The following is a 56,513-nucleotide window of genomic DNA, read 5'->3' as shown; positions in this document are numbered from 1 at the left end:
TGTTATTAGTGAAGCGTTAGAAAAATTGGGTTATCCAAACGAAGTATATGAATTATTAAAAGAACCAATTCGTATGATGACAGTGAAAATACCAGTTCGTATGGATGACGGGACTGTTAAAATATTTACAGGATATCGTGCACAACATAATGATGCTGTTGGTCCAACGAAAGGTGGAATTCGCTTCCATCCGAATGTAACAGAAAATGAAGTGAAAGCACTTTCAATCTGGATGAGTTTAAAATGTGGTATTGTTGATTTACCATATGGTGGAGGTAAGGGTGGAATTATCTGTGATCCACGTGAAATGTCATTCCGTGAGTTAGAAAGATTAAGCCGCGGTTATGTACGAGCAATTAGCCAAATCGTAGGTCCGACGAAAGATATTCCAGCTCCAGATGTATTCACAAACTCTCAAATTATGGCATGGATGATGGATGAGTATAGCCGTATTGATGAATTTAATTCACCAGGATTTATTACAGGTAAACCGCTTGTATTAGGTGGATCACATGGACGTGAAACAGCAACTGCGAAAGGTGTAACAATTTGTATTCGCGAAGCTGCGAAAAAACGTGGCATTGATATTAAGGGTGCACGCGTTGTTGTTCAAGGGTTCGGTAATGCTGGTAGCTTCTTAGCTAAATTTATGCATGATGCAGGTGCGAAAGTTATTGCAATCTCAGATGCTTACGGCGCTTTACATGATCCAAACGGATTAGATATTGATTATTTATTAGACCGTCGTGATAGCTTCGGTACAGTAACAAAGCTATTTAACAATACAATTTCAAACAAAGAATTGTTAGAGCTTGATTGCGATATTTTAGTTCCAGCTGCAATTGAGAACCAAATTACAGAAGAAAATGCTAATGATATTAAAGCGAAAATCGTTGTTGAAGCTGCAAATGGTCCAACAACATTAGAAGCGACTAAAATTTTAACAGATCGCGGAATTTTACTTGTTCCAGACGTATTAGCAAGTGCTGGTGGTGTAACGGTATCTTACTTTGAGTGGGTACAAAATAACCAAGGTTACTACTGGACTGAAGAAGAAGTAGAACAACGTTTAGAAAAAGTAATGGTAAAATCATTTGATTCTATTTATGAAACAGCACAAGTTCGTAAAGTGAATATGCGCTTAGCGGCGTACATGATTGGTGTTCGTAAAATGGCTGAAGCAAGCCGCTTCAGAGGTTGGGTATAAAATATTATATATTGAGAAAACGTGATTTCCTTTCGAGGGAATCACGTTTTTTTGTTGAGGTATTAAATGAGGTGTTGTATATGAAGAATGAAATGCTGGAACGAGTAGAACAATTAGAAGAAAAGGTTAAGAGGTTAGAGGGAGAACTTGCAAGAACGGTGAAAGCTCGAAAAATAAGTACTGTTCGGATATTCGGGGAAGGGCTACTGTTTTTGATATTTGGTGTGGTTGTAGTAGGGCCGATTATTGCCGTTGTAATCTCAATTTTTACTTGGCTTGCTGAAAAATAAAATAAAAACAAAAAGAACGCTTGTTCTATGCGAACAAATGTGCTATACTCTCCTTAGATAAACAAAACGGAAATGATTTTAAGGAGAGATAAATGATGAAAATGACAGTAGACCAAAGATTTATGATGCCAGCAGATGTTGTAGAGCGAGTGGAAGTATTACGAAACAAACAAAGCAAGCGTGGCACATTATTACAATCGGTAAACAAATTTTTCGGTTTAGATACGAAAGAAGATTGTGTTTGGTTTTACGGTTTTTATGGAGTGGCTGTAAGTATCTTGTTGTTTATGGTGTTCACTTCAAATATTTTCGATTTTCTCTTTGCGTAAGAAATATGCGATAAGGACATTGCTACCGAATACATATATAAGGAAGTAAGGTAATCTTCTAGAGCGGGAGTTGGTAGCAATGGCGATGTTTCCTATAGAGCGCAACTATATAGGATATGGAAGTTCACGACCGGGGATTCCTCTAACTAAAGTGAGATTTATTGTAAGCCATGATACGGGGAATCCTGGAAGCAATGCGATAGGAAATCGAGATTACTTTAATGAATTACAACCGAAAGCTTCGGCGCATACATTTATAGATGATAAAACAATATTGGAGATTATTCCTATAAATGAAGTTGCATATCATGTTCGATATGGTGTGCCGACGGATAATGACTTATACGGCTATGACGCGAATAAGGCGGCCATTGGAGTGGAACTTTGTTATGGCGGTGATGTTAACTTTTGGGAAGCATATAATCGTTTTACATGGTATCATGCGTATTTATGCCAAAATTTTGGCTTAAATCCGAAAAAAGATATCGTGTCACATAAAACGCTTGATCCAGCTAGAAAGATTGATCCTGAGAATGTATTAGGGAAACAAGGTATTAAATTTCAGCAGTTTTTAGCAGATGTCTATCGGATGTACGTTTCGTTTAGATGACAAATATATGAAAAATGAATACAATAAAGATAGGTGCCTACTGCTGTAAGTAGGTTTTTTCTTGTTTTTATAAATAGTGTATTGGTAGAAGACTAGGAGTGGACGAGTATGCAGAAAGAAACAGTTATTATAATCGGAGGCGGTCCGTGCGGATTAGCGGCAGCGATTTCGTTGCAAAAGGTAGGGATAAATCCGTTAGTAATTGAAAAAGGAAACATTGTAAATGCCATTTATAATTATCCAACTCATCAAACATTTTTCTCTTCTAGTGAAAAATTAGAAATTGGTGATGTAGCTTTTATTACAGAAAATCGTAAGCCAGTTCGAAATCAAGCGCTTGCGTATTATCGTGAAGTAGTAAAACGTAAATCTGTACGTGTAAATGCTTTTGAGCGAGTGGAGAAAGTTCAAAACGATGGAGAAGTTTTTCAGGTTGAGACGACAAAGCGTGACGGAAGTAAAGAAATATATATAGCGAAATATATTGTTGTAGCAACTGGATATTATGATAATCCAAATTATATGAATGTTCCAGGTGAGGAATCGAAGAAAGTAGCTCACTATTTTAAAGAGGGGCATCCTTATTTTGATCGAGATGTAGTAGTTATAGGTGGGAAAAACTCGAGTGTAGATGCCGCGTTAGAACTTGTTAAAGCTGGTGCGCGTGTAACGGTACTGTATCGTGGAAGTGAGTATTCATCAAGCATAAAGCCTTGGATTTTGCCGGAATTTGAGGCGTTAGTACGAAACGACACAATTCAAATGCATTTCGGGGCTCATGTGAAAGAAATTACTGAGCATACATTAATGTTTACAGTTGATGGTGAAGATTTTACAATCCAAAATGATTTTGTATTTGCGATGACTGGTTATCATCCTGATCATAGCTTCTTAACAAAGATGGGTGTTAAGATTGATGAAGAAACAGGACGTCCAATTTATACAGAGGATAGAATGGAAACGAATGCTGAAAATATTTTCATTGCAGGTGTCATAGCTGCTGGAAATAATGCAAATGAAATATTTATCGAGAACGGTAGATTTCATGGAGATGCGATTGCACAAACTATTGCATCAAGAGAAAAATAAAAAGGAGCTGTCGGGAAAACCTCGACAGCTCCTTTTTATTCGTGCATAAACATATTTTGAATGGATTCATGAGAATTTGTATTCTCTAATGCGACAAGTAATTTAATGCGTGCTTTTTGTGCATTTAAGCCGTATGTGAATACAATGCCCATATCTTTTAAGTGTTTACCGCCACCTTCATACGAATATACGTCTTGAACGATACCGTTGAAACAGCGAGAAACTAATACGACAGGAATACCTTTATTTAATAATCGTTCTAGACTAGGAAGTGTTCTTGGAGGTAGATTACCTTGTCCAAGCGCTTCGATAACAATACCGTCTACAGGAAGATTTTCGATTGCTGCTAATAATGTATCATCCATGCCGGCATATGCTTTTAGAACAACTACATTTTTAGATACTTTGTTTATCGTATATGTTTCGTGATGTACTAAAGCGTGATGGAAGACAACACCGCGTTTTGTTACCATTCCAATTGGTCCATATTGTGGGCTTTGGAATGTTGCGACATTACTTGTATGTGTTTTCGTTACATTTGTAGCGCAATGAATTTCGTCGTTTAATACGACTAAAACACCTTTTTCTGCAGCTTCATCACAACTAGCAACTTTTACAGCTGATAAGAAGTTATATAGACCATCAGCACCTAACTCATTGCTAGAGCGCATTGCACCTGTCACAACAATCGGAATGGTTGCTTGTACTGTTAAATCTAAGAAATAAGCTGTTTCTTCTAATGTATCCGTACCATGCGTAATGACTACGCCATGAATGTTGTCTTGTTTTACTCTTTCATCAATGATGACTTGTAATTGTAACATTTCGCTCGGTGTCATATGAGGAGATGGTAGATGGAACACATCTTCAACGATTAAATCAACATCGCCTTCTAAATCAGGAATGAATTTTAAAAGAGGATTTTTTTCACCTGGTTGTACGACCCCAGTTTCTTTATCTTCCTCCATTGCAATTGTTCCACCTGTGTGTAAAACTAGGATTCTTTTCAATGCTTATACCCCTTTCAAGTAAAAAAATACATTTAGAACATAACATGTTTTGAGTAAATTCGACAATGGAAATGTATAAAAGTATGTCTCGAAAATGACAATAAAATTAACTGCTATATGTACGATGTATAAAATCACGAAACGAAATGTGCAAATATAGTATAGGAGGGGGCAATTATGTTGAAAAAGATGGAGAGAATTTTTATTCGTATATTAATAATACAATTCATTTGTCTTTCTGTTGTACAATTGTTATTTATACATAAGTCATCAGTGAAATATTTATCTAAAATTGTTTATTACGAAGGTGTCATGGTAAAAAATAAAGCAGAAATCTTGCAGGTGAATAGGTAGTTTTCATTTTCTTCTATGAAGGATTATGCTACAATAATTGAGGATTTAATGACGTGAAGCAAATGAGAAGAAGCAGGGTGAACACCTGCTTTTCGTTTTGTTTTATAAGTGAAAAAATGAGGTGTTACAATGGATAAACGAATTTCAATTGCTATAGATGGTCCAGCAGCTGCTGGGAAAAGTACAGTGGCAAAAGTTGTTGCGAAGGAACTTTCTTACGTTTATATTGATACAGGCGCGATGTACCGTACGCTTACATATGCAGCCCTTGAACAAAAAGTAGATATTGAAAATGAAGAACAGTTAATGGAAGTTGTAAAGAATGTAAATATTGAATTTCAGCAAGGAGAAAATACGCAGCTTGTATTTTTGAATGGACAAGATGTTTCTGAAGTAATCCGTACACCTGATGTGACGAATCGAGTATCTATTGTAGCGAAGCATCGCCTTGTTCGTGAAGAAATGGTACGTCGTCAGCAAGAGTTAGCGAAAAAAGGCGGTGTTGTAATGGACGGCCGTGATATTGGTACACATGTATTACCGGATGCTGAAGTGAAAATCTTTATGCTTGCTTCTGTTGAAGAAAGAGCGGAAAGAAGGCATTTAGAAAATTTAAATAAAGGTTTCGATTCTAATTTAGAGCAGCTAAAAGAAGAAATTGCTCAGCGTGATAAATTAGATTCAGAACGCGAAGTTTCTCCACTAAAAAAGGCTGATGATGCATTGGAATTAGATACGACTTCTTTATCAATTGAAGAAGTTGTCCAAAAAATTATGAGTATTGTTTCAGGAGTGTTTGCGAAATAAAGAAAGGGGATAATCCTCTTTCTTTTTTTGTTGAAATAGAAATGTAAAGGATACGTGAATTGTGAGTCTCTTTCCTTGACAAATGAGCTGATTTGTAAGAAGTTAGTTAAAGAGGAATAAAACTGTCAGAATATATTCGCTATTATATTTCAAAACATACTTTTTTCAAGCTGGTTTTGCTGTATACTATTTATATAGGTTTAATATATTTTCTTGTGAATGGTATTGAAAAAGAGTATGTGATGAGAAATTCTTAAACATGCAAATGAAAACTTTGTTTTCATTTCGTATATACATAAAAAAATGCTTTGTCAATTCTGTAGGGAGGTATTTCCATGGTAGAGAAAATGAATGAAGAAGTTATGGATTCAAAAGAATTACAAGTTGGTGACGTTGTTACAGGTTCTGTAACGAAAGTTGAAGAGAAACAAGTGCTTGTAAATGTTGGATACAAAACAGATGGCGTAATTCCAATTAGTGAATTAGCTAACGTTCATATTGAAAAAGCAAGCGATGTTGTAGAATTAGATCAAACACTAGAGTTGAAAATTATTAAATTAGAAGAAGATGATCTTGTCTTATCTAAACGTGCTGTTGATGCAGAAAAAGCATGGGTAGAATTACAAGAGAAATTTACTTCTGGTCATGTATTTGATGTTACTGTAAAAGATATTGTGAATGGCGGATTAGTTGTGGACCTTGGTGTTCGCGGTTTTATTCCAGCTTCACTTGTAGAAGTACATTATGTAGAAGACTTTACTGACTATAAAGGTAAAACATTAGCGGTGAAAATTGTTGAATTAGACCGTGAAAAAAATCGTGTAATCCTTTCGCATAAAGCGGTAGTAGAATTAGAACTAGATTCTAAGAAAAAAGAAGCAATTTCTTCATTAAAAGAAGGTGACGTTGTTGAAGGAACAGTGCAACGATTAACTGACTTTGGTGCATTCGTTAACGTTGGTGGCGTGGACGGTTTAGTTCACATTTCACAAATTTCACACGAACGTGTAGAGCAACCTTCTGAAGTATTAGAGCAAGGTCAAAAGGTGAAGGTAAAGGTGTTATCTGTTGATGCTGATACACAACGTATTTCTTTATCAATTAAAGCGGCTCAACCAGGACCTTGGGAAAACGTTGCTGGCGAAATAAAAGCTGGAGATATTCGTGAGGGAGTAGTAAAACGCCTTGTTACATTTGGTGCATTCGTTGAGATTTTACCTGGCGTTGAAGGACTTGTACACGTATCTCAAATTGCAAATCGTCACGTGAAAAACCCGAATGAAGTATTGGAAATGGGACAAGAAGTAAAAGTGAAAGTACTTGAAGTTCACGTAGCAGAGAAACGTATTTCTTTAAGTATAAAAGAAGCGCTTGAGGAAAATAATGTAATTGAAGATTATAGTCAGTATGAGCCAAATGCTGATTCTGCTACTTTCCAATTAAGTGATATTATTGGTGAACAACTGAAAAAATTAAAGAAATAATGAGGGGTACAAGTGGTAAGGGCAAAACGTAAATTAGATCATATTGAATACGCTCTTTCTACTGGTCAGTCTCGTACGCATGGCTTTCATGATATTGATTTTGTGCATCAAAGCTTGCCAAATTCAAATTATGACACAATAACATGTGAAACAAAAATCGGCGAACTTTCACTAAGTTCGCCGATTTTTATCAATGCGATGACTGGTGGTGGAGGAGAGAAAACGTTACATATTAATGAGCAATTAGCATATGTAGCGAAACAGCATAACCTTGCTATGGCTGTAGGGTCGCAAATGGCGGCGTTAAAAGATGAAAGTGAGGCTGCTTCTTATAAGGTGATTAGAAAGGTAAACCCGAATGGTATTTTCTTTGCTAATTTAGGTAGTGAGGCAACTATCGAGCAGGCAGAGCGTGCCGTTGATATGATTGAAGCGAATGCATTGCAAATTCATTTAAATGTCATACAAGAGTTAACGATGCCAGAAGGAGACCGTGACTTTACTGGTGTACTTCAGCGCATAGAGAAAATTGTTTTAAATAGTAAAGTTCCTGTCATTGTAAAAGAAGTTGGATTTGGGATGAGCAAGGAAACAATGCAACAGTTAGCGAACGTAGGTGTAACGGCAATTGATATTGGTGGGCAAGGTGGTACGAATTTTGCTGCTGTTGAAAATGAAAGAAGACAGCGAATGCTTTCTTATTTTAATAACTGGGGCATACAAACAGCAACCTCGATTATTGAAGCAACCTCTACAAATAATAACCTCTCTTTTATTGCATCAGGGGGTATACAGACAGCGCTTGACGTAGCGAAAGCAATCGCATTAGGGGCGAATACAACTGCGTTTGCTGGTTACTTTTTACGTATTTTAATGCAAGATGGTATCGAGAAATTAGTGGATGAAATTGAACTTCTACATACAGATTTGAAATTTATTATGACAGCTCTTGGTGCGAAGACGATAGAAGAGTTGCAATCTGTACCTCTTGTTGTAAAAGGTGAAACATATCATTGGTTAATGCAGCGTGGTATTGATACTGCGCATTATAGTAGGAGATAAAAAATCAACCGTTCGGTTGATTTTTTTGTTTTGTTTTCTTTCTCGTAATATAAAATGGAATTGGTATTTTCTAAAGGAAATAGGTGGAGGTAAAAAGAAGTGATAGGAGGATATAGTACACAAAATATTATTTCGATATAAATAAAAATCATTAAAATGATTATGTAAAAGACGGTTTCGTACAATATCGAAACCGTCTTTTTGTATTCATTAGTGCTGGTTTTGTTTTCGAGCCTGCTCTGGTGTATCAAGTCCAGTTGCACCTGGATATTGTAGTGATTGATCACGATCAGATTCAACGCGGCGTGATTCTCGTAGTTTTCGTTCTTGGCGATCTTTACCCATAATGAATAACACCTCCTTGTTAAAAGTGTTGCTGTTATAAGAAAAAACTATGCGTAAATAAAGTGGATTAACTTTCATAAAAAATTCCCATAATGGAAAACATAGGAGGTGAAGTAGATGGATGGAAGTACTTTTTATTTTATAGCTTGGATAGGGTGGGTTGTCGTAACCTTTTTTATGAAAAAGGACCATATTCGGTGGAAGTTAGGCGCTTGTATATTGATTTTTATAATTTGCTCTCCGTTACATGTAACGATTGCCTCATTCATGGTATCAGTAAATGCTCTTTTACTTTGTATTATTTCTTTTATAGGGATCGCGCTGTATTCTGTTTGGAAAAAATTATATAGCTTACTTTCGGCACTTATTATTGCGATGTTATATACAAGTTTTCATCTGTTAGAGATATATGATCCAATTTGGATTGTGGTGGATAGAGTGTTTCTGCTAAGTAGTGCTCTTGTGTATGCATCGGTGTTATTGCATGGGGATCGCATATTACGATTATGTTCCCTATATGTAGGGATGTTACAAGGAGAGTTGCTAGTGACATTTATTTTTCGGAAATTGAATTTTCCATATGATTACGGTAGTTTAGCATTTTTTGATATCGTCGCCGTTTCTACATTATTCATGGCAGTATTGTTTTGGATTGCAAAAGCATCAGTATACATGGAACAGTTTAAGAGAAAAACACGTAAAAGAAAGGCGAGGGTAATACATGACTGAATATACACCAGCCATTTTATGCGGCGTAATAGCGGGGACAGTTACAAGGGTGTTAATGCTTCGGACGGATACACGGCAATATCCGACGAGGCTACATGGAAAGATTATTCATATTGCAATGGGGTTAATTGCAGCAGCTTTAGGAGCGATTGCAATCCCATCTATTTTGAAAAAAGATTTTTCTGCCATTACATTTCTTACGTTAGCAGCGACACAATTTCGTGATGTACGTAATATGGAAAGAAATACACTTCAACAATTAGATGGATATGAGCTCGTACCGCGTGGAAATACGTACATTGAAGGGATTGCATTGGTTTTTGAAAGTCGCAACTATTTGGCGATGTTAACGTCGTTTGCAACGACGTTTGCGTATATAGGGTTCCGTTCATGGATTGCTGGAGTAATTATGGCTATAATCGCATTTTTTATTGCGAAAAAATTAATGTCTGGTAGAAGACTCCATGACCTTGTAGATATTGAGCATGTTCCGCTGCGTTTTGAAGGAGCAGGGCTTTATATCGATAATATTTATATTATGAATATTGGATTGCCGGTGAGGCAAGAAGAGATTATGAAATATGGCATGGGGTTTATATTAAAACCGAAATCAATTGATGCGATGGTGACAATCTCAAATTTAGGGCAACGGCAAGCTATTTTACACGATGTTTCGGTGGCGTTAGGCATTTATAGAGATTCTGGTACACCAGCGCTTGTACCGTTAGCAAAGCGTGATTTAGAGGATGGCAGGGTTGGGATTTTTGTCTTACCGCAAGATCAAGATGCAGAGAAAGCAATAAGTGTCATAGGAAATGTACCAACGTTAGAAAGTGCTGTCCATATGTCATCGGAAGCCCCGAAAGGAAGGGGAGATAAGAGATGATGTTAGAAAGCGTTATCCTGGCAGTTATTACAACAGCGCCAGAAAAATTTGCAGGTGGTGCTCCTTTATTTGTTTGTGAGTCGATGGAGGAACTAGAATTTGTTGCAAATAATTTAGAGGCAATTTTAGATGGTATTGCGCATCGCTTACAAGAGAATGTATATATTATTGTGAAACATTAGGAACGTGTGTTATAATGTGAGGTGTTTTGATACGTTGAGAAATATTCTGGAATGCAAATCCCTTCTTGCACAAAGAAGGGTTTTTTACATAATAAACAGAAGCAAGTTGAAAGGATGAAAGTATATGCCGAAACCAGTAATAGCAATAGTAGGCCGCCCGAACGTAGGAAAATCTACTATTTTCAATAGAATAGTTGGAGAAAGAGTTTCAATCGTAGAAGATATCCCAGGTATAACTCGAGACCGTATTTATAGTGCGGGAGAATGGTTAAATCATGAGTTTAACATTATTGATACAGGTGGAATTGATATTGGAGACGAGCCGTTCTTGACACAAATTCGTCAACAGGCGGAAGTTGCGATTGATGAAGCAGATGTTATCATTTTTATGACGAATGGTCGCGATGGTGTAACTGCAGCGGATGAAGAAGTTGCTAAAATTTTGTATCGTTCTAAAAAACCAATTGTACTTGCGGTAAATAAAGTTGATAATCCAGAAATGCGTAGTGATATTTATGATTTTTATTCATTAGGATTTGGCGAGCCATTCCCGATTTCAGGTACACACGGTTTAGGACTTGGTGATTTGTTAGATGAAGCTGCAAATCATTTTCCAAAGATTGAAGAAGAAGCGTATGACGATGAAACAATCCGTTTCTCTTTAATTGGACGTCCAAACGTAGGGAAATCATCGCTTGTAAATGCACTTCTTGGTCAAGAACGTGTAATTGTAAGTAATATCGCAGGAACGACGCGTGATGCTGTCGATACACCATATAGTAAAGATGATCAAGATTATGTAATCATCGATACAGCTGGTATGCGTAAAAAAGGAAAAGTATATGAAAGTACAGAAAAGTATAGTGTACTTCGTGCACTTAGAGCGATTGAACGTTCTGACGTTGTTTTAGTTGTTTTAGACGGAGAAGAAGGAATTATTGAGCAAGATAAAAAAATCGCTGGATATGCTCATGATTCAGGACGAGCTGTTATTATCGTTGTAAACAAATGGGATGCAGTGAAAAAAGATGAAAAAACAATGAAAGCATTTGAAGAAAACATTCGTGCTCATTTCCAATTCTTGGATTATGCACCGATTGTATTCTTATCTGCAAAAACGAAAAAACGTACACAAACGTTATTACCGGTTATCAATGAGGTAAATGAAAGCCATAGTATCCGTGTACAAACAAACGTATTAAACGATGTAATTATGGATGCGGTAGCAATGAATCCAACACCGACTCATAATGGTAGCCGTCTGAAAATCTTCTATGCAACACAGGTTGCGGTAAAACCACCGACATTTGTTGTGTTTGTAAACGATACAGAATTAATGCACTTTTCATATGAGCGCTTCTTAAAGAATCGTTTACGTGAAGCGTTCGGTTTTGTAGGAACGCCGATTCACATTATTGCTCGAGCAAGAGACTAATGGAGAGGATGTGATTTTATGACAAAAATCACAGTAGTAGGAGCAGGTAGCTGGGGAACAGCGTTAGCGATGGTATTAGCTGACAATGGACATGATGTACGTATTTGGGGAAATCGCTCAGAACTTATGGATGAAATGAATACGAAACATGAGAATAGTCGATATCTCCCAGGCATTACATTGCCAAGCACAATCGTAGCCTACTCTTCTTTAGAAGAAGCATTAGTAGATGTAAATACAGTACTGCTAGTAGTACCGACGAAAGCGTACAGAGATGTATTACAAGAGATGAAAGAAATTGTTACAGAACCGATTACTTGGATTCATGCGAGTAAAGGGATTGAACCTGGTACGTCAAAACGTATTTCGGAAGTAATCGAGGAAGAAATTCCAGAGAACTTAATTAAAGATGTTGTTGTATTGTCTGGACCGAGTCATGCTGAAGAAGTTGGTTTACGACAAGCGACAACAGTTACGTCTGCAGCAAAGCGTATGGAAGCGGCTGAGGAAGTACAAGATTTATTCATGAATAGTTATTTCCGTGTATACACAAATCCAGATATCGTTGGAGTTGAACTTGGTGGTGCGTTAAAAAATATTATCGCATTAGCTGCTGGTATAACTGATGGTCTTGGATTAGGTGATAATGCAAAAGCGGCATTGATGACACGTGGTTTAACAGAGATTGCTCGTTTAGGAAGAAAAATGGGCGGGAATCCGTTAACGTTTGCTGGTCTAACTGGTATGGGAGACTTAATTGTAACTTGTACAAGTGTTCATAGCCGAAATTGGCGCGCTGGAAATATGCTTGGAAAAGGACATTCTTTAGAAGAAGTGTTAGAAAGCATGGGTATGGTTGTGGAAGGTGTAAGAACAACGAAAGCTGCTCATGAATTGGCAGAGAAAATGGAAGTTGAAATGCCGATTACAGCTGCTTTATATGACGTGCTGTTCAATGGGAATAACGTAAAAGATGCGGTAGGCTCATTAATGGGACGTGTTCGAAAACATGAAGTGGAAGCTATACCTGACTTACTGTAAAGAAAAGCGACAGAAGTACATTTGTACTTCTGTCGCTTTTTTATTTTATGGGTCTTTTCACCATTTATTTATTTTTGCATAGGATGAAGAGTAACTTGAGGAGAGGGTGAAAAGAATGGATAATAACATTTTTAATAATATTGAGAAGGAAGCGAAAGTAAATAAAGAGGATATTTTTAAATTAGCATCATCCGTGCAAAATGCGAATTTACGTGATGAAACTGTACTTCGTCAATTGATTCATCAAGTGGCTCTTATGGCGGGACGTGAAGTGCCGAAAGAGCAAGAGGATCAAATTGTAAAAGCGATTATTAATAATAATATGCCAGCAGATTTTGGCTCGTTAAGCAAAATGTTTAAAAAATAAATTATGAGAAACAAAGAGTTTGTAGATTGCATATGATAGCCATGAAAGAATGGGAATAGAGCTGTTTTTGGGCATATTTGGTCAACCGAAGCGAGAGATACAATCGCTTCGGTTTTATTTTTATCTAGATTGGTGGAAGATGCTGAAAAACCTATTGATTAAAGTTACATATTCGCGATTTGTAGTAAAATGTTCTTTTTGTATTTGTTTAAAGATTTTAATTTGTTAAAATAGTATAAAAATAGATTAATAAAAAGGGGTGTGTATATGTCAGAAGGGCTTATGAAAATGTGGTTGGCTTTAGGGGCAATTGGATTTATGTTTTTTGCAGTAAGTTTTATTTTATTAAGTAGACATAAAATAAAGAATAAATTTTTGAAAGGGATTACAGCGTTAGTAGCGTACACCCTTATGGTTGTGTCAGGAATTGTTATTTTTCTTGTTGTATTTAGTGGACCTGTACAGCAGTAAATGGAATGGTCTCGAAAATACTACATACGGAGCAAGTTATATTAGTATGAAAAGGTGATGCTAGTGAAAAAAGTCCATATTATTTTAATATTTTGTTGTATGAGCCTTTTAACGGGGTGTCTGTATCCGAAAGAAAATATGAAGCAAAATGCGGTTCCTTATGAAGATCAGCTACAAGTTGTTCAAAAAGCTGTTGTGACATTTAAGAAGCAAAATGATGGGATATTGCCAATTAAGACGAGGGATATGAGTACACCTATTTATCAAAAGTATCCAATCGATTTTCAACAGATTGCTCCGCGTTACATACAAGAAGCGCCAGGGAATGCATATGAAAGTGGAGGAGTATATCAATACGTATTAATAGACGTTGAAACAAATCCAACAGTAAAGTTAATTGATGTTAGGATGGCTGAACAAATTCAGGAATTATCTTTAAAACTTAGGATGTATCGTGATGAACATCAATATCCACCTTTTAAAAAAGTAATTTCAGATGGTGTATATGAATTGGATTTCAAAAAACTAGGATATAAAGATGTGCCACAAGTGACAAGTCCATATTCTGGTAAAGGGCTTCCTTTTGTAATTAATGAAAAAGGAGAAGTTTTTGTTGATTATAGAATCGACTTATATGACGCTTTGAAAAAAAATGAAGGGCAGTTTACGGAGGGAGAAGATATTCGAAATATACTTTTGAAAGGTTCCCCGTTTGTACCAGCTTATTCTTTACCGTACACAGTAAAGAACGGAGAACCAATTTTTTTAAAATCATAAGTCATGAACCTTTCTTTTAGTGAATAAGTTCTAGAAGAAAGGTTTTTTATGTTATACAACTTACGATGCAAACAAAAGATATTTTTTAATAGTCATATGAAATTGGACAAAATTATATGATATATTGTCCGAACTTCTAGAATACCATTATATTATATCAGATATTATAGGCAACGTTAGAGAAGGTATTAGTTGACTATAAACGCGGAATTATTCCCAAAAATTTTGAGGGAGGGAATCACTTGGAAAAGGTAGATATTTTTAAAGATATTGCAGAACGAACAGGCGGTGATATTTATTTTGGAGTTGTAGGAGCTGTTCGAACAGGGAAATCAACATTCATTAAAAAATTTATGGAACTTGTAGTTATTCCAAATATTGAGAATGAGTCTGACCGTCAAAGAGCGCAGGATGAATTGCCTCAAAGTGCTGCTGGTCGTACAATTATGACGACGGAACCGAAGTTTGTTCCAAACCAAGCGGTTTCTATCGAAGTAGATGAAGGACTTGAAGTGAACATTCGATTAGTAGATTGTGTTGGATATACGGTTCCAGGAGCGAAGGGCTATGAAGATGAGAATGGCCCGCGCATGATTAATACCCCTTGGTATGAAGAACCTATTCCATTCCATGAAGCTGCAGAAATCGGCACGCGTAAAGTAATTCAAGAACATTCAACAATTGGTGTTGTAATTACAACAGATGGAACGATTGGTGAAATTCCAAGAAGAGATTATATAGAGGCAGAAGAACGCGTTGTAAATGAGTTGAAAGAAGTAGGAAAACCTTTCATTATGATAATTAATACGGTACAGCCGTATCATCCAGATACAGAGCAATTACGCCAAAGTTTATCAGAAGAATATGATATCCCGGTTATTGCAATGAGTGTGGAGAGTTTAAGAGAAACAGATGTATATAATGTACTTCGTGAAGCGCTATTTGAATTCCCTGTATTAGAAGTGAATGTGAACCTTCCGAGCTGGGTAATGGTGCTAAATGAAGGGCATTGGTTGCGTCAAAGTTATCAAGAAGCAGTTCAAGAAACTGTGAAGGATATAAAACGTCTTCGTGATGTGGATCGCGTTGTTTGGCAGTTTAGTCAATATGAATTTATTGATCGGGCGAGCCTAGCTGGCATTGATATGGGGCAAGGTGTGGCGGAGATTGATTTATATGCGCCAGATGAATTATATGATCAGATTTTAAAAGAAGTAGTAGGAGTAGAAATTCGAGGGAAAGATCATTTATTGAAGCTTATGCTCGATTTATCTCATGCGAAAATAGAATACGACCAAGTGGCAGATGCACTGCGTATGGTTAAGCAAACAGGATATGGTGTAGCAGCCCCTGCACTAGCGGATATGAGCTTAGATGAGCCAGAAATTATTCGTCACGGTTCAAGGTTTGGTGTGAAGTTAAAAGCGGTAGCGCCATCTATTCATATGATTAAAGTAGATGTAGAGTCAACGTTTGAGCCGATCATTGGTACTGAAAAGCAAAGTGAAGAATTAGTTCGTTATTTAATGCAAGATTTTGAAGATGACCCGTTATCAATTTGGAATTCTGATATCTTTGGACGTTCGCTTAGCTCGATTGTTCGAGAAGGAATTCAGGCGAAATTATCATTAATGCCAGAAAATGCTAGATATAAATTAAAAGAAACGCTAGAAAGAATTATTAATGAAGGATCTGGCGGATTAATTGCGATTATACTATAAGAAAAATCCCTCTCACTGTAGAGGGATTTTTTGTTTTTTCGATTATAAAATAGAAAAATAAACAGTCATTATCTAATACATTGTTGTAAATTGTCAAGTTTCATCAGATTTTCACATTTTCAGAGTAACAATTTCCTTAAAAATATTGAATTATAAAGGAGAATCGTATAATATAGGCGTTGATAATGATTTATCTACATCTTTGTAGTATAGAATTTGTAAAAATTGCCTACAAATGAAAGTAAGACTCATTTTATGATCATTATACAGTCTTATCTTTGGGAGGAGGTGAATGGCATGAACAAGACAGATTTAATCAATGCTGTTGCAGAAGCAAGTTCCCTTTCTAAAAAGGACGCAACAAAAGCAGTAGACGCTGTTTTTGATTCTATCTTAGAAGCTTTAAAACAAGGTGATAAAGTACAACTGATCGGATTCGGTAACTTCGAAGTTCGTGAGCGTGCGGCTCGTAAAGGTCGTAACCCACAAACAGGTGAGGAGATTGAAATCGCTGCAAGTAAAGTACCTGCATTCAAACCTGGTAAAGCGTTAAAAGATGCGGTTAAATAATCCTTACATATTAACAGGGAAGAAGAGTTTCCTTTTTGGGAACTCTTCTTTTTGCTTTTAAAAACATAAATATGCTAGAATGTGTTCGTATCACTTTTAGGTTTTCGGGAGGGCTAGCGGATGGCAAAAGTTAATTTAGAACAAATTGAACATGCAGTACGCCTTATTTTAGAGGCGATTGGGGATGATCCAAATCGTGAGGGAGTACTTGATACGCCAAAGCGTGTTGCAAAAATGTACGCAGAAGTGTTCTCAGGTATGCATGAAGATCCGAAAGAGCATTTGCATAAAGTATTCGGAGAAGATCACGAAGAGCTTGTACTAGTAAAAGATATACCATTTTATTCGATGTGTGAGCATCATTTAGTTCCATTCTATGGAGTTGCTCACGTTGCATATATTCCGCAAGGTGGAAAGGTGACAGGGTTAAGTAAATTAGCTCGTACTGTAGATACAATTGCACGTCGTCCACAACTGCAAGAACGTATTACATCAACAGTAGCGAACTCTATTATGGAAGTACTAGAGCCTCATGGTGTAATGGTAGTAGTAGAAGCAGAACATATGTGTATGACGATGCGTGGTGTGAAAAAACCAGGTGCGAAAACAGTAACGACAGCAGTGCGTGGTGTGCTTGAAAATGATGCTGCAGCGCGCAGTGAAATTTTATCGTTTATTAAAGCGAAGTAAAGAAAAGCGGGAAACTGCTTTTCTTTTTTTTTTTAGTAAATAAATGATATAGTTTTAGCTAGACAGAGTGAGATTAGAAAGATTGCTTACATGAATGGTAGGTGTAGCCAAGTTTTGGTTATAGAAAATAGAGTGTATGTGTTATAATAAGTTTTATGAATTAGAAAACAAGGGTGATTTTTTGTGTGTGACATCTACGGAGGGTATGCGGGTATAAAAGAGAAATTGATGGAGAAATTACGCCATCCTTATTTTATAAACTATATTGAAGAACCATTTATTGATGAAGAAAAGATAGCATTGTTATATGGTGCTTTAAAGAGTGCAAACTTACATATAGAACAAATTGAGCATTACGTAGTAACAATTATGCTTGTACAAATTGCGCTTGATACGCATGAAAGGGTATCAAATAAAGCAGGCGAGGAAGAGATTGAATTCCATAAATGTCGTCAATTAACAGTACTTGCAGGCGATTACTATAGTGGACTATATTATTATTTATTGTCTATGAATCGTGATATTGTTTTAATTCGTGCACTTGCTGAAGGAATTAAAGAGATAAATGAACACAAAATTATGTTATACCAAAAAGCGCATGAAACGATGGATGACATAATGAAAAGCGTAGTAACGATTGAGTCTGCGCTCCTTCAAAAAACATGTGATCATTTTCATTTATCACATTGGAAGCCATTTATCACATACGTATTAGGTGGAAATCGCCTTCAAAAAGAAATTCAATTGTATGCTGATAAACAACATTCACCTGTTTTTCAAGCGGTGCAAGATGCTTTAGGGGATAAAGCAGAAGTAGTGATTAATGGTTGGATGATGGAATTGAGAAAGAAAGAAAAACAATTTTTAGAAAATCACACAGACGTACATGAAATAAATTCTGTGTTAAGGGATAAATAGAAGACATAAGCAATTTTACATTGGAAGAAGGTACGAGCATGCAACAATCAAAAGAAGAAAGAGTACATGACGTATTTGAAAAGATTTCTGATAAATACGATGTGATGAATTCTGTAATTAGTTTTCAAAGACATAAAGCGTGGCGTAAAGAAACGATGCGAATTATGGATGTACAACCTGGTAGTAAAGCGCTTGATGTATGCTGCGGAACCGCAGATTGGACAATTGCGCTAGCTGGAGCGGTAGGTGAGCAAGGAAAGGTTGTTGGCTTAGACTTCAGTGAAAATATGTTATCTGTCGGTAAGCAAAAGGTAGAGGCGTTACAATTAAAACAAGTAGAACTTCTACATGGGAATGCGATGGAGCTTCCATTTGAAGATAATACGTTTGATTATGTAACAATTGGGTTTGGTTTACGTAACGTACCGGATTATATGCACGTATTAAAAGAAATGACGCGTGTAGTAAAACCAGGTGGAAAAGTAATCTGTTTAGAAACATCTCAACCAACAATGATTGGTTTTCGACAAGGGTATATTTTATACTTTAAATATATCATGCCGTTATTTGGAAAGATGTTTGCGAAAAGTTATAAAGAATATTCATGGCTTCAAGAATCTGCTAGTGCATTCCCAGGGATGAAAGAATTGGCCCAAATGTTTGAGCAAGCTGGACTTGAACGTGTGCAAGTGAAACCATTTACTTTTGGGGTAGCAGCGATGCATTTAGGTATTAAACCAGAATCAAAATAGAAAAAAGAAAAAAGAAAAAAGAAGTTTTAGGTTAAGGTGAACAATATGAAGTTACAACTTATGTACTCTTTTTTACGATCGGATATTAATGTGATAGAAAAAGAATTAAAAAAGACAGTTGCTTCTGAACAGCCATTAGTAGAAGAGGCAGCATTACAACTTATTGAAGCTGGTGGGAAGCGAATTCGTCCTGTATTTGTGTTGCTTGCAGGGAAATTTGGAGATTATAAGTTAGATGCGATTAAGCATGTTGCTGTTGCGTTAGAGCTTATTCATATGGCTTCTCTTGTTCACGATGATGTTATTGATGCTGCATTTTTACGACGCGGCAGTGCGACTGTGAATGCGAAATGGGGAGATCGTATTGCGATGTATACAGGGGACTATTTGTTCGCTAAGTCTCTTGAATGTATAACAAATATCGAAATCCCAGAGGCGCATCAAGCGTTATCACATACTATTTTAGAAGTCTGTAAAGGTGAAATTGAACAAATTAAAGATAAATACAATTATGACCAAAATTTAAGAACGTATTTAAGAAGAATAAAGCGAAAAACAGCATTATTAATTGCCGCGAGTTGTCAATTGGGAGCGATTGCTGCTGGTGCTAATCGTGATACAGTAAATCGTCTATTTTGGTATGGGTATTTTGTGGGAATGTCTTATCAAATTATTGATGACATTTTAGACTTCGTTTCCACAGAAGAGAAACTTGGAAAACCTGCTGGTGGAGATTTATTACAAGGAAACATAACGCTCCCTGCTTTATATGCGATGGAAGATCCAGTACTTCGTCAAAAAATCACATCTGTACATGAAAATACAACAGCAAGTGAAATGCAAGAAATTATTGATGCTGTAAAAAATAGTCCAGCAATTGATCAAGCATTTGCGTTTAGTGAACGTTATTTACATAAAGCTTTAGAAATAATAAAACCACTCCCACGTGGAAAAGCAAAGTATGCATTACAAAATGTTGCAAAGTATATTGGAAAACGAAAATTTTAATGTTTATTCTAAAAAATAAAATAATCTCTCTATTTCAAAACTATTGCACAATTGTGATAAGGGTGATAATATGTGTGTGGGGATATACAATTACATACATAATTCAGAAGTGGAGAGATTTTTTATGGAAAAAACATTTCTAATGGTAAAACCAGACGGTGTACAACGTGCCTTCATTGGGGAAATTGTAGCTCGTTTTGAGAAAAAAGGATTTCAATTAGTTGGTGCAAAATTAATGCAAGTCACTCCGGAAATTGCTGGACAACACTACGCTGAGCATAAGGAAAAACCTTTCTTTGGTGAGTTAGTAGACTTTATTACATCTGGACCTGTATTCGCAATGGTATGGCAAGGTGAAGGTGTAGTAGATACAGCGCGTAACATGATGGGGAAAACAAGACCACATGAAGCAGCTCCTGGAACAATTCGTGGAGATTTCGGTGTAACTGTTGCGAAAAATATTATTCATGGTTCTGATTCTTTAGAAAGCGCAGAGCGCGAGATTGCTATTTTCTTTAAAGAAGAAGAATTAGTTGACTACTCAAAATTAATGAATGAATGGATTTACTAATTATTTTGAAATAATTTGTAAACGCTTTAATCACTGTGATAATAGTAAAAAGTGCAAGGAGAATAGGGGTATTCTTCTTGCACTTTTTTTATTTTCAATTAGTTACGAAGTTTGAGCTGTTATGATATATTGATATTTAAATTAGGCCTATCGGAAATATAGAATAAGAAAATGGTCGATTTATGATATAATTTCTTTAATATTTTTAGAATGATAAAAGTTAATATAGTGAGATAAATACATATGCGAAAAGAGGAATAACGTATGCGATATATTACGGCTGGTGAATCTCATGGTCCGCAACTTACAACGATTATAGAAGGTGTTCCAGCAGGATTGTCTTTAGTAGCGGATGATATAAACGAAGAGTTAGCTAGAAGGCAAAAGGGATATGGGCGTGGTAGACGCATGCAAATTGAAACGGATGAAGTGCAAATTTTAAGTGGTGTTAGACATGGAGAAACATTAGGTTCCCCTATTGCACTCGTTGTTGAAAATCGTGATTTTGCCCATTGGACAAAAATTATGGGGACAGAGCCTTTAACTGAGCAGGAAGAAAAAGAGATAAAAAGGAAAGTGACAAAACCAAGGCCTGGGCATGCTGATTTAAATGGTGCAATTAAATATGGTCATAGAGATATGAGGAATGTACTGGAACGTTCGTCAGCGCGCGAAACGACGGTGCGTGTTGCTGCTGGTGCGGTTGCTAAAAAGGTGTTAGCAGAACTTGGTATTAAAGTGGCGGGCCATGTAATTGAAATTGGCGGTGTACAAGCTAAGGAGGTTACGTATAGTTCAATTGAAGAATTAAAGAGTATTACAGAAGCATCTCCTGTACGTTGCTTAGATGACGAAGCTGGTAACCAAATGATGAAAGCGATTGATGATGCGAAAGCAAATGGTGATTCAATTGGTGGAATCGTTGAAGTAATTGTGGAAGGAATGCCAATTGGAGTAGGTAGCTACGTGCATTATGATCGAAAACTGGATGCGAAATTAGCAGCTGCAATTATGAGTATTAATGCTTTTAAAGGTGTCGAGATTGGAATTGGTTTTGAAGCAGCGCATAGACCGGGAAGTGAAGTTCATGATGAAATTCTATGGAATGAGGAGCATGGATATACAAGAAGAACAAATAATGCAGGTGGATTAGAAGGCGGTATGACGACTGGAATGCCAATTGTTGTGCGCGGTGTGATGAAACCGATACCTACACTTTATAAACCTCTTCAAAGTGTAGATATTGATACGAAAGAGCCTTTTACAGCGAGCATTGAACGTTCAGATAGTTGTGCAGTGCCAGCAGCTAGTGTCGTTGCAGAAGCGGTTGTGGCTTGGGAATTAGCAACAGCTTTAATAGAACAATTCGGATTAGATCGTATGGAACTAATTCGTGAAAATATTGAGAAACATAATGAATATGCGAGGGGATTTTAATGGGAAACATACATATTCAAACGAAATCAAAAGAATATGATGTACATGTTGGTAAAGAAGCGTTGTCAAACTTAACAATGATCGTTCAAAATATGCAGCCAGCTGTATCTAACGTAATGATCATTTCAGATGAAGCTGTTGCATCACTACATTTACAGACAGTTATCGATGCATTACAAGTGGAGCAGGACGTGTTTTCGTTTGTTGTACCAAGTGGCGAAAAAGAGAAGTCTTTCGAAAATTTCTATGCGGCTCATACGTCAGCTCTTGAAAATAAATTAGATAGAAATTCTTTAATTCTTGCACTTGGAGGCGGAATGATTGGAGATTTAGCTGGTTTTGTTGCTGCATCTTTTATGCGGGGTATTCGCTTTGTGCAGGTTCCGACGACTTTATTAGCGCACGATAGCGCAGTAGGTGGGAAAGTAGCGATTAATCATCCGTTAGGTAAAAATATGATTGGTGCATTCCATCAGCCAGAAGCGGTTGTATATCATACACCGTTTTTACAGTCTCTTCCTGAAAAAGAGTGGCGTTCAGGTTATGCAGAGGTGATAAAGCATGCTCTTATTGGTGATGTGGAGCTATATCATTGGTTAAAAGAAGAAGTGCAAACATTAGCGGATCTTCGTGATGAGAAGTTAATCCATATATTAACGAAGGCGATTCCTGTAAAGGCAAATGTTGTGTCACAAGATGAAACAGAGAAGGGTGTACGTGCCCATTTGAACTTTGGACATACGTTAGGACATGCTCTTGAAAAAGAGCTAGGGTATGGGAATATTACTCACGGTGACGGCGTAGCGGTTGGAATGTTATTCGCCATATTTTTAAGTGAGCAAGTGTACAAGGTTGATCTTGCTTATGAAGGTATGAAGCAGTGGTTCTTGAAATACGGCTATCCAAAAATGCCAAGAGATTTGAATGTAGAGCGCCTCGTTCAATTGATGAAACAAGATAAGAAAGCAAATGCAGGAGCAATTCATATGGTGCTTATGCAGGAATATGGGGTAGTGAATGTCGTATCTATTTCAGATGAGACTGTTCATATTGCGTTAGAGGCATTTCAAAAAGATATGGTTTAAAATGATAGCGAAGTGTTGTGAAGTGCTCATTTAGAGGTATTCTCGTAATAGTGACGGTTATGATAAAAGATTACAGTAAGGGGCTATAACTGTATTGTAATCAAATTGAATGAAATGACTGGGGGAAGAAAAATGAGAGTGAAAGAGCAATTGTTAACTTTGAGAGCGTATGTGCCTGGGAAAAACATTGAAGAAGTAAAAAGGGAATATGGATTATCGAAAATTGTGAAATTAGCATCGAACGAAAATCCATTCGGTTGCTCAGCGCGTGTGACAGAAGCATTAACTTCTTTAGCGAGCCAATATGCCCTTTATCCAGATGGATATGCCTTTGAACTTCGGACAAAAGTAGCGGAACATTTAGGTGTAAAAGCAGAACAACTACTATTTGGTAGTGGATTAGATGAAGTCATTCAAATGATTAGCCGAGCGTTACTACATGAAGGAACAAACGTTGTAATGGCGAATCCTACGTTTTCACAATATCATCACCATGCTGTTATTGAAGGAGCAGAAGTTCGTGAAGTATCACTTAAAGACGGTATTCACGATTTAGATGCAATGCTAGAGCAAGTAGATGATAAAACGAAAATTGTATGGATTTGTAATCCGAATAATCCGACAGGTACATATGTTGAGAAACAAAAATTACTTTCATTTTTAGAATCAGTTCCTAAGTCGGCTCTCGTTATTATGGACGAAGCATATTATGAATACGCGGAAGCAGAAGACTATCCGCAAACATTACCACTTCTTGAAAAGTATGAAAATCTTATGGTTTTACGCACGTTTTCAAAAGCATATGGTTTAGCTGCTTTTCGTATCGGATATGCGATTGGGGATGCGAAGTTAATCGGACAGCTAGAAGTAGCGAGGTTACCATTCAATACATCAACTGTAGCGCAATCTGTAGCACTCGCTGCATTAGAAGATCAAGCCTTTTTACAAGATTGTGTGAAAAAGAATGCTGAAGGTCTAAATCAGTATTATGCATTTTGTAAAGAATATAACGTATTCTATTATCCATCTCAAACAAATTTCATTTTCTTAAAACTTGGTATACCAGGTAATGAAGCTTTCGAACGATTAATGAAAAAAGGGTATATCGTTCGTTCTGGTGCTGCATTTGGTATCGATGATGGTATTCGTATTACTGTCGGTTTGAAAGAAGAAAATGATGAAATTATAGAGTTGCTGAAAGAGCTTGTAAATGAGCAAGTACAGAAAGAAGAAACATATTCTTAAGAGATTGTGAAGGCTCCTATTATAGGAGCCTTTTTTATCGTATTAAAAATAAAGGTTGAAGACTGGCAATTAAGTTGTTCTGTAAATCACGGTTTGTATGGCTTGATAATTAGTGAGAGAAGTTATTTGCACGGTCATAAAAGAAAGCGGTACAATAGAAGATGATGATAAGGTATCGGTGTCATATCCGAACCTTTTGAATAATTACCTACTCTGTAAGAAGAAGTATAAGAAGAAGCATGCTCATTCTAAAGGTTGCGTTCTAACAGTGAGTTGCTTATGATAAATGAACAGAAGAGAATATTTTTTAGAATTAAAGGAGACGTTTATGCAAAAGTTTGAACAAGCTGTTTCATATATTGAAAATGGTGAAGCGGAAAAAGGATTACAATTATTAAAAGAACAATTAAAAATTGCAAATGATGAAGAGAAGTATGATATCGCTCGTTACTATCATACACTTGGATTTACAGATGAGGCATTAGCGATTACTGAAGACTTACGTTTACTGTATCCGGAAGAAAGTGAATTCACTGTATTTTTAGCAGAATTATATATTGATCTAGATAAAGAAGATGAAGCGATTGAAGTACTTCATGATATTCCAGAAAATGACGATTTATATGTTCAATCTTTATTACTTGTTGCAGATTTATTCCAAATGCAAGGTTTTGATGATGTAGCAGAGCAAAAACTATTAAAGGCGAAAGAAATGATGCCTGATGAACCTGTTATTACGTTTGGGTTAGCAGAATTATATAGTAGTAAAGGTGAAGAACAAAAGGCAATTACTTATTATGAATCGCTATTAGCTGAACATAAAGTAATGGGTGGTGTTGTGATCGCACTTCGCCTTGCAGAAACGTTAAGTGCGATTGGAAACTGGGAAGAGGCGATTTCTTATTATGAAGCAGGCCTAGAGGAACAAAAAGATATTCACTCATTATTTGGATATGCCTTCACATTATACCAAGGTGAAGAATATCAGAGAGCAATCGGTGCTTGGCAAGAACTAAAAGAATTAGACCCTGAGTACGCATCACTGTACATGTATTTAGCGAAAAGCTATGAAAAAGAAGGAATGCTTCAAGAAAGCTATGAAACGCTTCATGAAGGAATTAAAGTAGATGAGCTTTCAGTTCCGTTTTATGTAGAGTTAGCGAACATTGCGGCGAAATTAGGAAAAATAGTAGAAGCAGAGGAAGTTCTTCAAAAAGCACTTGAGTTAGACCCAGGGCATTTAGGCGCAACATTAAAATATGCGTATATCTTAAAAGGACAAGAAAAGTACGAAGAGTTAATTGCAATTGTAGAGCGTGCTATTGATAGTGGAGAACCAGATACACAACTACTTTGGGACCTTGCGTATGCAAAAAAACAATTAGAAATGTATTCGGATGCATTAAAACACTATGAAAGTGCATATACTTCTTTTAAGAATCATCCAGACTTCTTAGAAGAATACGGTTATTTCTTATTGGAAGAAGGAAAGCGAAAAGAGGCGAAAGAAGTATTTACCCAGTTATTACAACTAGACCCGACACAAATTCATATTGAAGAGTTGTTATATAATTTAGAGGATTTTTCATAAGTTGGAAGGAAACTGAATGCCGCTTCTTGAATCTAAAAAGAAAAGAGAAAGACAGAGGAGGGACTTAATTGCTATGAATACCCCTGTTTCTGTAAACGAGAAGAAGGATTTTGTAAAATGGTTTTTGAATAATTACCAACTGAAACAGCGTGAATGTGTATGGATTCTGAATTATTTAATGAGTCACGACCAATTGATGCATAAAGTCCACTTCGTAGAGCATGCAAAATATTGTCCGCGTGGCTTAGTGATGTCAGCGAATTGTGTGAAAGACACACCGTTTCACTTTTTTAAACAAAATGTTATGACAACAGATGCTGAAAAATCGTTTCATGATATTCGTTTAAATCGAGATGAGGATATTTATATTCAACTCAACTTTAAATCATCGTTTCAAAATGCGAATTATGTAGCTGTATTAGAAGAAAACCCATATCTACCAAAGCATATTGAAGTAAATGAAAAAGATCGTTTACTTGCAGAAAGGTTTTTGGAAGAAAGTGTATTTTCATTTAGGAGAGAACGCCTTTTGAAACAAATTGATGAAGCGTTAGATAAGCAAGATAAGGAAGCGTTTCATAGATTAACGGCCGAGTTAAAGACTTTATAGAATTTATTTGGATTAATAAATTTTTACAAATTTCAGACTTTCACCAAGAAAAACTACCTATATTGGGTAGTTTTTCTTTTTTTACCTCTTTTAGTATGGTTTAATATATATAAAGTGAAAGTTCTGTCATTTGTAAGTGAAGGAGGGAAGGAATTTGAAGTGGAGTGTAAAAGATGTGGAACAGTTTGAACAAGCAAGAGAGTATGTTGATACAGGAGTAATACCGCTTTTATCAATTTCGGCAGCACAAGAAATGAAAATGGTTGTAGAACAAGGTGAATTTATCGAATTGTTGAGCACGGAATTGGAAAGAGAGTATAAAGGAAGAGTGCTTTTACTACCTGCGTTTACGTATTTGGTAGAAAGTCAAAAGAATGAAAAAGGTCGTTTGCAAGAATGGACAAATCATTTACGAAGCGAAGGTTTTAAGCATATTGCTTATGTTACAAGTGATTTTTCATGGAAAGAGGATATGCAAGAGTTACAGGGAGATTTATTTTGGTTTCCTTCATTAGCATTAGAACAATTTAGTGATCAAGCAAAAAGAGAAGTTATTCATGCGCATATAAAAAATATAATGGTGATGTTGGAAGAGAAGTGGGGAAACTCGTAATAAACAGAAAGTTCTTATTATTATGAGTAGTATGATATTGACCTGTGCATGAGCGTATTATATCATGATAGTGTCCTAGTTTTTATTTTTTATATAATTTATCACGAGGGGACAATTTCTGATAGAGGGGGGAAATTTTCGTGAGCGAGAAAGAACATCGCGTGTCAAGAAGACAATTTTTAAATTACACACTCACAGGGGTAGGAGGCTTTATGGCTGCCGGTATTTTAATGCCGATGACGCGATTTGCGCTTGATCCGGTGTTAAGAAAAGAAGCCGGAACAGATATGGTTGCTGTTGCGCAAGTAAAGGATATTACAACAGAGCCGAAGCGTTTCGATTTTAAAGTGAAACAGGTTGATGGTTGGTACAAGTCTGAAGAACCAAAATCGGCGTGGGTTCATAAAGATGAAAGCGGAGACATTGTTGCGTTCTCTCCAGTATGTAAACATTTAGGATGTACAGTTAACTGGAATTCGGACAAAGCACATCCGAATCAATTCTTTTGTCCATGTCACGGGGGTCGTTATACAAAAGATGGGATGAACATTAAAGGTACGCCACCCCTTGCTCCGCTGGATGTGTACGAGTCTAAAGTGAAAGATGGAACGCTGTATCTAGGAAAAGCGAAGCCAAGAGGGGGTGCAAAGTAGATGTTAAATAAAATTTATGATTGGGTAGATGAAAGATTAGATATTACACCGATATGGCGTGATATCGCTGATCATGAAGTACCTGAACATGTAAACCCGGCACATCACTTTTCTGCATTCGTCTATTGCTTTGGAGGACTTACCTTTTTCGTTACTGTAATTCAAATTTTATCTGGAATGTTTTTGACGATGTATTATGTGCCTGATATTAAAAATGCTTGGGAATCAGTTTACTATTTACAAAATGAAGTTGCTTATGGGCAAATTGTTCGTGGTATGCACCACTGGGGTGCTAGTCTCGTAATTGTAATGATGTTTTTACATACACTCAGAGTTTTCTTCCAAGGTGCGTATAAAAAGCCCCGTGAGTTAAACTGGATTGTTGGTGTTCTTATTTTCTTTGTTATGTTAGGTCTTGGTTTTACCGGATATTTATTACCGTGGGATATGAAAGCTTTATTTGCTACAAAAGTAGGGATTCAAATTGCAGAGCAAACACCGCTCATTGGTCCTTATATTAAAACATTACTCGCTGGTCATTCCGAAATTGTTGGCGCTCAAACATTAACTCGCTTCTTTGCTATTCACGTCTTCTTCTTACCAGCAGCACTTCTAGGTTTAATGGCCTTCCACTTCATCATGATTCGCAAACAAGGTATTTCCGGTCCACTATAAGAGATTGCTAAATTAAAGGGGAAAGAACTAAAGGAGGGAGATTATGCATCGCGGCAAAGGGATGAAGTTTGTAGGAGATTCTCGGGTACCGGTAGCTCGGAAACCAAATATTCCAAAAGACTATTCTGAATACCCAGGGAAAACAGAAGCATTTTGGCCGAACTTCTTGTTAAAAGAATGGATGGTTGGTGCAGTTTTTTTAATCGGTTATTTATGTTTAACAGTGGCGCATCCGTCGCCGCTTGAGAGAATGGCGGATCCAACAGATGCTGGATATATACCACTTCCAGATTGGTATTTCTTATTCTTGTATCAGTTATTAAAGTATTCTTATGCTTCCGGTTCATTTACTGTAATTGGAGCGTTTATTATGCCAGGGATTGCGTTTGGTGCATTACTGTTAGCTCCATTTCTTGATCGAGGTCCAGAAAGACGTCCATTGAAGCGTCCTGTAGCAACTGGATTTATGCTTTTAGCAATTGCATCGATTATCTTTTTAACTTGGGAATCTGTAGCACACCACGACTGGGAAGCTGCAAAGAAACAAGGAGCAATTGTAAAAACCGCGCCAGTTGATAAAAATGATGATGGCTATAAATTAATGCAAAAAAATACTTGTTTAACATGTCATGGTGACAACTTACAGGGCGGGGCGGCAGCACCAGCACTGCAAAACTTAACTTTAAAGCCAGAAGAAATTGCTAAAATTGCGAAAGATGGAAAAGGTTCCATGCCTAAAGGTGTATTTAAAGGTACAGATGAGGAACTGAAGAAGCTTTCGGAATTCGTTGCAAAGTATAATAAAAAATAATAAAAAGCTGACTACAAAATTTGTAGTCAGCTTTTCTATTTAGTTGGATGAAGTTTGTTATAATAGAGTAGGATTTAGTGAATGAATTACTTTGCTTGAAAGGTGTTGGACATACAGATTGGTGTACTTGTATGCAATGTTAAGACAACGCTCGGTATTATTATTTTTATTGGTTGTTAACATATTAGGTACAATTTACGGGTTTATATGGTACGGAAATCAACTGAAAGAAACGTCACCTATATTTTGGCCGTTTGTACCAGATAGTCCTATGGCGAGTCTCTTTTTTGTCTTTGTTTTAATTGCTTTTTTGACAAAGAGAAACTGGGGATTAATAGAAGCGCTAGCGATTGTTACTTTAATAAAATATGGTATTTGGGCTGTTGTTGTAAATGCGATTATGATTTACGTAAAAGGTCCTATTGGTCTTATGGGCTACATGTTAATGCTTTCGCACTTTGCGATGGCAGTGCAAGGTGTTTTATATGCTCCATTTTACCGTATAAAAAAATGGCATTTTATAGTAGCGGGTGTATGGACGTTGCATAACGATGCAATTGATTATTTATTTTGGCAAATGCCACGATATGGAATTATGCATTTGTTTGTAGAGGAAATTGGTTATTTTACGTTTTGGTTAAGCGTTGTTGTACTATGTATTACATATTATTGTTGCTTACGTGAGCACAGGAAACAATTTTCTTTATGATGGTTAGAACATTTAGGGGGAGAACATGGAGAAAAATAAGAGTGGTACAAAAATATTGGATCGATTGATTACTTTAGTTGTTTCATATAGCATAGCATTTTCTATTTTTGCACTCGCAACAACGGCAGTTGTGTATGGAAAATGGCTGTATTATTTTGAAATTGATTTTTTAAATATTCCTGATTTAGCGGATATGACGAAGGATGAAATTAAAAGAAATTACGATGTGCTTATTACATATTTATCCCCGTTTTATGACGGAGCATTACATTTGCCAACATTAGATATGTCTACAAATGGCCGTATTCATTTTGTAGATGTTAAAAATATTTTAGTAAAGATTCAATATGTGATGTATGCGACAATTATGATTGCAGTGATAGGGGGAATTTATTTATTAAAAAAGAAAAATGAAAAGTTTTTACTGCACGGATCAATTTTAACAATCATTTTTCCGATAGCGCTTATGTTACCAATCGCTATTAATTTTGAAAAGAGCTTTGTATTATTCCATAAGCTTTTATTCAGTAATGATTATTGGATGTTTGATATTGAAACGGATCCAGTTATATTAATGCTACCAGAGGAGTTCTTTATGCATGCTGCGTGTGCTATTTTATTATTCATTTTAGGTGGTAGTATACTTTGTTATAGCTTATATAGATATTTCGTAAAAAAGAAAAGGATGTCAAAGAAAAAATTCTCTGCTTAAAGAGAATTTTTTCTTTGTAAAACGATAATATATTTTTCGGTTCAGTTCTGTTCTATTCTTGTCCCAATTAACATATTTTGTACTAGTAGTTATAGGGGGGACCGGGATGAAGAGAACATTAATTGGATTGATAGCATTTCTAATTATAATGTTTCCGTTACGTATATATGCTGAAGAGTGGAATGAGCTAACAGGGTTGTTAGACGACTCGTTACAGTTAGTGAAGCGTAATGAAGATGAAAAAGCGGTACAAGTATTACAACTTTTCTCAGAGCAATTTTTAATGAAGGGGAATGAAAAGAAGCATGAAGTAACACCAGATCAAGTTAGAGTTATTTCTTTAGCTTACGACAAGGCGCAGCAATCGCTCTCTGAAGAAGGTTTAGGTAAGCAAGCTAAAATGGATAATGTGTTGGCATTACAACTTGCTGTTGATGCACAAGTATCGAAATATCAACCACTTTGGATGGAAAGAGAAAGGAAAGTAATGGATGCCTTTTCTCAAATGGAAAAAGCGATGGAAAAAGAAGATGCTGGGCAGTTTCAACAAACATTAAATACATTTTTAAATGAATTCAATATTATTTATCCAAGTTTAATGATTGCTTTGCCAGAAAACGAGGTACAGCGTGTAAATGTTCATTTATCTTATTTGGATGAATTTCGTAACGTTATGTTAAAAACGAAAGGTGGCCAAATGCAATTAGGGATTATTAAAGGGGATTTGCAAAAGATATTTCACACAGTAAAAAAGGATGAAATTGCACCTTCTCTCATTTGGTTTATGACAATTACTGGGGGACTTATTTTATTCACATTAACTTATGTTGGATGGAGAAAGTATAAAGGAGAGAGAGAAAAAAGAAAAAGTAATGTGCATTCTAAAAATAGATAATGTAATAAGTAAAGATATGGATTGTAAGGTTTATTCATTGACAATAGTGGCAGAAGAAAATAGAATGAGAAGTACTATAATTAAAACTTCAATGGAGGTTCATGATGTTTTATTTAATTTACTTCGCGATCATAATGATCATACCGTTGTATGCACAGTCAAGAGTACGAAGTGCCTATAGCAAGTATTCACAAGTTTATTCAACATCAGGTATGACAGGAGCGGAAGTGGCTCGAAAAATTTTAGATGAAAATGGATTATACAATGTAGCTGTGGAAGAAACACCAGGTCATTTATCAGACCATTATGATCCAACGGCCAAGACGGTTCGATTATCAACAGATAACTATTATGGACATTCAGTTGCTGGTACAGCAGTGGCAGCACATGAAGTAGGACACGCAATTCAAGATGCGCAAGATTATAACTTTATGCGTATTCGTCATTCGTTAGTTCCTGTGGCGAATTTTGGATCGAATATATCATGGGTATTTATTATGATTGGTATATTTGCGACAATGTCGAAACTATTGTTATTAGGAATTATTTTAATGGCTGCAGGTGTTGTGTTCCAACTTGTTACATTACCAGTTGAGTTCGATGCTTCAAAGCGTGCAATGCAACAAATTGAAGCGTTAGGTATCGTATCAACAGATGAATATGGCCAAGCTCGTAAAGTATTAAATGCAGCAGCATTAACATATGTAGCAGCTGCAGCTGTAGCGGTATTTGAATTATTACGTCTCGTATTAATGTATACTGGTATGCAGCGTAGCGACGACTAAAGACTATCAATTTTGATAGTCTTTTTTCGTTGTGTGGATTGAATTATATAATGTATTACAAATAGAAATAATAGAAGTAATGCGGAAAGGCGGTGGGGGAAATGAAATATCCAGACCATTTAGTAAAACAAGTGAAAGAGCGTAGTGCTCCTTATCAACTAGAAGGTTTTTTAAGTGGACAAGGTCCTGAAAATCCCAAATTTATGTTGTTAGGAGAAGCGCCTGGTGAAACAGAAATTCATAATGGGATTCCGTTTAGCGGGAGGTCGGGAAAACAATTAATGGGTTTTTTAGAGCGTATTCACGTTACGAGGGAAGAAGTATATATTACGAGCGCTGTTCGGAGTAGACCTTATAAATGGCGAGAGAAAAAAGAACGAAATGGTGAAAGCATACAAAAAAAGTATAATAGAACGCCAAATCAAGGAGAAATAGTTGCCCATGCGCCTTTGTTAGATTATGAATTAGAGAAAATAAATCCGAGGCTTATCGTCACACTTGGAAATATTGGTCTTCAACGTTTAACAGGAAAAAATAAAAAAATCACAGATGTACACGGGCAATTATTAAAACAGCCCATTCAAAAATTAAAGGATATGCAAAGTGCAGAGTTTACATGGTCAGAGAATGAATATCATGTTTTTCCAACTTTTCATCCAGCTTCCATTTTTTATAATCGGAGTTTATTGGAGCTTATTTATGAGGATTTGGAGAAGCTTAAAAGACTTGTAATAAAAAACTAGAAAAGCTAAGGCGCTTTTCTAGTTACATTTAATTATGTAAAGGGTTTTTATTTTCATCTAACGTAAATCCTTCACCAACTACATCATGTACATCACTTACAGCGACAAATGCATGAGGATCTACTGAAGTAATAATATTCTTTAATTTCACGATTTCATTTTTAGCAACAACGCAATACAGTACGTTACGTTCCACTTTTGTATACGATCCAACAGCCTTTAAAAAGGTTGCTCCGCGCTCCATTTCAGATAAAATTTTGGCAGCAATTTCATCGTTTTTCTCTGAGATAATAGTCGCTCCTTTGGCGGCATAGGCTCCTTCTTGCATAAAATCAATGACTTTAGCCCCGATAAAAACAGCAACTAACGTATACATACCCTCGCGGTATGATAAATAGGTAAGAATAGAGACGACGATAACGACAGCATCGAACATAAACATCGTTTTACCCATACTCCAGCCAACATATTTGTGAGCTAGTCGTGCGATAATATCTACACCGCCAGTAGTCCCGCCATATTTAAATATTATCCCAAGACCGATACCGATAAATGCCCCGGCGAATAAAGCTGCGAGTGTCATATCATTTTGCAAGTTTAAATGTAAGTTGAGCACTTCGTAACGCTGGAAAATCCATAGAAATAAAGATACGCTAAATGTGCCGATTAATGTATATAAAAATGTCGTTCTGCCAAGTAACCTCCAACCAATAAAAAATATAGGGATATTTAAAATTAAGTTTGAGTAGGAAGGATCAAACTTAAATAAAAAATACAATAATAGTGTAATACCGGTAAACCCACCCTCTGCAAGGTGGTTCTCAATATTGATATTGACAATACCGAAAGAAAATATAGCGGAACCGATTAAAATAAAAATAATATTTCGTATCTTCAATTTTGATGTCATATAGAAATCCCCCTAATTATGTAATGATTGCATTGCTCCGCTGAAACGGTAAAACATAATAATAAGTAATTTCTAGTTGCTAGTAAAAATAGTAAGAACTCGATTAGTGTGGGCTAATCTTTTGGAAAAAGCGCAAAAGAAAGTTTCACTTTATTATAGTCTATCCAAAAAAGGGTCGCAAATAGGTGTTTGGCGGGGAATAATATTTGTCAAATCGCGATGAATTGGCTAACATGAAAGAGGAAGGATTAGAGGTGAATAGTATGGAAGCAAAAACGATGAAAGATATGCAGAAAGAAGTAGATGCATATATTGGTCAGTTTAAAGAAGGTTATTTCAGTCCGCTTGCAATGATGGCTCGTTTAACGGAAGAAATGGGAGAGCTTGCGAGAGAGGTAAATCATTATTATGGTGAGAAACCGAAGAAAACAACTGAAAAAGAAAGAAGTATTGAAGAAGAGCTTGGAGATGTATTATTTGTTATGATTTGTATGGCAAATAGTTTAAATATTGATTTAGAGACAGCACATAACATTGTAATGAATAAATTTAATACACGTGATAAAGATCGCTGGACACGTATTGATGAGGGAGAGAAAGAATAATGAAAGAAATTAAAGTAATTATCGCCGGACCAAGAGGACGTATGGGACATGAAGCAGTCCTTCTTATGGAAAGAACGGAACATTTTAATTTAGTAGCAGCAGTGGATTATAAGCATGGTGGTGAGAAGATTTCTGATTTACCTGGCATGCCAGCATTACATGCGCCGATTTACGCTGATTTACATACTTGTTTAGATGAAGTAGAAGCAGATGTGTTGTTAGATTTAACAACACCAGAAGTTGGGAAACAACACGTTACACTTGCAGTTGAGCGTGGACTTCGTTCTGTTATTGGTACAACTGGATTTACAGAAGAAGAATTGGCACGTTTAACAGAGAATGCAAAAGAAAAAGCAGTAGGAACAATTATTGCTCCAAACTTTGCAATTGGTGCAGTTCTTATGATGAAATTCTCACAAATGGCAGCGAAATATTTCCAAGATGTTGAGGTAATTGAATTACATCATGATCAAAAATTAGACGCACCATCTGGTACAGCTGTAAAAACGGTAGAATTAATTCGTCAAAATCGTGAATCAAAGCAGCAAGGTCATCCAAATGAAGTAGAGCAACTAGCAGGTGCACGTGGTGCAAATGTAGACGGTATTCACATTCATAGTGTACGTTTGCCAGGGCTTATTGCACACCAAGAAGTAATGTTTGGTGGAGATGGACAAATGTTAACAGTTCGTCATGATTCATTCAATCGTGCATCATTTATGTCAGGTGTAAAACTATCAATTGAGACAGTAATGAACCTTGATCATCTTGTGTACGGTTTAGAAAATATTATCGACTAAAGGGGAGACAACGGATGAAAATTGCCTTAATCGCACATGACAAAAAGAAAAATGATATGGTTTCGTTTGCATACGCATATAAACCAATTTTTGAGCAACATGAATTATTTGCAACAGGAACGACAGGGCTTCGTATTATGGAAGCGACTGGATTAGTTGTAACAAGATATCAATCTGGCCCTCTTGGTGGAGATCAAGAAATTGGTGCAATGATTGCAAAAAACGATTTAGATATGGTGATTTTCTTCCGCGATCCATTAACAGCACAGCCGCATGAACCGGATGTGAATGCATTGCTTCGTTTATGTGATGTATATGCGATTCCACTTGCAACGAATATGGCAAGTGCTGAAATGTTGATGCACGCATTAGAGCGAGGAGATTTAGATTATCGTAAGTTAAGAAAATGAGGGGAACAATTATGAGTGGATTACATATATTAGCGTTTGGTGCTCATGCCGATGATGTTGAAATCGGCATGGCTGGTACCATCGCTAAATATACAAAGCAAGGGTATGAAGTAGGTATTTGTGATTTAACAGAAGCTGATCTTTCTTCCAATGGAACGATAGAGTTGAGAAAAGAAGAAGCAGAGGTCGCAGCTCGTATAATGGGAGTAAAAACGAGGCTGAATTTAGCGATGCCAGACCGTGGTTTGTATATGAAAGAAGAGTATATACGTGAAATTGTCAAGGTGATCCGTACATATAAACCAAAACTAGTTTTTGCGCCATACTATGAAGATCGTCATCCAGATCATGCAAATTGTGCAAAGCTTGTGGAAGAGGCTATTTTTTCAGCAGGAATCCGTAAATATATGCCGGAACTTTCACCACATCGTGTGGAGTCTTTTTATAATTATATGATTAATGGTTTTCATAAACCGAATTTTTGTATAGATATAAGTGAGTACCTCTCTATAAAGGTGGAAGCATTAGAAGCATATGAAAGTCAATTTTCAACAGGAAGTGATGGTGTTAAGACACCGTTAACAGAAGGATACGTTGAAACTGTGATTGCTCGTGAGAAGATGTTTGGAAAAGAAGTTGGAGTCTTGTATGCCGAGGGATTTATGAGTAAGAAACCGGTTTTATTACATGCTGATTTATTAGGGGGATGTAAATGAAATTAAAAATAGGTATTACATGTTATCCTTCTGTAGGTGGTTCTGGAGTTGTTGGAACAGAATTAGGAAAGCAATTGGCGGAACGCGGGCATGAAATTCACTTTATTACATCGGGTTTACCATTCCGGTTAAATAAAGTATATCCAAACATATATTTTCATGAAGTGACGGTAAGCCAGTACTCTGTATTTCAATATCCACCATACGATTTAGCGTTAGCAAGTAAAATGGCAGAGGTTGCACAAAGAGAAAACTTAGACATTTTACATGTGCATTACGCAATACCCCATGCAATTTGTGCATATTTAGCAAAACAAATGATCGGAGAGCGTATTAAAATTGTTACAACCTTGCATGGAACAGATATTACTGTGTTAGGTTCCGACCCTTCGTTAAATAATTTAATTCGTTTTGGTATTGAGCAATCGGATGTTGTTACTGCTGTCTCGCATTCATTAATTAACGAAACGCATGAGCTTGTAAAACCAAGTAAAGAAATTCAAACGGTATATAACTTTATAGACGAACGTGTATATTTCAAACGTAATATGTCTCAATTAAAGAAAGAATACGGTATAAGTGAGAGTGAAAAAGTACTTATTCATATTTCGAATTTCCGTAAAGTGAAACGTGTGCAGGATGTTGTTGAGGCATTTGCTAAAATTGTTAAAGAAGTAGATGCGAAGTTGCTTCTTGTTGGAGACGGACCAGAATTCTGTACGATTTTACAGATAGTGAAGAATTTACATATTGAAGATCGTGTTTTATTCCTAGGGAAGCAAGATAATGTTGCAGAACTACTTGCGATGAGTGATTTAATGTTGCTTCTATCAGAGAAGGAAAGTTTTGGTCTTGTTTTATTAGAAGCAATGGCGTGTGGTGTACCTTGTATCGGAACACGGGTTGGAGGTATTCCAGAGGTTATTCAACACGGGGAAACAGGATATTTATGTGAAGTTGGCGATACAACAGGAGTGGCAAATCAAGCTACTCAGCTATTAAAGGACGAGGAACTTCACCGTAATATGGGAGAACGAGCAAGAGAAAGTGTTTATGAGCAATTTCGCTCAGAAAAAATTGTTTCACAATATGAAACGATTTACTATGACGTACTAAGGGATGACAAAAATGGAAAGATTTAAAAAAGCTAGTTCTATTATTGAGACATTAAAACAACAAGGACATGAGGCTTACTTTGTTGGTGGGAGCGTACGAGATCTTATTATCGATAGGCCGATTGGAGATATTGATATTGCGACATCTGCTTTACCAGAAGAAGTGATGGCTATATTCCCAAGAAATGTTCCTGTTGGTCTTGAGCATGGAACTGTAATTGTTTTAGAAAATGGTGAGCCTTATGAGGTAACTACTTTTCGAACAGAAAGCGAATATGAAGATTTTCGAAGACCTAGTAGTGTTCAATTTGTTCGTTCATTAGAAGAGGATTTAAAACGTCGTGATTTCACGATGAATGCAATTGCTATGACAGAAGAAGGCGAAATGGTTGATTTATTTGCTGGACAGGAAGCCATTCAACAGAGAGAAATTGTGACAGTTGGAAATGCTGCGGATCGTTTTCAAGAAGATGCCCTGCGAATGATGCGTGGTATTCGGTTTGTAAGCGCGTTAGGTTTTTCATTAGAAACGAAAACGAAGCAAGCGATTGAAACGTATGGACATTTGCTAGAACATATAGCAATTGAGCGCATTACAGTAGAGTTTGAGAAATTGTTAACTGGTACATATTGTGTGAAAGGTCTCAAAGAATTAGTAGAGACGAAGCTATTTTCTCATTTGCCATATTTACAAATGTCAGAAGAGAGACTGTTAAAAGCTACGCAGTATAAATGGGATTCTTTCGAAACGGATATTGAGGCGTGGGCATTTTTCTTATATTGTATCGGAGAAGAACATCCATCTGTCTTTTTACGTCAATGGAAGTTTTCGAATAAAAAAATAAAAGATATTGTTGCAGTTTTATTGGCAATCCGTACTAGAAAGGAGAAGGATTGGGATACAGTCCTTCTTTATAAAACGGGAATTTATATCGCTGAAATGGCAGAGAGAGTATATGAAGCGATGATTGAAAGCTATGATCCTACATCTGTTAAACGAGTACAATCAATGTTTCATGCATTGCCAATCCAGGGTCGTCAAGAAATGAATGTGACTGGTAATGATTTATTAAACTGGGCAAACAAAAAGCCTGGTCCGTGGGTTGCTGACATGCTTCAGAAAATCGAGGAAGCAATTGTAAAAGGAAACGTAGTTAATGAGAAAGAGCGTATAAGGGAGTGGCTGCAAGGATGCAATCTACTATAAGAAAGCAGTTATTACAAGTTTTTTCTGAAGCGGATGGCGAGTTTGTATCCGGCCAAACGATTAGTGATAAACTTGGTTGTTCAAGAACTGCTGTGTGGAAACATATGGAAGATCTCCGGAGTGAGGGATATGAACTTGAAGCTGTGCGCCGATTAGGTTACCGAATTGCAAGTAAGCCAGACAAAGTGACTGCTAATGAAATTCAGTTAGGGCTACAAACGAAGCGAATTGGTAGAACAGTGTATTTTGAAGAAACTGTTGAATCAACGCAGCACATTGCAGCAAAACTTGCTTATGAAGGTGCAGAAGAAGGAACTATCGTTGTAGCAGAAGAACAAATAGCGGGAAGAGGTCGTTTAAGCAGAAAATGGCATTCACCAAAAGGAACAGGAATTTGGATGAGTATTATTTTACGCCCATCGATTCCAGTTCATCATGCACCGCAACTTACTTTGTTAGCGGCTGTTAGTGTTGCACAGGCAATTGAAAAATGTACAGGTGTAGACGTGGGAATAAAATGGCCAAATGACATTTTAATTCAAGGTAAAAAGGCTGTAGGTATATTAACAGAAATGCAAGCGGATCCTGATAAAATTAATGCTGTCATTATGGGCATCGGTATTAATGCGAATCAAAAGCAAGAACATTTTGATGAAGAAATTCAGCACATTGCTACTTCATTAGCGATTGAATCAGGTAAGCCGATTGTTCGTGCAGAACTTATGCAACAAATCTATTTACAACTAGAAAAATTATATGAAGAGTATTTACAAAATGGTTTCTCTGTCATTAAAATTCTTTGGGAAAGTTACGCTGTGAGCATCGGGAAAGAAATTACCGCTCGAACGATGAGAGAGACGATTACGGGGTTAGCAAAAGGAATCACAGAGGATGGTGTATTACTTCTGGAGGATCATGAGGGGAAAGTACATCATATTCATTCTGCAGATATCGAAATTAAGTAAAAGAAGTTCCTCTTTTGGAACTTCTTTTTATTTCAATATTTTTGAGTTAAATTTGTAACATGATAATAAATCCTTTTCATATTTAAAGTTCATTTCAAGATATCTTCCGTCTAGTTGGTCTGGCATGTTATTTGACGATTACTTTGCCTTCCATTCCTTTAAGGAGATGGTATCGACATATTAATTCATATGTACCAGTATTTTTAGGTTTCACGGTAATATTCTTTTCTTTTCCTGACTCAACTACGACGTCAATGCCGAGTTTTTTCACTGTAAAGGTGTGCTCGTTTTTACCTTTATTTTTCAATAGTAATGTTGTTGATCCTTCAAGCGGAATCGTGATGACATTTGGATTAAAGTAATCATCATTTAGTTCAACCTCAATCACGTTCGTTACATCGGTGGGTTGTGTTACGACATTAACTGAGGCAAATACATGAAAGGATCCTAAAGACATCCACCATACAATCATTACAAGCAAACTGCTGAATCGAAATAACCACCTGTTCATAGACATCTGCAATTCTCCTTTGTTAAGTACTTTTCCTCAATTAACCTGCATCATTAGTTTAAGAGTTATACTATACAGTTAAATTGATTACAGAAGAAATTAACTTGGAATTTTTTAACATGCGTTGAAAAAACATGTATCTTTTCAGGATTGAATTATCTATAAAAACTTTATCCCGCTATTTACTGGGCAATAAGACCTCCACCTCAAAATTCAGCGGAAGCAAAGAAGTTAGGTGGGGATCGGGCTGATTAAAGTTTCACTTTCTAGCATATATACTCTCTTATTAAATTTCATATACCGTAATCAGAATAAAAAATTATTTTTTCAAAAAAATGTAGTAATTCCCTTTTGTAGTTTGCTATAATTAGTTCGAATGTGGGCAGTATCAGAGCGAACTGCACCATGATTCGAAGTAATACGAAAAATAATAACTTGGATTCTGCCTTGATCCAATAACGGACTGGGACAGAGGGATGAATAATGCCGACTAACACACAACCCTTCTGCCCTTTTATGGCCAGAGGGGTTTTTTATATGATTGCGGCCATCTCCTCTCTCCTGCATAAAGGAGGAGTAGTTTTTGAAAACAAAAACAGATTTTTTGAAGATGAAAGAGCAAGGTGAGCCGATTACAATGCTAACGGCGTATGATTATCCATCTGCTAAATTAGCAGAAGAAGCTGAAGTTGATATGATTTTAGTTGGAGATTCTCTTGGAATGGTTGTACTCGGATACGATTCAACAGTACCTGTAACAGTAGAGGATATGATTCATCATACGAAAGCTGTACGCCGTGGAGCGAAAGAGACGTTTATTGTAACTGATATGCCATTTATGTCGTATCACGTATCATTACAAGAAACGATGGTGAATGCACGCCGCATCGTTCAAGAGAGCGGGGCGCATGCACTGAAGGTAGAAGGTGCTGGAGAAGTTATATCAACGATTCAATATTTGACGAACGCAGGAATTCCTGTTGTAGCGCATTTAGGTTTAACCCCTCAATCTGTAGGAGTGTTGGGTGGATATAAAGTGCAAGGAAAAGATGCGGAGAGTGCAAAGAAATTAATAGAAGATGCAAAGAAATGTGAAGAAGCTGGTGCAATAGCGCTTGTGTTAGAATGTGTACCAATGCAGTTAGCAGAACTTATTTCAGAGCAACTAACAATACCGACAATTGGGATTGGTGCAGGACAAAAAGTAGATGGGCAAGTGCTTGTTTATCATGATCTTATCTCATACGGCGTGAATCGTGTGCCGAAATTTGTGAAGCAATATACATCTGTTCAAGAGGAGATTGTGCGTGGGATTTCACAATATGTTACTGAAGTAAAGACAAGGCAATTTCCTGAAGAAAAACATTCGTTCACAATGAAAGAGGAAGAATGCTTAGCGTTATACGGAGGAAAACAATAATGAAAATCGTAACTACAGTGCAAGAGATGCAGCAAATTACAAACGAACTTCGTGCAAGTAGAAAGAGTATTGGTTTTGTTCCAACGATGGGTTATTTACATGAAGGGCATGCTACCTTATTACGTAAGGCAAGAGAAGAAAATGAAATTGTAGTTTTAAGTGTATTTGTAAACCCGCTGCAATTTGGCCCAAATGAAGATTTAGATCGATATCCTCGTGATATTGATAGAGATGAAAATGTAGCAAAAGAAAACGGTGTAGATTATTTATTTTATCCGAGTGTAGAAGAAATGTATCCAGCAGAACAAACAACAACAGTAGAAGTTGTGAAGCGCACGGACGTATTATGCGGTCAACAAAGACCTGGTCATTTTGCTGGTGTTGCAACTGTACTAATGAAACTATTTAATATTACGCTGCCAACGCGTGCTTATTTCGGTATGAAAGATGCTCAACAAGTTGCAGTAATTGAAGGATTTGTAACTGATTTCAATATTCCGGTTACAATCGTACCAGTTGATATTGTGAGGGAAGAAGATGGATTAGCGAAAAGTTCTCGTAACGTGTACCTATCACAAGATGAACGTGAAGAGGCTCTTCATTTATACCGCAGCCTATGTATAGCGAAAGAAAGAATTGAGGTAGGTGAACGTAATCCGGAAATCATTACAAATCTTGTGAAAGAGTATATTGAGACGCATACGAAAGGCACTGTAGATTATGCGGATTTATATGCATATCCGTCATTAACAATGGTAGAGAAAGTCGAAGGACGAATCATTTTAGCTATTGCAGTTAAGTTTGAAAATGTAAGATTAATTGACAATATAACATTAACGGTTAAATAAGGGGGAGCACCTATGTTTCGCACAATGATGAGAGCAAAGTTACATCGTGCAACTGTAACGGAGGCAAATTTAAATTATGTAGGTAGTATTACAATTGATGAAGATTTAATGGATGCAGTAAATATTGTAGAAAACGAAAAAGTCCAAATTGTAAATAATAATAATGGTGCTCGTTTAGAGACATACGTTATTAAAGGGGAACGCGGTAGTGGTGTTGTTTGTTTAAACGGTGCTGCGGCAAGGCTTGTACAACCAGGGGACAAAGTAATTATTATTTGTTATGGGCTAGTTACGGAAGAAGAGGTTCATAAACAAGAACCAAAAATTGCAGTACTAGACGATAATAATCAAATTATTGAAATGTTAGGTGCTGAAAAAGCGGGTACGATATTATAAGTAGAAAGGCTATCTCCATTGCGGAGATAGCTTTTTTGTGCATCTTTTCATTAAGATGAGATAAAACGTGGTATAGTAACATTATATAAATTATTGTTGTTTGAAAGGTAAGAAATTGAGGTGTTACATATATGAGTAAGCGTTATGTCGTTGTTGATTTAGAGACGACAGGGAACTCCTGGAAAGATGGGAAGGATAAAATAACCCAAATTGCAGCTGTTGTAGTAGAAGATGGAGAGATATTGGAGATTTTTTCGTCTTTTGTTAACCCAAAGAGAGAGATCCCACCATTTATTACAGAATTAACAGGGATTGATGAAAGTCTTGTAAAACAAGCCCCGTTATTTCAAGATGTAGCCCCGATGATTGTTGAGCTATTACAAGGTGCGGCTTTCGTTGCGCATAATGTTCACTTTGATTGGAATTTTTTAAATGAAGAATTAAGACAGGCTGGATATACAGAAATACATTGTCCTAAAATCGACACGGTTGAATTGGCTCAAATTCTTTTGCCGACAGCTGATAGTTATAAATTACGTGATTTAGCTAAGAAGCATGAACTAGAACATGATCAACCACATCGTGCGGATAGTGATGCTCTTGCAACAGCGGAATTATTTTTACAATTTTTAAATGAAATTGAAAAGTTACCACTTGTCACGTTGCAATCGCTTTATGAATTAAGCGATGTGTTCCAAAGTGATATAGCTGATGTGCTTTCTGAAAATATTTTAAAGAAAGTAATGAATGGTAAAGAAGATATAGCGGAGTATGAAATACATCGAAATATTGCGCTGAAAAAGCGGAACTATTCCTTAAACCTTGGAGAAACGTGTTCATCAAAGTTTGATGCTTTCTTGAATAAAACGATGGATAAATTGGAATCACATATGCCAAAGTTTGAAAGAAGAGAAAGTCAACAACTGATGATGAAAGAGATATATACGGCGTTAAGAGACTCTCGTTTTTCACTAATTGAAGCCGGTACAGGAACAGGAAAGACTCTTGCATATTTGCTTCCCAGTCTTTATTTTGCAAAGAGAAAAGAAGAACCTGTCATTATAAGTACACAAACGGTACAACTCCAACAACAAATATTAGAAAAAGAAATACCGTTATTACAAAAAATAATGCCATTTTCATTTGAGGTAGCTCTTCTTAAAGGAAGAAAGCATTATCTTTGCTTACACAAATTTGAGTATGCTTTACAAGAGGAAGAAAAAAATTATGATATGGCACTTACGAAGGCGAAGATTTTAGTTTGGCTATTGCAAACTGAAACGGGTGATCAAGACGAATTAAATATTCCTGAGGGCGGAAAGTTACTTTGGAATCGTATTTGTAGTGATGCGTATAGTCCAGGCGGTATGCAAAGTAATTGGTTTAGTCGTTGTTTTTACCAGCGAGCGAAGAATAAAGCTTTATTTGCAGATATCGTTATCACAAATCATGCGTTATTATTTCAAGATTTTTCAAGTGAAGAACCGCTGTTTGCTTCATGCGAACATATTATTTTTGATGAAGCTCACCATATTGAAGAAGCTGCGAGTAGAACATTGGGTGAACAGTTCTCTTGTATGTATTTTCAATTGGTTATATCTCGTCTTGGGACGCTAGAAACAGAAGATGTACTCTCCAAAGTATATAAAATGATGAAAAAATCAGAGCAAGCATCTCGTTCAACTTTCCGTATGATAAGTTATAGTTTGAAGGAACTTAAGTTTGATGCGGATGAACTCTTCCAAATGTTACGTACTTTTATATTTAAACAAACAAAGCAAGAACAAGGAACGAATAATATGCCGCTCATCTATAGGTATAACGCAGAACTAGAAAAAGGTAAGTTGTGGGATAGTATCGTTGAATTAACAAATCGTTTTATATATGAATTAAGAAGGGTAGTAACTGCTCTTGAGAAGCAAGTGGATATATTGCAAAGTAAGTTAGAATGGGAGATGCATGTTGTAACAGGTGAATTTATGCATTTAATTGAGTTGCTGAGAAAGATGGCAGAATCATTACAGTTACTCGTATTAGAAAAGAATTCGTATGTAACTTGGATGGAGACTGAAACGAAAGGGACGATTCATTCAACAGTTCTATATGCACAGCCTGTTCATATTGGTGAAAGATTTGCTGATGAATTTTTAACAGAAAAAAAGAGTGTTATTTTTACATCCGCAACACTAACAGTTAACGATACGTTTGATTATATAAAAGAGGAACTTGGTTTACATGATTTCGCTCCAAATACTTTAAAGGTTCCGTCGCCATTTCGTTATGATGAACAAATGAAATTAATGGTTTCAACGGATGTACCTTTTATTAAGCAAGTAAGTAATGAGCGATATATTGAATCTGTATCGGAACATATTGCAAAGATAGCGAAAGCCACAAAGGGCAGAATGCTTGTTTTATTCACTTCGTATGAAATGTTAAAAGAAGCGTATGCGAATTTAAAAAATAATGATGAATTAGAGGGTTATTTATTACTCACACAAAGTGTGAATAATAGAAGTCGAAGCCGTTTAATTCGAAAGTTTCAAGAGTTCGACAAATCAATTTTATTAGGGACGAGCAGTTTCTGGGAAGGGATAGATATTCCAGGAGATGCCTTAAGTTGTCTTGTTATTGTCCGTCTACCATTTACGCCGCCTCATCAGCCGATGATGGAAGCGAAAGGTGAGTGGCTAAAAAATCAAGGTGAGGATGTATTCGCTAAATTAGCGCTGCCACAAGCAATATTACGTTTCAAACAAGGATTCGGTCGCTTAATTCGAACGAATACAGATACAGGAACGGTAGTAGTGTTAGATCGTCGTTTGACGAGTTCTTCCTATGGAAAACGATTTCTACAATCGATCCCTAACGTCCCTCTTTATGAAGGACCATTAGAAGAATTATTAGTACAATTAGAAGAACCATCAAATGAATAAAAATGGAAGAAAAATACGCCTGAAGTATTTATAAACTTCAGGCGTAAAAAATGTGGGTAGGAGGAATTTTATTTTTCTTACTTCTTGTATACAAAATGTGTTGGTTTTCGACTTGAAACCTTTTTTTGCTGTACATGTCCTGCTATAATAGATGGGTGATGAAGCAGGGGTTGTAAAGAATGTATTCTTATTGTAACCGCATTGCGTTCTTCTATAATTAGAAATTTTTGTGTAACGGAGGAGTTTTTTCATGGAGAAGAAAATCGAAGTACTATCAACGACGCGTATTAAATATTCGTCTGATTTGTATAAAATTGTTGATAGTTTGAATCGTACGTTAAAAGAGCAGGACCTCATGTTCGGACTAGCATTAGACGAAAAAGATAAAGAAACAGCTGTATTTACGATTTACAGAACGTAGTGATACAATGAAAAAGTGGATCTTTGCAATCATTATTGTTATCGTTGCTAGCGGAATATATGGGGCGTATGTTTATAATAAAGCAATGGGGAAGAAAATTCCAAAAGAGTCGAAATTTGTAGAAATTGCTAAAGAAAAAGCAAAGCTTACAAAGGTGAAATCTGTTGATTATTACAACGGAAAATCTGCATATATAGTCGTGCAAGGTACAGATGAAAAGGGAGAACAACTTATCGTTTGGGTGCCGGAGAAAAAAGGGGATACTGTAGTAAGGAAAAAGAGCGAAGGTATTTCTGAAAAAGAGGCTATACAAAGAACATTAGAACAAGTCGGCAATGAAAGTAAGGAATCAAAAAGTAAGCCGAAAGAGATTATGAAAGTGAAATTAGGCTTTGAAAATGATGTACCACTATGGGAAGTTACATATATTGATGATGACAATCGTTATAGTTATTACTATCTTGAATTTAAAGATGGAAAATTTTTAAGACGATATAGCATTGAAAAATAGATGTAGGGGGAACTACAAATGAAATTAGCAAAGCGAGTAGCTGCTTTAACACCGTCTTCAACTTTAGAAATTACAGCAAAGGCACAAGCATTAAAAGCAGAGGGTCATGATGTAATTGGATTAGGGGCAGGGGAACCTGACTTTAATACACCAGAGCATATTATGGATGCTGCACATAAAGCGATGTTAGAAGGACATACGAAGTATACACCAACAGGTGGATTACAATCGTTAAAACAAGAAATTGTGAAGAAATTTACTCGCGATCAAGGTATTGCGTATGATCCATCTGAAATTATTGTATGTAATGGCGCAAAGCATGCATTATATACATTATTCCAAGTATTACTTGATGAGGGAGATGAAGTTATCATTCCAACTCCTTACTGGGTAAGCTATCCAGAGCAAGTAAAGCTTGCTGGCGGTAAGCCGGTTTATGTAGAAGGTTTAGAAGACAATGAGTACAAAATTACAGCAAAGCAGCTGCGTGAGGCAATTACAGAGAAAACGAAAGCAGTTATTATTAATTCACCGAGCAATCCAACAGGAATGATTTATAGCAAAGAAGAATTACAACAGCTTGGAGAAGTATGTTTAGAACATGATATTTTAATCGTTTCTGATGAAATTTATGAAAAATTAATTTATGGTGGCGTAGAATATACTTCAATTGCCCAGCTTTCTAATGCATTAAAAGAACAAACACTTATTATTAATGGTGTATCTAAATCTCATTCTATGACAGGATGGCGTATTGGATATGCAGCAGGAAATAAGCAGCTTATTAAAGCGATGACGAACTTAGCGAGTCATAGTACGTCAAACCCTACTTCAATCGCTCAATACGGCGCAATTGCGGCATATGCAGGCTCACAAGAACCTGTGGAAACAATGCGTCAAGCCTTTGAAGAGAGATTAAACATCATTTATGATAAATTAATTCAAATCCCTGGCTTTACTTGTATTAAACCGCAAGGTGCATTTTACTTATTCCCTAACGTAAAAGAAGCTGTAGCTTTATCAGGATATGCAACAGTTGATGATTGGGCAAAGGCTCTATTAGAAGAGGAAAAAGTGGCTCTTGTACCAGGTACAGGATTTGGTGCTCCAAATAATGTTCGTTTATCATATGCGACATCTCTTGAACAAGTAGAGAAAGCATTAGAACGCATCCATACATTTATGAAAAGTAAAGTGCAAGCTTAATTTTATATTTCATTCATGTAATATAAAAAACCTCCCTATTGATGGGGAGGTTTTTTTGACGAATTGTGGCAAAAAGAAATAGCTAAAGGTGTGTTATACTAGAGAGCGAGGTGTTTGGTGATGAAAAAGAAAATGATGTTACATTGGTTTGAGCAGGGAAGCATTGCAATTCCAAAATTGCTTATGATGCATTATAAAAAATTAGGTTTAAATGAGACGGAATTTATGGTTGTACTTCATGTACATACATTTTTAGAATCAGGTAATTCGTTTCCGACTCCTTCAGAGATTTCTGAACGGATGACGATAACAGAAATGAAATGTATGGAAGTAATTCAAGCGTTGATTCAAAAAGGTTTTTTATCACTAGAAGGTGGACAAAGATCAGAAGCGATGATGTGCGAAAGTTATTCTTTACAACCGTTATGGGAAAAAATATTACATTTCTTAATGGATGAATCAATAGAGGAAGAGCACAAAGAGAAAAAACAGCTGCAAGTAAATTTATATACAGTATTTGAAAAAGAATTTGGAAGACCACTTTCGCCGTTCGAATGTGAAACGTTAGGAATGTGGGAGGACCAAGATCAACATCATCCAAATTTAATTCAAGCGGCTCTTAGAGAAGCTGTAATGAGTGGAAAACTAAATTTCCGATATATTGATCGTATTTTATTTGAGTGGAAAAAGAATGGAATTAAAACGGTAGATCAGGCTCAAAATCAAGGTCAAAAATTTAGAGCGAATCAACAAAGAGCACAACAAATGACAAAACAAGAGACGAAATTTACTGGAAAAGTGCCTTTTTATAATTGGTTGGAGCAGTGATATAGGAGGAGAAATATGCTTAACAAAACGCAAATCCGTTATTGTTTAGATACAATGGCGGATATGTATCCAGAAGCGCATTGTGAATTGGTTCATGATAATCCATTTGAACTTGTAATCGCGGTGGCGTTATCTGCACAATGTACAGATGTACTTGTAAATAAAGTGACAAGAAATTTATTTCAAAAATATAAAACACCAGAAGATTATTTAAGTGTTTCTCTAGAAGAATTACAACAAGATATACGCTCTATCGGATTGTATAGAAATAAAGCAAAAAACATTCAAAAATTATGCCGAATGTTATTAGATGACTATAATGGGGAAGTACCGAGCGATCGAGATGAACTTACGAAATTACCCGGTGTAGGAAGGAAAACAGCGAATGTTGTAGTTTCCGTAGCGTTTGGGATTCCTGCAATTGCTGTTGATACACATGTGGAGCGAGTGAGTAAACGATTAGCGATTTGTAGATGGAAAGATTCTGTGTTAGAAGTAGAAAAAACGTTAATGAAGAAAGTGCCGATGGATGAGTGGGGGGTTACGCATCATCGTATGATTTTCTTTGGACGTTATCATTGTAAAGCACAACGACCGCAATGTGAGGAGTGCAGACTGTTAGAAGTATGTCGTGAAGGAAAGAAGCGAATGAAGGTGAAATAAAGGATGGAGCGAGTTATAGAAATACCGAAAGAATTTCACTGCTTACCATTTTTTAAAGAAAGCGTAAATTCAATTGAGTATCATACAGACGAGTCTTTTGAAGAAATAATACAAAATACTTACTTTATATTTGATATTGAAAGACAGTATGAGCCATGGAAGGAAATTGAAAACAGTATTCCAGCGATGTTGAATGTATGGAAAAATAAGCATGAAGACATTGCTATACTGTTTCGAAATAGAAATAAGCAAGAGGCTGAGGGGCCAATGATTCTTTTTGCAGCTCACTTGTTATCGGTTGTCTATTGGCTAAATGAGCAACCTGTTCATAGTTTGAATGAAATGCAAATAAATACGAATAAATTAAAAGTGCAACCTGTTAATTTTATGGAAAGATATTTATTCATAATAAAGAAACCGAGTAATTATCATTCTTATATTCAATTAGCGCAGTTGTATATCGAAATAGAAAAGCTGTATGTAAAAAAAATGATAACAAAAAAGAAGTCCGCTTCTCGTTAAGAGAAACGGACTTCTTTTTTGTTTATTAGGACTCTGTTGTAATAACAGTACCGTCTGCGTGAGGTGTATCTCCTCCGGTATTTTGATGTTGCTGTTCTTGTTGTTTCTTAGCTTCTTCTTCAGCTTTTTTCTTGGCCTCTTCTTCAGCTTTCTTCTTAGCTTCTTCTTCAGCTTTTTTCTTAGCTTCTTCTTCAGCTTTTCTTCTAGCTTCCTCATCAGCTTTCTTTTGAGCTTCTTCTTGCTGTTTACGTTGTTGTTCTTGTTGCTGTTCTTGTTGTTTCTTAGCCTCTTCATCAGCTTTTTTCTTAGCTTCGTCTTGTTTTGCTTTATCTTCATTAGTCTTTTTCTGGGCTTCCTCATCAGCTTTTTTCTTAGCTTCTTCATCGGCCTTTTTCTTAGCCTCTTCTTCAGCTTTTTTCGCATCTGGAGTTCCGCCAGGCGCAGTGAAGGATGCACCAACTGCTGGGCTTGTACCAGTGCCTTTTTTCGCTACTACAGAGAAGCTGTAAGTAACACCTGGTTTAATACCACCAAGAGTAGCTGTCGTACCACTTATTGATAGGCTACCACTTGAACCGTCAGTTGCTTTATAGCTGGCTGCATATGCATCAACTTCTGCTGGTCCAGACCAGTTTAGTGTAACTGTGCTAGCGCCATCGAAAGTGACATTCAGACCACTAGGGGCATCTACTTTAATTTCTTTAATTGCATCTTTTTTCGCACCTTTTACGTATAACTCTCCGTTTATTTCTTGAACAGAAGAAGGACGTTCAAAGCGTGATTTATCTGTAGCGAATTTGCTCATCATTACTTGGAACATTTGCTGTGCAATTTTAGTATAACGATCACTAATGTAGTTTTCTGGACCGTTCTTTACGTAACCCGTCCATACAGCCATCGTATATTGTGGTGTATATCCAGCGAACCAGCTATCCCTGTTTGCATCAGCTGGAATGCCGTATTTCTTTAAATCTTTTGCATCAAAGTTTTGCGTTCCAGTTTTACCCGCTACGTCAACACCTGAAACATATGCTGTTGGTCCTGTACCACCAGAACCAGGTTTTACTACGTCACGAAGAACGTCAGTTACCATGTAAGCTGTATAGTCTTGCATAGCGCGTTGTTCTTTCGGTTTAAAGCTTTTCTTTTTCCCGTCCGGGAAGGTTACTTCTTTTACGAAGTGTGGTTTATTATAGTTACCACTATTACCAAAGGTTGCATATGCACCTGCTACTGCTAATGGAGAACTATCGTTACTACCAATTGCAGTAGATTCATGTACTCCATTTTCAAATGTCATGCCTAAACCTTCAGCAAACTCTTTTGATTTATTAAGTCCAACTGTTTGAGCTGTCTTTAAAGCCGGGATGTTTAATGACTTCTTCAATGCTTCACGAAGTGAAACGTCACCTTTAAAACTCCCTGTAGCATTTTTAATCTTTGTGCCATTAGAATAAGTATATTCAGAGTCATTTAATTGATGATAAGTAGACCACTGAAGATTCTCAATCGCTGGACCGTAGTCGAAAATTGGTTTCATTGTTGAACCAACTTGGCGTTTTAAATCAGTTGCCATATTATGACCTTTGAAAGTGGACTTATTTTCTTTACGTCCAGCACCAATTGCTCGAACTTCTCCAGATTGTGTATCCATAAATACGAATGATCCTTGGAATTGATCGTTTGGATACTTAATAAGATTGCCATCCATAATTTTTTCAGCATAATCTTGAGCATCTTGATCAAGTGTTGTATGAATCGTTAAACCATCTGAACCGATATTTACATCAGGATATTCTTTTTCAACTTCTTTTACAACTGCATCTAAAAATGCTTGATACTTCATCTCAGTTATTTCTGAAGACGGTTGAAGGCCCTCTGTTACTGGGATCTTAACTGCGTTATTCATTTCTTCTTTTGTTATATAACCATGTCGATTCATTAATGACAATACGACATTACGACGATTTGTTGCTCGTTCAACATTTTCCTTTTTTGTTGGATCATAAATGTTTGGACCTTGGGGTAAACCAGCGAGCATAGCAGCTTCATGTAATTGCAAGTCTTTCAAATCTTTACCATAATATTTTTGCGCTGCTGTCGCAATACCATATGAACGGTTACCTAAATTAATCTTATTTAAGTACATTTCTAAAATCTCATGTTTAGAGTATTGTTGCTCTAATTTATAAGATAAGTACCATTCTTGTACTTTTCTCTTAGCGGTTTTATCCATCGTTAGAAAATAGTTCTTAACGACTTGCTGTGTAATCGTACTACCACCTTGGGAACCGAAACCACCAGTGACATTTTCCATAACTGCTTTTGTAGTTCGTTTAAAGTCAATTCCATTATGATCATAGAAACGCGAATCCTCAGTTGCAAGGAATGCATTTTCAACTACTTTTGGAATTTGATCATAAGTAACATGCGTTCGTTTTTCAGCACCGTATTCATAGAAGAAATTTCCATTTTTATCAAGAAACTTTGTTGATAAAGGATTAACAAGTTTGGATTTATCTAATTTTGGAGCGTCCTTTACCATAACAAAGAAAGCGGAAACGCCGGCTACAAGACCAACGATACCAAGAAGTAGACAACCTATAAGGAATTTCTTGAAAAAGGAGCCTTTTTTCTTTGGTTTTTCTTCTTTATTTGTTTTTTTCTCTTGATTTTTTACATGATTTCGTTCTGTACGAGAACGATAATTATCTGACATTATACTTTCTCCTACCTTTCATTCTCTCCCCCAAAAGTCGAAAAAAGAGCCTTAGTGATGACTCTATCACGAAAAATAAACCGTGTCTAGTACACGGATATAGTCAATCCGAGGGTGATAACCGCATGATAATAAGGATCCATGCTCTTCTATTTCTTCTTTCGTAATCGACTTGCGTCCACCTGTATTTTGACGATTCCAAAATGCAATAATATGTTTTGCATCTAATAAATAAAATTCATCAAAAAGTGTAAATTTAATAATGACAAATGCAATTCCATTATGAGCAACCACTTGCTTCATATGTTCTATTTGATGAAGGTGGAAGTTTTGAAGTGGGAAACTAGTTTTATTTTTTGTTTCCTTTGCTTCAAAATCGATGTATTTCCCTTTGTATACACCGTTGTAATCTGTCGTAGAAGGTTGTTTAAAATACGCTTCTTTTACCACTGCAGCACTTCGAGCGGGGTAATCTACTTTTACAATTTGAAGAGGTGTAGGCTTTTTATGTACACATGCAATATTATGGGTTAAGTAATATTGATTTGTTTCATTCAATTCCTCTTCAAGGGACATACCTCTATTACTATAAGTATGTGTTTTTATAGGTGTTTTTTGAGGTTGTGAAGCTTGATTATACCTTTTTCCATTTGGGTAACGAATGGTCATAGTGTGTCCACTCCCAACTTGCTAAGAATTACTTACAAAGGTGATTATATCAAAAAATGAAAAAAGATGTGACCTTTTTGATGAAAGGTATGATGACTTATTTATGTTTACATGGAATGATTATATGAAAATTAAACAAAATCGAGAAAAAAAATTTTGTACAGAGAAAGAAAAAGCGATCATTCGCAATATTAAAAAGAAAACAGAAATAGCTAATGTGGACAATATTTCTCGGACACAATCTTATCAAGAATATTATTTAAGAAATAGTGAAATCAGGTGGGCCTTTTTAGCGAGTATGGTTTCGAGAAATGCGGGATGGAATATGACTGATTTAGAAGGGAGATATTATGCCACTGTATTACCTGAAACGGTAAAAAAACATTTATTTCTTCTGTACGAACAAGCTAATTGGATTATTTTCTTAGATGCATTTCCTCAGCTATTATTGTATGAGGAAAGTAAGAAGAGACGGGCACCTCTCTTTCATTTGTTGCAATATTTCAGCGTATCAATTTTTATGGAAAAAGAATGGTTACTTTTCTGGGAAAGAAGAGATATGAATAGGCTTATGACAGCGCTTATTATAAATGAACAAAATAAAATTCAAAAACCAGTCATTGAGAACACATATTTTAAAAAACATGTATTCCATACTGCACTTTTTAAAGTACAAGAAAGATTTCATATTAGTGCAGTTATCTTCCCAACAATTGAAGGGAGGATGTATGGATTTTCGGTTTATCAATTTGAAACGTTACAACAGCGTATAGAACTAGGAAAAAAATTAGCATGGTTATTGTTTCATCCAATTTATAATGGTTCGTTTTATAAGTTTGCATTGCAAACTACACATACTGGGTCTAGAGAAGATTATGAAGTTTACGCACAGGAAACTCGAAAGTCTTATACGCCAACACTTAGAGATATTTATCCTGTTATTTTACATGAAGAAATAAAAATGAGAGATTGGTTTTGTGCAAATATGAAAATGAATGTGCTATTTGTACTTGAAGAACCTAAAGAGGAAGTTAATATAACAGAATGGTATAGAAGAAAGAGAGAACAAATCTATAGGCTATCTATCGTAAATCGTTTTGCTAAAAGGATGGATGAGTTCATGATATAATAAAAAAGAAGTCCCGTCTTCCATTTTGAAGACGGGACTTCTTAATTTGAAACAATCCTGCTATGCGTGCTACGACTTTAATTTCAAAACGTAATGCTAGTAGGAGATTAAGGATGATTTGAAATCTACCTGTTCGTAATAAAGTCTCGCTTTATGTAGCAGGGAAGTTTGGACCATCTAGCTTTGGATTGCCAGTCTCAGGTTTATTTTGTTGTTTGTTTTGGTTTTTCTTTTTTTCATTTTTGTTCTTTGCCATTGTAATACACCTCCTTTTTGTATTGTTACCATTTCTATAAATGACATACGAAATGATTTCTTTGACGAATAACAACTAGTTTTGTCATGTGGGCAGGAGTGGTGAATCATTCGGCGAAATTACATGACAAAGGAAAAGCAAAGAAGGAGGCGTTTTGTATATGGCGATGGTTCAGAAGGAAGATGTAATGAAAAAAATGGATCAAATGTTAAGTTCTCTCGATTTGCTGGAAATGAATATAGCGATTAGAATGAATCATGCATTAAAGGATGCGAGTGAAAAAATATGCAATAAGATAGAAATAACAGAAATGCATATTGAACATATGGAAAATAAATTAGTGCATCACGAAGAAAAAGGGAATTGGGTAAAGACATTTCAAAACGTCGTAGTGAGTGCATAATAAGGTGGGAAAGAAATGAAGAATGAAGCATTAATACAGTCTTCAGAAAAACTCATGCAGTATAATAATGAAGCGAATGTAAAAAAAAGAGAACTGATTGAATACGATTTTTATAAGGATATGAAACCGTTTGTAGATATGGTAGATGAGGAATTAGAGAAGTGGAAAGAATTAGCTTATACGTGGATTAAAGAAGAAAAGCCAAAGTATATACATGTACAGCAAATTGATCAAGTATACGATAATTTACAAACGAATGTGTTACAATGCTTTGTAAATAAAGGTAAAGGTAAACGATTCTTTGAAACACACCAAGCCGTTTCGTATACTTTGCAAAATATAGTTGAGCAATGTAAATAACAAGAGGGAGAACCCTCTTGTTATTTTTATGCTTCTGTCATTGTTGTAGGTTTTGTTGCGCCGTTTATTTCTAATTCTTTTATTAATGTTCGATAATCTGATATGCATATTTTTCCTTCGAGATACCAATGTCTCGCAAAGTCTAATAATTCATTTGCATTCTCTGTGCAATACCCCTTTTTTTGAGAAAACGCTTGTTTTAAATCCCCTAATACCATGTTGATTCCTCCCCCATGAGAATCTTCTTCTTAATTATCATAGCATGGAAGGGTTTTCTTTTTTAATTTTTTAAAAATTTAAACTTCCGACAAAAATAGACAGATACTCCATCACACATATTATTTTATAGGTACATATTATATATGTAGAAACTTATGTAAAGGAGGAGAGAATGCATGTTTCAACAATCTAACGTATATCAGCAAACGTATCCATATGCACAGCAAAATATGTACCAATATAATACGGATACATATTTACGGTATAATATGTATCCTTTCGAGCCTTATTATGGAAATCAAAATTATTATCAACCGTTTGAAGTGTCATTTATGAATCAAGCTCAACAACAGCAGCAACCTTATGTAAATCAGGCCCAACAACCACAACAGCAGCAACCTTATGTGAATCAAGCTCAACAATCACAAGCTCAGCAACCATACATGAATCAACAACAGCAGCAGCCTTATATGAATTCACAATATTATATGCCACCACA

The 56,513-nt window shown here is 36.1% G+C and carries 67 protein-coding genes (2 of these 67 only partly in view); 59 read left to right on the top strand and 8 right to left on the bottom strand.

Annotation, left to right across the window (positions count from 1 at the left end; all coding sequences use genetic code 11):
* The 5 genes from gudB to AC1Q8L_RS04765 form a co-directional block, all read left to right on the top strand.
* Positions 1–1,207: the 3' portion of an NAD-specific glutamate dehydrogenase gene (gene gudB / locus AC1Q8L_RS04785; protein ID WP_000225172.1), read on the top strand. Its footprint begins 80 nt before the window's first position; the window shows 1,207 of its 1,287 coding nt (coding positions 81–1,287); its start codon lies off the left edge, out of view; it ends in the stop codon at positions 1,205–1,207.
* An 80-nt stretch (positions 1,208–1,287) separates the two neighbouring features.
* On the top strand, positions 1,288–1,497 hold the full coding sequence (locus AC1Q8L_RS04780) for a hypothetical protein (protein WP_000787296.1): 210 nt from the start codon (positions 1,288–1,290) through the stop codon (positions 1,495–1,497).
* A gap of 92 nt (positions 1,498–1,589) precedes the next feature.
* A complete protein-coding gene (locus tag AC1Q8L_RS04775; protein WP_001983018.1) occupies positions 1,590–1,826 on the top strand; it encodes a DUF3961 domain-containing protein in 237 nt (78 codons plus the stop codon).
* 79 nt (positions 1,827–1,905) lie between these two features.
* Positions 1,906–2,436, top strand: coding sequence for a peptidoglycan recognition protein family protein (locus tag AC1Q8L_RS04770; RefSeq protein WP_001240655.1), 531 nt, complete (start codon positions 1,906–1,908; stop codon positions 2,434–2,436).
* 108 nt (positions 2,437–2,544) lie between these two features.
* Positions 2,545–3,525, top strand: a complete 981-nt coding sequence (locus AC1Q8L_RS04765) for a YpdA family putative bacillithiol disulfide reductase (RefSeq protein WP_492339410.1) — start codon at positions 2,545–2,547, stop codon at positions 3,523–3,525.
* Positions 3,526–3,560: 35 nt separating this feature from the next.
* On the opposite strand, the gene ansA is transcribed toward AC1Q8L_RS04765, so the two are convergent.
* On the bottom strand, positions 3,561–4,535 hold the full coding sequence (gene ansA, locus AC1Q8L_RS04760) for an asparaginase (protein ID WP_000822009.1): 975 nt from the start codon (positions 4,533–4,535) through the stop codon (positions 3,561–3,563).
* 180 nt (positions 4,536–4,715) lie between these two features.
* Here ansA and AC1Q8L_RS04755 point away from each other — a divergent pair, with 180 nt between their 5' ends.
* The 4 genes from AC1Q8L_RS04755 to AC1Q8L_RS04740 all read left to right on the top strand — a co-directional run bounded on the left by AC1Q8L_RS04755 (position 4,716) and on the right by AC1Q8L_RS04740 (position 8,242).
* Positions 4,716–4,889 (top strand): YpfB family protein, encoded by a 174-nt coding sequence (locus AC1Q8L_RS04755; protein WP_023521499.1) that lies wholly within the window; start codon positions 4,716–4,718, stop codon positions 4,887–4,889.
* Positions 4,890–5,018: 129 nt separating this feature from the next.
* Positions 5,019–5,696 (top strand): (d)CMP kinase, encoded by a 678-nt coding sequence (cmk, locus tag AC1Q8L_RS04750; protein WP_000361252.1) that lies wholly within the window; start codon positions 5,019–5,021, stop codon positions 5,694–5,696.
* Between the two features lie 335 nt (positions 5,697–6,031).
* Positions 6,032–7,180, top strand: coding sequence for a 30S ribosomal protein S1 (rpsA, locus tag AC1Q8L_RS04745; RefSeq protein WP_000229558.1), 1,149 nt, complete (start codon positions 6,032–6,034; stop codon positions 7,178–7,180).
* 12 nt (positions 7,181–7,192) lie between these two features.
* Positions 7,193–8,242: a type 2 isopentenyl-diphosphate Delta-isomerase gene (locus AC1Q8L_RS04740; protein ID WP_000251041.1), complete on the top strand. Its 1,050-nt coding sequence runs from the start codon at positions 7,193–7,195 to the stop codon at positions 8,240–8,242.
* 210 nt (positions 8,243–8,452) lie between these two features.
* Here the strand turns inward: AC1Q8L_RS04740 and AC1Q8L_RS04735 are convergent, their stop codons facing one another.
* Positions 8,453–8,587 (bottom strand): YpzI family protein, encoded by a 135-nt coding sequence (locus AC1Q8L_RS04735; protein WP_000513900.1) that lies wholly within the window; start codon positions 8,585–8,587, stop codon positions 8,453–8,455.
* 117 nt (positions 8,588–8,704) lie between these two features.
* On the opposite strand from AC1Q8L_RS04735, the gene AC1Q8L_RS04730 reads away from it, so the two are divergent.
* The 29 genes from AC1Q8L_RS04730 to AC1Q8L_RS04590 all read left to right on the top strand — a co-directional run bounded on the left by AC1Q8L_RS04730 (position 8,705) and on the right by AC1Q8L_RS04590 (position 33,269).
* A complete protein-coding gene (locus AC1Q8L_RS04730; protein WP_002093921.1) occupies positions 8,705–9,316 on the top strand; it encodes a YphA family membrane protein in 612 nt (203 codons plus the stop codon).
* Complete coding sequence (locus AC1Q8L_RS04725) at positions 9,309–10,202, top strand: YIEGIA family protein (RefSeq protein ID WP_000141599.1); 894 nt, start codon at positions 9,309–9,311, stop codon at positions 10,200–10,202. Before AC1Q8L_RS04730 ends, AC1Q8L_RS04725 begins: the two co-directional genes overlap by 8 nt.
* On the top strand, positions 10,199–10,384 hold the full coding sequence (locus AC1Q8L_RS04720) for a capping complex subunit for YIEGIA (RefSeq protein WP_000979048.1): 186 nt from the start codon (positions 10,199–10,201) through the stop codon (positions 10,382–10,384). The genes AC1Q8L_RS04725 and AC1Q8L_RS04720 overlap by 4 nt, the downstream gene beginning before the upstream one ends.
* Before the next feature lie 124 nt (positions 10,385–10,508).
* Complete coding sequence (gene der / locus AC1Q8L_RS04715; protein WP_001125890.1) at positions 10,509–11,819, top strand: ribosome biogenesis GTPase Der; 1,311 nt, start codon at positions 10,509–10,511, stop codon at positions 11,817–11,819.
* A gap of 18 nt (positions 11,820–11,837) precedes the next feature.
* Positions 11,838–12,860 (top strand): NAD(P)H-dependent glycerol-3-phosphate dehydrogenase, encoded by a 1,023-nt coding sequence (locus AC1Q8L_RS04710; protein ID WP_000161783.1) that lies wholly within the window; start codon positions 11,838–11,840, stop codon positions 12,858–12,860.
* A gap of 115 nt (positions 12,861–12,975) precedes the next feature.
* On the top strand, positions 12,976–13,227 hold the full coding sequence (locus AC1Q8L_RS04705) for a stage VI sporulation protein F (RefSeq protein ID WP_000369753.1): 252 nt from the start codon (positions 12,976–12,978) through the stop codon (positions 13,225–13,227).
* Between the two features lie 267 nt (positions 13,228–13,494).
* On the top strand, positions 13,495–13,698 hold the full coding sequence (locus AC1Q8L_RS04700) for a DUF2768 domain-containing protein (RefSeq protein ID WP_001289005.1): 204 nt from the start codon (positions 13,495–13,497) through the stop codon (positions 13,696–13,698).
* Positions 13,699–13,761: 63 nt separating this feature from the next.
* Positions 13,762–14,475, top strand: a complete 714-nt coding sequence (locus AC1Q8L_RS04695) for a YphF family lipoprotein (RefSeq protein WP_000755481.1) — start codon at positions 13,762–13,764, stop codon at positions 14,473–14,475.
* Positions 14,476–14,717: 242 nt separating this feature from the next.
* Positions 14,718–16,196 carry a stage IV sporulation protein A gene (gene spoIVA, locus AC1Q8L_RS04690; protein ID WP_000416519.1) on the top strand — a complete coding sequence of 493 codons (1,479 nt, stop codon included), beginning with the start codon at positions 14,718–14,720 and terminating at the stop codon, positions 16,194–16,196.
* A gap of 297 nt (positions 16,197–16,493) precedes the next feature.
* Complete coding sequence (locus AC1Q8L_RS04685; RefSeq protein WP_001043860.1) at positions 16,494–16,766, top strand: HU family DNA-binding protein; 273 nt, start codon at positions 16,494–16,496, stop codon at positions 16,764–16,766.
* Between the two features lie 120 nt (positions 16,767–16,886).
* Positions 16,887–17,456 (top strand): GTP cyclohydrolase I FolE, encoded by a 570-nt coding sequence (folE, locus tag AC1Q8L_RS04680; protein WP_001151481.1) that lies wholly within the window; start codon positions 16,887–16,889, stop codon positions 17,454–17,456.
* Positions 17,457–17,639: 183 nt separating this feature from the next.
* Positions 17,640–18,374: a heptaprenyl diphosphate synthase component 1 gene (locus AC1Q8L_RS04675; RefSeq protein ID WP_000332843.1), complete on the top strand. Its 735-nt coding sequence runs from the start codon at positions 17,640–17,642 to the stop codon at positions 18,372–18,374.
* Positions 18,375–18,412: 38 nt separating this feature from the next.
* The gene (gene menG / locus AC1Q8L_RS04670; RefSeq protein WP_001187668.1) at positions 18,413–19,126 is read left to right on the top strand and encodes a 2-heptaprenyl-1,4-naphthoquinone methyltransferase; all 714 of its coding nucleotides are present in this window, start codon (positions 18,413–18,415) and stop codon (positions 19,124–19,126) included.
* A 45-nt stretch (positions 19,127–19,171) separates the two neighbouring features.
* A complete protein-coding gene (gene hepT, locus AC1Q8L_RS04665) occupies positions 19,172–20,134 on the top strand; it encodes a heptaprenyl diphosphate synthase component II (RefSeq protein WP_000776079.1) in 963 nt (320 codons plus the stop codon).
* A 124-nt stretch (positions 20,135–20,258) separates the two neighbouring features.
* Positions 20,259–20,705: a nucleoside-diphosphate kinase gene (gene ndk, locus AC1Q8L_RS04660; RefSeq protein WP_000415883.1), complete on the top strand. Its 447-nt coding sequence runs from the start codon at positions 20,259–20,261 to the stop codon at positions 20,703–20,705.
* A 264-nt stretch (positions 20,706–20,969) separates the two neighbouring features.
* Positions 20,970–22,142 carry a chorismate synthase gene (gene aroC / locus AC1Q8L_RS04655; RefSeq protein WP_001269375.1) on the top strand — a complete coding sequence of 391 codons (1,173 nt, stop codon included), beginning with the start codon at positions 20,970–20,972 and terminating at the stop codon, positions 22,140–22,142.
* Entirely contained in the window at positions 22,142–23,227 is a 1,086-nt protein-coding gene (gene aroB / locus AC1Q8L_RS04650) for a 3-dehydroquinate synthase (protein WP_492339409.1), read from the top strand. The genes aroC and aroB overlap by 1 nt, the downstream gene beginning before the upstream one ends.
* Before the next feature lie 132 nt (positions 23,228–23,359).
* Positions 23,360–24,472 (top strand): histidinol-phosphate transaminase, encoded by a 1,113-nt coding sequence (hisC, locus tag AC1Q8L_RS04645; RefSeq protein WP_001264022.1) that lies wholly within the window; start codon positions 23,360–23,362, stop codon positions 24,470–24,472.
* Positions 24,473–24,800: 328 nt separating this feature from the next.
* Positions 24,801–26,063: a tetratricopeptide repeat protein gene (locus AC1Q8L_RS04640; protein ID WP_001168673.1), complete on the top strand. Its 1,263-nt coding sequence runs from the start codon at positions 24,801–24,803 to the stop codon at positions 26,061–26,063.
* A gap of 73 nt (positions 26,064–26,136) precedes the next feature.
* Complete coding sequence (locus tag AC1Q8L_RS04635; RefSeq protein WP_001095925.1) at positions 26,137–26,673, top strand: ReoY family proteolytic degradation factor; 537 nt, start codon at positions 26,137–26,139, stop codon at positions 26,671–26,673.
* A gap of 154 nt (positions 26,674–26,827) precedes the next feature.
* A complete protein-coding gene (locus AC1Q8L_RS04630) occupies positions 26,828–27,286 on the top strand; it encodes a YpiF family protein (protein ID WP_000872170.1) in 459 nt (152 codons plus the stop codon).
* 140 nt (positions 27,287–27,426) lie between these two features.
* A complete protein-coding gene (gene qcrA, locus AC1Q8L_RS04625) occupies positions 27,427–27,939 on the top strand; it encodes a menaquinol-cytochrome c reductase iron-sulfur subunit (protein ID WP_001290420.1) in 513 nt (170 codons plus the stop codon).
* Positions 27,940–28,614: a menaquinol-cytochrome c reductase cytochrome b subunit gene (gene qcrB, locus AC1Q8L_RS04620; RefSeq protein WP_000932700.1), complete on the top strand. Its 675-nt coding sequence runs from the start codon at positions 27,940–27,942 to the stop codon at positions 28,612–28,614.
* A gap of 43 nt (positions 28,615–28,657) precedes the next feature.
* Positions 28,658–29,425, top strand: coding sequence for a menaquinol-cytochrome c reductase cytochrome b/c subunit (qcrC, locus tag AC1Q8L_RS04615; protein WP_000554601.1), 768 nt, complete (start codon positions 28,658–28,660; stop codon positions 29,423–29,425).
* A 118-nt stretch (positions 29,426–29,543) separates the two neighbouring features.
* The gene (gene lhaT, locus AC1Q8L_RS04610; RefSeq protein ID WP_000262839.1) at positions 29,544–30,134 is read left to right on the top strand and encodes a lipoprotein heptaprenylglyceryl N-acetyltransferase LhaT; all 591 of its coding nucleotides are present in this window, start codon (positions 29,544–29,546) and stop codon (positions 30,132–30,134) included.
* 25 nt (positions 30,135–30,159) lie between these two features.
* Complete coding sequence (gene lit / locus AC1Q8L_RS04605; protein WP_000414374.1) at positions 30,160–30,846, top strand: lipoprotein intramolecular transacylase Lit; 687 nt, start codon at positions 30,160–30,162, stop codon at positions 30,844–30,846.
* Positions 30,847–30,952: 106 nt separating this feature from the next.
* Positions 30,953–31,741, top strand: a complete 789-nt coding sequence (gene ypjB, locus AC1Q8L_RS04600) for a sporulation protein YpjB (RefSeq protein ID WP_000831589.1) — start codon at positions 30,953–30,955, stop codon at positions 31,739–31,741.
* 101 nt (positions 31,742–31,842) lie between these two features.
* Positions 31,843–32,526, top strand: coding sequence for a zinc metallopeptidase (locus AC1Q8L_RS04595; RefSeq protein WP_011109966.1), 684 nt, complete (start codon positions 31,843–31,845; stop codon positions 32,524–32,526).
* Positions 32,527–32,627: 101 nt separating this feature from the next.
* Positions 32,628–33,269, top strand: a complete 642-nt coding sequence (locus AC1Q8L_RS04590) for a uracil-DNA glycosylase (protein ID WP_000876861.1) — start codon at positions 32,628–32,630, stop codon at positions 33,267–33,269.
* A gap of 28 nt (positions 33,270–33,297) precedes the next feature.
* On the opposite strand, the gene AC1Q8L_RS04585 is transcribed toward AC1Q8L_RS04590, so the two are convergent.
* Positions 33,298–34,179 carry a YitT family protein gene (locus tag AC1Q8L_RS04585; RefSeq protein ID WP_000202117.1) on the bottom strand — a complete coding sequence of 294 codons (882 nt, stop codon included), beginning with the start codon at positions 34,177–34,179 and terminating at the stop codon, positions 33,298–33,300.
* Positions 34,180–34,442: 263 nt separating this feature from the next.
* Here AC1Q8L_RS04585 and AC1Q8L_RS04580 point away from each other — a divergent pair, with 263 nt between their 5' ends.
* From AC1Q8L_RS04580 to AC1Q8L_RS04550, 7 genes are read left to right on the top strand one after another with little or no spacing between them, the layout of a single operon-like run.
* Positions 34,443–34,784 (top strand): nucleotide pyrophosphohydrolase, encoded by a 342-nt coding sequence (locus AC1Q8L_RS04580; protein WP_002108639.1) that lies wholly within the window; start codon positions 34,443–34,445, stop codon positions 34,782–34,784.
* Complete coding sequence (gene dapB, locus AC1Q8L_RS04575) at positions 34,784–35,584, top strand: dihydrodipicolinate reductase (protein WP_000658810.1); 801 nt, start codon at positions 34,784–34,786, stop codon at positions 35,582–35,584. The genes AC1Q8L_RS04580 and dapB overlap by 1 nt, the downstream gene beginning before the upstream one ends.
* Positions 35,585–35,598: 14 nt before the next feature.
* Entirely contained in the window at positions 35,599–35,994 is a 396-nt protein-coding gene (gene mgsA / locus AC1Q8L_RS04570; protein ID WP_000684765.1) for a methylglyoxal synthase, read from the top strand.
* A gap of 11 nt (positions 35,995–36,005) precedes the next feature.
* Positions 36,006–36,710, top strand: coding sequence for a bacillithiol biosynthesis deacetylase BshB1 (bshB1, locus tag AC1Q8L_RS04565; RefSeq protein ID WP_000015660.1), 705 nt, complete (start codon positions 36,006–36,008; stop codon positions 36,708–36,710).
* Positions 36,707–37,852, top strand: a complete 1,146-nt coding sequence (bshA, locus tag AC1Q8L_RS04560) for an N-acetyl-alpha-D-glucosaminyl L-malate synthase BshA (protein ID WP_000768317.1) — start codon at positions 36,707–36,709, stop codon at positions 37,850–37,852. The genes bshB1 and bshA overlap by 4 nt, the downstream gene beginning before the upstream one ends.
* The gene (locus AC1Q8L_RS04555) at positions 37,839–39,032 is read left to right on the top strand and encodes a CCA tRNA nucleotidyltransferase (RefSeq protein WP_000439311.1); all 1,194 of its coding nucleotides are present in this window, start codon (positions 37,839–37,841) and stop codon (positions 39,030–39,032) included. Before bshA ends, AC1Q8L_RS04555 begins: the two co-directional genes overlap by 14 nt.
* Positions 39,017–39,997, top strand: a complete 981-nt coding sequence (locus tag AC1Q8L_RS04550; RefSeq protein ID WP_001192054.1) for a biotin--[acetyl-CoA-carboxylase] ligase — start codon at positions 39,017–39,019, stop codon at positions 39,995–39,997. The genes AC1Q8L_RS04555 and AC1Q8L_RS04550 overlap by 16 nt, the downstream gene beginning before the upstream one ends.
* Positions 39,998–40,124: 127 nt before the next feature.
* Here the strand turns inward: AC1Q8L_RS04550 and AC1Q8L_RS04545 are convergent, their stop codons facing one another.
* Complete coding sequence (locus tag AC1Q8L_RS04545) at positions 40,125–40,514, bottom strand: cupredoxin domain-containing protein (RefSeq protein WP_000062382.1); 390 nt, start codon at positions 40,512–40,514, stop codon at positions 40,125–40,127.
* A gap of 577 nt (positions 40,515–41,091) precedes the next feature.
* On the opposite strand from AC1Q8L_RS04545, the gene panB reads away from it, so the two are divergent.
* From panB to AC1Q8L_RS04495, 10 genes are all read left to right on the top strand, one after another.
* The gene (panB, locus tag AC1Q8L_RS04540; RefSeq protein ID WP_000851108.1) at positions 41,092–41,928 is read left to right on the top strand and encodes a 3-methyl-2-oxobutanoate hydroxymethyltransferase; all 837 of its coding nucleotides are present in this window, start codon (positions 41,092–41,094) and stop codon (positions 41,926–41,928) included.
* On the top strand, positions 41,928–42,776 hold the full coding sequence (gene panC, locus AC1Q8L_RS04535) for a pantoate--beta-alanine ligase (RefSeq protein WP_000707015.1): 849 nt from the start codon (positions 41,928–41,930) through the stop codon (positions 42,774–42,776). The genes panB and panC overlap by 1 nt, the downstream gene beginning before the upstream one ends.
* Before the next feature lie 12 nt (positions 42,777–42,788).
* Positions 42,789–43,172, top strand: a complete 384-nt coding sequence (gene panD / locus AC1Q8L_RS04530; RefSeq protein ID WP_000490186.1) for an aspartate 1-decarboxylase — start codon at positions 42,789–42,791, stop codon at positions 43,170–43,172.
* Positions 43,173–43,303: 131 nt separating this feature from the next.
* Positions 43,304–46,108 carry an ATP-dependent DNA helicase DinG gene (gene dinG / locus AC1Q8L_RS04525; RefSeq protein ID WP_000044967.1) on the top strand — a complete coding sequence of 935 codons (2,805 nt, stop codon included), beginning with the start codon at positions 43,304–43,306 and terminating at the stop codon, positions 46,106–46,108.
* Positions 46,109–46,358: 250 nt separating this feature from the next.
* Positions 46,359–46,529 carry a YpmA family protein gene (locus tag AC1Q8L_RS04520; protein ID WP_000412179.1) on the top strand — a complete coding sequence of 57 codons (171 nt, stop codon included), beginning with the start codon at positions 46,359–46,361 and terminating at the stop codon, positions 46,527–46,529.
* 7 nt (positions 46,530–46,536) lie between these two features.
* A complete protein-coding gene (locus tag AC1Q8L_RS04515) occupies positions 46,537–47,040 on the top strand; it encodes a cell wall elongation regulator TseB-like domain-containing protein (protein WP_000758740.1) in 504 nt (167 codons plus the stop codon).
* Between the two features lie 18 nt (positions 47,041–47,058).
* Positions 47,059–48,246 carry an aspartate transaminase AspB gene (aspB, locus tag AC1Q8L_RS04510; protein WP_000761571.1) on the top strand — a complete coding sequence of 396 codons (1,188 nt, stop codon included), beginning with the start codon at positions 47,059–47,061 and terminating at the stop codon, positions 48,244–48,246.
* A gap of 120 nt (positions 48,247–48,366) precedes the next feature.
* Entirely contained in the window at positions 48,367–49,074 is a 708-nt protein-coding gene (gene dnaD / locus AC1Q8L_RS04505; protein ID WP_000728531.1) for a DNA replication protein DnaD, read from the top strand.
* Positions 49,075–49,089: 15 nt separating this feature from the next.
* Positions 49,090–49,737: an endonuclease III gene (gene nth, locus AC1Q8L_RS04500; protein WP_000933035.1), complete on the top strand. Its 648-nt coding sequence runs from the start codon at positions 49,090–49,092 to the stop codon at positions 49,735–49,737.
* Positions 49,738–49,740: 3 nt separating this feature from the next.
* Positions 49,741–50,259, top strand: coding sequence for a YpoC family protein (locus AC1Q8L_RS04495; protein ID WP_000442659.1), 519 nt, complete (start codon positions 49,741–49,743; stop codon positions 50,257–50,259).
* 25 nt (positions 50,260–50,284) lie between these two features.
* Here the strand turns inward: AC1Q8L_RS04495 and AC1Q8L_RS04490 are convergent, their stop codons facing one another.
* Positions 50,285–52,978, bottom strand: coding sequence for a PBP1A family penicillin-binding protein (locus tag AC1Q8L_RS04490; RefSeq protein ID WP_001283106.1), 2,694 nt, complete (start codon positions 52,976–52,978; stop codon positions 50,285–50,287).
* Between the two features lie 66 nt (positions 52,979–53,044).
* Positions 53,045–53,647 carry a Holliday junction resolvase RecU gene (gene recU, locus AC1Q8L_RS04485; protein WP_000155599.1) on the bottom strand — a complete coding sequence of 201 codons (603 nt, stop codon included), beginning with the start codon at positions 53,645–53,647 and terminating at the stop codon, positions 53,045–53,047.
* Positions 53,648–53,750: 103 nt separating this feature from the next.
* On the opposite strand from recU, the gene AC1Q8L_RS04480 reads away from it, so the two are divergent.
* Positions 53,751–54,776: a DUF2515 domain-containing protein gene (locus AC1Q8L_RS04480; protein ID WP_000495648.1), complete on the top strand. Its 1,026-nt coding sequence runs from the start codon at positions 53,751–53,753 to the stop codon at positions 54,774–54,776.
* A gap of 151 nt (positions 54,777–54,927) precedes the next feature.
* Here the strand turns inward: AC1Q8L_RS04480 and AC1Q8L_RS04475 are convergent, their stop codons facing one another.
* Entirely contained in the window at positions 54,928–55,107 is a 180-nt protein-coding gene (locus tag AC1Q8L_RS04475; RefSeq protein WP_001987054.1) for a hypothetical protein, read from the bottom strand.
* 85 nt (positions 55,108–55,192) lie between these two features.
* Here AC1Q8L_RS04475 and AC1Q8L_RS04470 point away from each other — a divergent pair, with 85 nt between their 5' ends.
* Together AC1Q8L_RS04470 and AC1Q8L_RS04465 are read left to right on the top strand one after the other, a co-directional pair.
* A complete protein-coding gene (locus AC1Q8L_RS04470) occupies positions 55,193–55,435 on the top strand; it encodes a hypothetical protein (protein ID WP_001252034.1) in 243 nt (80 codons plus the stop codon).
* 15 nt (positions 55,436–55,450) lie between these two features.
* Complete coding sequence (locus tag AC1Q8L_RS04465) at positions 55,451–55,795, top strand: YppE family protein (protein WP_000786937.1); 345 nt, start codon at positions 55,451–55,453, stop codon at positions 55,793–55,795.
* Between the two features lie 26 nt (positions 55,796–55,821).
* Here AC1Q8L_RS04465 and AC1Q8L_RS04460 read toward each other — a convergent pair whose 3' ends face one another.
* Positions 55,822–56,013, bottom strand: a complete 192-nt coding sequence (locus AC1Q8L_RS04460) for a YppF family protein (RefSeq protein WP_000242652.1) — start codon at positions 56,011–56,013, stop codon at positions 55,822–55,824.
* Between the two features lie 177 nt (positions 56,014–56,190).
* On the opposite strand from AC1Q8L_RS04460, the gene AC1Q8L_RS04455 reads away from it, so the two are divergent.
* Positions 56,191–56,513, top strand: the 5' portion of a protein-coding gene (locus tag AC1Q8L_RS04455; RefSeq protein WP_000487718.1) for a YppG family protein. Its footprint extends 235 nt past the window's final position; the window shows 323 of its 558 coding nt (coding positions 1–323); its start codon is at positions 56,191–56,193; its stop codon lies beyond the right edge, outside the window.

This window comes from Bacillus sp. GW823-FHT06A11 (genome assembly GCF_058795355.1).
The sequence above is the reverse complement of the archived record's forward strand: the minus strand, read 5'-3'. Positions and strand labels throughout refer to the sequence as shown.

What these genes read in the sequence shown, in the direction of transcription:
- AC1Q8L_RS04780 (WP_000787296.1), top strand. Translation starts at nt 1,288, where the DNA reads ATGAAGAATGAAATGCTGGAACGAGTAGAACAATTAGAAGAAAAGGTT.
- AC1Q8L_RS04775 (WP_001983018.1), top strand. Translation starts at nt 1,590, where the DNA reads ATGATGAAAATGACAGTAGACCAAAGATTTATGATGCCAGCAGATGTT.
- AC1Q8L_RS04770 (WP_001240655.1), top strand. Translation starts at nt 1,906, where the DNA reads ATGGCGATGTTTCCTATAGAGCGCAACTATATAGGATATGGAAGTTCA.
- AC1Q8L_RS04765 (WP_492339410.1), top strand. Translation starts at nt 2,545, where the DNA reads ATGCAGAAAGAAACAGTTATTATAATCGGAGGCGGTCCGTGCGGATTA.
- cmk (WP_000361252.1), top strand. Translation starts at nt 5,019, where the DNA reads ATGGATAAACGAATTTCAATTGCTATAGATGGTCCAGCAGCTGCTGGG.
- rpsA (WP_000229558.1), top strand. Translation starts at nt 6,032, where the DNA reads ATGGTAGAGAAAATGAATGAAGAAGTTATGGATTCAAAAGAATTACAA.
- AC1Q8L_RS04735 (WP_000513900.1), bottom strand. Translation starts at nt 8,587, where the DNA reads ATGGGTAAAGATCGCCAAGAACGAAAACTACGAGAATCACGCCGCGTT.
- AC1Q8L_RS04730 (WP_002093921.1), top strand. Translation starts at nt 8,705, where the DNA reads ATGGATGGAAGTACTTTTTATTTTATAGCTTGGATAGGGTGGGTTGTC.
- AC1Q8L_RS04725 (WP_000141599.1), top strand. Translation starts at nt 9,309, where the DNA reads ATGACTGAATATACACCAGCCATTTTATGCGGCGTAATAGCGGGGACA.
- AC1Q8L_RS04720 (WP_000979048.1), top strand. Translation starts at nt 10,199, where the DNA reads ATGATGTTAGAAAGCGTTATCCTGGCAGTTATTACAACAGCGCCAGAA.
- der (WP_001125890.1), top strand. Translation starts at nt 10,509, where the DNA reads ATGCCGAAACCAGTAATAGCAATAGTAGGCCGCCCGAACGTAGGAAAA.
- AC1Q8L_RS04710 (WP_000161783.1), top strand. Translation starts at nt 11,838, where the DNA reads ATGACAAAAATCACAGTAGTAGGAGCAGGTAGCTGGGGAACAGCGTTA.
- AC1Q8L_RS04705 (WP_000369753.1), top strand. Translation starts at nt 12,976, where the DNA reads ATGGATAATAACATTTTTAATAATATTGAGAAGGAAGCGAAAGTAAAT.
- AC1Q8L_RS04700 (WP_001289005.1), top strand. Translation starts at nt 13,495, where the DNA reads ATGTCAGAAGGGCTTATGAAAATGTGGTTGGCTTTAGGGGCAATTGGA.
- AC1Q8L_RS04685 (WP_001043860.1), top strand. Translation starts at nt 16,494, where the DNA reads ATGAACAAGACAGATTTAATCAATGCTGTTGCAGAAGCAAGTTCCCTT.
- folE (WP_001151481.1), top strand. Translation starts at nt 16,887, where the DNA reads ATGGCAAAAGTTAATTTAGAACAAATTGAACATGCAGTACGCCTTATT.
- menG (WP_001187668.1), top strand. Translation starts at nt 18,413, where the DNA reads ATGCAACAATCAAAAGAAGAAAGAGTACATGACGTATTTGAAAAGATT.
- hepT (WP_000776079.1), top strand. Translation starts at nt 19,172, where the DNA reads ATGAAGTTACAACTTATGTACTCTTTTTTACGATCGGATATTAATGTG.
- ndk (WP_000415883.1), top strand. Translation starts at nt 20,259, where the DNA reads ATGGAAAAAACATTTCTAATGGTAAAACCAGACGGTGTACAACGTGCC.
- aroC (WP_001269375.1), top strand. Translation starts at nt 20,970, where the DNA reads ATGCGATATATTACGGCTGGTGAATCTCATGGTCCGCAACTTACAACG.
- aroB (WP_492339409.1), top strand. Translation starts at nt 22,142, where the DNA reads ATGGGAAACATACATATTCAAACGAAATCAAAAGAATATGATGTACAT.
- hisC (WP_001264022.1), top strand. Translation starts at nt 23,360, where the DNA reads ATGAGAGTGAAAGAGCAATTGTTAACTTTGAGAGCGTATGTGCCTGGG.
- AC1Q8L_RS04640 (WP_001168673.1), top strand. Translation starts at nt 24,801, where the DNA reads ATGCAAAAGTTTGAACAAGCTGTTTCATATATTGAAAATGGTGAAGCG.
- AC1Q8L_RS04635 (WP_001095925.1), top strand. Translation starts at nt 26,137, where the DNA reads ATGAATACCCCTGTTTCTGTAAACGAGAAGAAGGATTTTGTAAAATGG.
- qcrB (WP_000932700.1), top strand. Translation starts at nt 27,940, where the DNA reads ATGTTAAATAAAATTTATGATTGGGTAGATGAAAGATTAGATATTACA.
- qcrC (WP_000554601.1), top strand. Translation starts at nt 28,658, where the DNA reads ATGCATCGCGGCAAAGGGATGAAGTTTGTAGGAGATTCTCGGGTACCG.
- lit (WP_000414374.1), top strand. Translation starts at nt 30,160, where the DNA reads ATGGAGAAAAATAAGAGTGGTACAAAAATATTGGATCGATTGATTACT.
- ypjB (WP_000831589.1), top strand. Translation starts at nt 30,953, where the DNA reads ATGAAGAGAACATTAATTGGATTGATAGCATTTCTAATTATAATGTTT.
- AC1Q8L_RS04595 (WP_011109966.1), top strand. Translation starts at nt 31,843, where the DNA reads ATGATGTTTTATTTAATTTACTTCGCGATCATAATGATCATACCGTTG.
- AC1Q8L_RS04590 (WP_000876861.1), top strand. Translation starts at nt 32,628, where the DNA reads ATGAAATATCCAGACCATTTAGTAAAACAAGTGAAAGAGCGTAGTGCT.
- AC1Q8L_RS04585 (WP_000202117.1), bottom strand. Translation starts at nt 34,179, where the DNA reads ATGACATCAAAATTGAAGATACGAAATATTATTTTTATTTTAATCGGT.
- AC1Q8L_RS04580 (WP_002108639.1), top strand. Translation starts at nt 34,443, where the DNA reads ATGGAAGCAAAAACGATGAAAGATATGCAGAAAGAAGTAGATGCATAT.
- dapB (WP_000658810.1), top strand. Translation starts at nt 34,784, where the DNA reads ATGAAAGAAATTAAAGTAATTATCGCCGGACCAAGAGGACGTATGGGA.
- mgsA (WP_000684765.1), top strand. Translation starts at nt 35,599, where the DNA reads ATGAAAATTGCCTTAATCGCACATGACAAAAAGAAAAATGATATGGTT.
- bshB1 (WP_000015660.1), top strand. Translation starts at nt 36,006, where the DNA reads ATGAGTGGATTACATATATTAGCGTTTGGTGCTCATGCCGATGATGTT.
- bshA (WP_000768317.1), top strand. Translation starts at nt 36,707, where the DNA reads ATGAAATTAAAAATAGGTATTACATGTTATCCTTCTGTAGGTGGTTCT.
- AC1Q8L_RS04555 (WP_000439311.1), top strand. Translation starts at nt 37,839, where the DNA reads ATGGAAAGATTTAAAAAAGCTAGTTCTATTATTGAGACATTAAAACAA.
- AC1Q8L_RS04550 (WP_001192054.1), top strand. Translation starts at nt 39,017, where the DNA reads ATGCAATCTACTATAAGAAAGCAGTTATTACAAGTTTTTTCTGAAGCG.
- AC1Q8L_RS04545 (WP_000062382.1), bottom strand. Translation starts at nt 40,514, where the DNA reads ATGTCTATGAACAGGTGGTTATTTCGATTCAGCAGTTTGCTTGTAATG.
- panC (WP_000707015.1), top strand. Translation starts at nt 41,928, where the DNA reads ATGAAAATCGTAACTACAGTGCAAGAGATGCAGCAAATTACAAACGAA.
- panD (WP_000490186.1), top strand. Translation starts at nt 42,789, where the DNA reads ATGTTTCGCACAATGATGAGAGCAAAGTTACATCGTGCAACTGTAACG.
- dinG (WP_000044967.1), top strand. Translation starts at nt 43,304, where the DNA reads ATGAGTAAGCGTTATGTCGTTGTTGATTTAGAGACGACAGGGAACTCC.
- AC1Q8L_RS04520 (WP_000412179.1), top strand. Translation starts at nt 46,359, where the DNA reads ATGGAGAAGAAAATCGAAGTACTATCAACGACGCGTATTAAATATTCG.
- AC1Q8L_RS04515 (WP_000758740.1), top strand. Translation starts at nt 46,537, where the DNA reads ATGAAAAAGTGGATCTTTGCAATCATTATTGTTATCGTTGCTAGCGGA.
- aspB (WP_000761571.1), top strand. Translation starts at nt 47,059, where the DNA reads ATGAAATTAGCAAAGCGAGTAGCTGCTTTAACACCGTCTTCAACTTTA.
- dnaD (WP_000728531.1), top strand. Translation starts at nt 48,367, where the DNA reads ATGAAAAAGAAAATGATGTTACATTGGTTTGAGCAGGGAAGCATTGCA.
- nth (WP_000933035.1), top strand. Translation starts at nt 49,090, where the DNA reads ATGCTTAACAAAACGCAAATCCGTTATTGTTTAGATACAATGGCGGAT.
- AC1Q8L_RS04495 (WP_000442659.1), top strand. Translation starts at nt 49,741, where the DNA reads ATGGAGCGAGTTATAGAAATACCGAAAGAATTTCACTGCTTACCATTT.
- AC1Q8L_RS04490 (WP_001283106.1), bottom strand. Translation starts at nt 52,978, where the DNA reads ATGTCAGATAATTATCGTTCTCGTACAGAACGAAATCATGTAAAAAAT.
- recU (WP_000155599.1), bottom strand. Translation starts at nt 53,647, where the DNA reads ATGACCATTCGTTACCCAAATGGAAAAAGGTATAATCAAGCTTCACAA.
- AC1Q8L_RS04480 (WP_000495648.1), top strand. Translation starts at nt 53,751, where the DNA reads ATGTTTACATGGAATGATTATATGAAAATTAAACAAAATCGAGAAAAA.
- AC1Q8L_RS04470 (WP_001252034.1), top strand. Translation starts at nt 55,193, where the DNA reads ATGGCGATGGTTCAGAAGGAAGATGTAATGAAAAAAATGGATCAAATG.
- AC1Q8L_RS04465 (WP_000786937.1), top strand. Translation starts at nt 55,451, where the DNA reads ATGAAGAATGAAGCATTAATACAGTCTTCAGAAAAACTCATGCAGTAT.
- AC1Q8L_RS04460 (WP_000242652.1), bottom strand. Translation starts at nt 56,013, where the DNA reads ATGGTATTAGGGGATTTAAAACAAGCGTTTTCTCAAAAAAAGGGGTAT.